The organism is Mycobacterium sp. E2733, from assembly GCF_001667585.1.
Classification (GTDB): Bacteria; Actinomycetota; Actinomycetes; order Mycobacteriales; family Mycobacteriaceae; genus Mycobacterium.
Genome location: NZ_LZJZ01000085.1, coordinates 1 through 40,737, shown reverse-complemented (window position 1 = coordinate 40,737; position 40,737 = coordinate 1). Strand labels below are relative to the sequence as shown.

General features: G+C 68.0%; 38 protein-coding genes and 4 pseudogenes. 18 read left to right on the top strand and 24 right to left on the bottom strand.

The features are described 5' to 3' along the window. Positions 1-199, top strand: a pseudogene (locus A5678_RS26575) (hypothetical protein); the annotation flags it as partial. On the opposite strand, the pseudogene fbiC reads toward A5678_RS26575, so the two are convergent. The 3 genes and pseudogenes from fbiC to mshB form a co-directional block, all read right to left on the bottom strand. Then, positions 184-453, bottom strand: a pseudogene (gene fbiC / locus A5678_RS26570) (7,8-didemethyl-8-hydroxy-5-deazariboflavin synthase); the annotation flags it as partial. The pseudogenes A5678_RS26575 and fbiC overlap by 16 nt on opposite strands. 108 nt (positions 454-561) lie before the next feature. Further along, a complete protein-coding gene (locus A5678_RS15650) occupies positions 562-1,023 on the bottom strand; it encodes a hypothetical protein (protein WP_068043899.1) in 462 nt (153 codons plus the stop codon). Positions 1,024-1,116: 93 nt separating this feature from the next. Beyond that, positions 1,117-2,019 (bottom strand): N-acetyl-1-D-myo-inositol-2-amino-2-deoxy-alpha-D-glucopyranoside deacetylase, encoded by a 903-nt coding sequence (gene mshB, locus A5678_RS15645; protein WP_068043897.1) that lies wholly within the window; start codon positions 2,017-2,019, stop codon positions 1,117-1,119. 79 nt (positions 2,020-2,098) lie between these two features. Between mshB and A5678_RS15640 the strand changes: the two genes are divergently transcribed. Further along, entirely contained in the window at positions 2,099-2,710 is a 612-nt protein-coding gene (locus A5678_RS15640; protein ID WP_068043895.1) for a TetR/AcrR family transcriptional regulator, read from the top strand. A 9-nt stretch (positions 2,711-2,719) separates the two neighbouring features. Here the strand turns inward: A5678_RS15640 and A5678_RS15635 are convergent, their stop codons facing one another. From A5678_RS15635 to A5678_RS15605, 7 genes are all read right to left on the bottom strand, one after another. Beyond that, entirely contained in the window at positions 2,720-4,606 is a 1,887-nt protein-coding gene (locus A5678_RS15635; RefSeq protein ID WP_197502153.1) for an ABC transporter family substrate-binding protein, read from the bottom strand. Between the two features lie 51 nt (positions 4,607-4,657). Then, positions 4,658-6,547: a translational GTPase TypA gene (gene typA, locus A5678_RS15630; RefSeq protein ID WP_068043902.1), complete on the bottom strand. Its 1,890-nt coding sequence runs from the start codon at positions 6,545-6,547 to the stop codon at positions 4,658-4,660. Positions 6,548-6,715: 168 nt separating this feature from the next. Further along, on the bottom strand, positions 6,716-7,447 hold the full coding sequence (narI, locus tag A5678_RS15625) for a respiratory nitrate reductase subunit gamma (RefSeq protein ID WP_068043890.1): 732 nt from the start codon (positions 7,445-7,447) through the stop codon (positions 6,716-6,718). Then, positions 7,440-8,105: a nitrate reductase molybdenum cofactor assembly chaperone gene (gene narJ / locus A5678_RS15620; protein WP_068043888.1), complete on the bottom strand. Its 666-nt coding sequence runs from the start codon at positions 8,103-8,105 to the stop codon at positions 7,440-7,442. The genes narI and narJ overlap by 8 nt, the downstream gene beginning before the upstream one ends. Next, on the bottom strand, positions 8,102-9,712 hold the full coding sequence (narH, locus tag A5678_RS15615) for a nitrate reductase subunit beta (RefSeq protein ID WP_068043886.1): 1,611 nt from the start codon (positions 9,710-9,712) through the stop codon (positions 8,102-8,104). The genes narJ and narH overlap by 4 nt, the downstream gene beginning before the upstream one ends. 1 nt (position 9,713) lies before the next feature. Continuing rightward, positions 9,714-13,421 carry a nitrate reductase subunit alpha gene (locus A5678_RS15610; protein ID WP_068043885.1) on the bottom strand — a complete coding sequence of 1,236 codons (3,708 nt, stop codon included), beginning with the start codon at positions 13,419-13,421 and terminating at the stop codon, positions 9,714-9,716. 392 nt (positions 13,422-13,813) lie between these two features. Continuing rightward, positions 13,814-14,218: a (deoxy)nucleoside triphosphate pyrophosphohydrolase gene (locus tag A5678_RS15605; protein ID WP_068043882.1), complete on the bottom strand. Its 405-nt coding sequence runs from the start codon at positions 14,216-14,218 to the stop codon at positions 13,814-13,816. Positions 14,219-14,242: 24 nt separating this feature from the next. Here A5678_RS15605 and A5678_RS15600 point away from each other — a divergent pair, with 24 nt between their 5' ends. Continuing rightward, positions 14,243-14,527: a 4a-hydroxytetrahydrobiopterin dehydratase gene (locus A5678_RS15600; RefSeq protein WP_068043880.1), complete on the top strand. Its 285-nt coding sequence runs from the start codon at positions 14,243-14,245 to the stop codon at positions 14,525-14,527. On the opposite strand, the gene A5678_RS15595 is transcribed toward A5678_RS15600, so the two are convergent. Beyond that, positions 14,524-15,873: a mannosyltransferase gene (locus A5678_RS15595; RefSeq protein WP_068043878.1), complete on the bottom strand. Its 1,350-nt coding sequence runs from the start codon at positions 15,871-15,873 to the stop codon at positions 14,524-14,526. The two genes, A5678_RS15600 and A5678_RS15595, sit on opposite strands and share 4 nt — an antisense overlap. A 161-nt stretch (positions 15,874-16,034) precedes the next feature. On the opposite strand from A5678_RS15595, the gene A5678_RS15590 reads away from it, so the two are divergent. After that, positions 16,035-16,715, top strand: a complete 681-nt coding sequence (locus A5678_RS15590; protein WP_068043876.1) for a hypothetical protein — start codon at positions 16,035-16,037, stop codon at positions 16,713-16,715. A gap of 29 nt (positions 16,716-16,744) precedes the next feature. Further along, positions 16,745-17,869, top strand: coding sequence for a hypothetical protein (locus A5678_RS15585; protein WP_197502154.1), 1,125 nt, complete (start codon positions 16,745-16,747; stop codon positions 17,867-17,869). 72 nt (positions 17,870-17,941) lie between these two features. On the opposite strand, the gene A5678_RS15580 is transcribed toward A5678_RS15585, so the two are convergent. Next, the gene (locus A5678_RS15580) at positions 17,942-18,088 is read right to left on the bottom strand and encodes a DUF1059 domain-containing protein (RefSeq protein WP_066951537.1); all 147 of its coding nucleotides are present in this window, start codon (positions 18,086-18,088) and stop codon (positions 17,942-17,944) included. A 28-nt stretch (positions 18,089-18,116) separates the two neighbouring features. Next, positions 18,117-18,690 (bottom strand): annotated as a pseudogene (locus A5678_RS15575) (HhH-GPD-type base excision DNA repair protein). Positions 18,691-18,802: 112 nt separating this feature from the next. Between A5678_RS15575 and A5678_RS15570 the strand changes: the two are divergent. After that, positions 18,803-19,336: a nuclear transport factor 2 family protein gene (locus A5678_RS15570; RefSeq protein ID WP_068043872.1), complete on the top strand. Its 534-nt coding sequence runs from the start codon at positions 18,803-18,805 to the stop codon at positions 19,334-19,336. 40 nt (positions 19,337-19,376) lie between these two features. Here A5678_RS15570 and A5678_RS15565 read toward each other — a convergent pair whose 3' ends face one another. Further along, positions 19,377-19,565, bottom strand: a complete 189-nt coding sequence (locus tag A5678_RS15565) for a DUF5302 domain-containing protein (protein ID WP_068043870.1) — start codon at positions 19,563-19,565, stop codon at positions 19,377-19,379. A gap of 36 nt (positions 19,566-19,601) precedes the next feature. Beyond that, positions 19,602-20,045, bottom strand: coding sequence for a PPOX class F420-dependent oxidoreductase (locus A5678_RS15560; protein WP_068043868.1), 444 nt, complete (start codon positions 20,043-20,045; stop codon positions 19,602-19,604). 77 nt (positions 20,046-20,122) lie between these two features. On the opposite strand from A5678_RS15560, the gene A5678_RS15555 reads away from it, so the two are divergent. After that, the gene (locus tag A5678_RS15555) at positions 20,123-20,644 is read left to right on the top strand and encodes a DUF1697 domain-containing protein (protein ID WP_068043867.1); all 522 of its coding nucleotides are present in this window, start codon (positions 20,123-20,125) and stop codon (positions 20,642-20,644) included. 10 nt (positions 20,645-20,654) lie between these two features. On the opposite strand, the gene A5678_RS15550 is transcribed toward A5678_RS15555, so the two are convergent. After that, positions 20,655-21,020 (bottom strand): GntR family transcriptional regulator, encoded by a 366-nt coding sequence (locus A5678_RS15550; RefSeq protein WP_066951550.1) that lies wholly within the window; start codon positions 21,018-21,020, stop codon positions 20,655-20,657. A gap of 37 nt (positions 21,021-21,057) precedes the next feature. On the opposite strand from A5678_RS15550, the gene A5678_RS15545 reads away from it, so the two are divergent. Next, the gene (locus tag A5678_RS15545; RefSeq protein WP_068043865.1) at positions 21,058-21,771 is read left to right on the top strand and encodes an NAD-dependent deacylase; all 714 of its coding nucleotides are present in this window, start codon (positions 21,058-21,060) and stop codon (positions 21,769-21,771) included. A 10-nt stretch (positions 21,772-21,781) separates the two neighbouring features. On the opposite strand, the gene A5678_RS15540 is transcribed toward A5678_RS15545, so the two are convergent. Together A5678_RS15540 and A5678_RS15535 are read right to left on the bottom strand one after the other, a co-directional pair. After that, entirely contained in the window at positions 21,782-22,411 is a 630-nt protein-coding gene (locus tag A5678_RS15540) for a class I SAM-dependent methyltransferase (RefSeq protein ID WP_068043863.1), read from the bottom strand. A 64-nt stretch (positions 22,412-22,475) separates the two neighbouring features. After that, positions 22,476-24,791 (bottom strand): MMPL family transporter, encoded by a 2,316-nt coding sequence (locus A5678_RS15535; protein WP_068043861.1) that lies wholly within the window; start codon positions 24,789-24,791, stop codon positions 22,476-22,478. 310 nt (positions 24,792-25,101) lie between these two features. Here A5678_RS15535 and A5678_RS28195 point away from each other — a divergent pair, with 310 nt between their 5' ends. Continuing rightward, complete coding sequence (locus tag A5678_RS28195; RefSeq protein ID WP_156655929.1) at positions 25,102-25,224, top strand: hypothetical protein; 123 nt, start codon at positions 25,102-25,104, stop codon at positions 25,222-25,224. 132 nt (positions 25,225-25,356) lie between these two features. On the opposite strand, the gene A5678_RS15530 is transcribed toward A5678_RS28195, so the two are convergent. Both A5678_RS15530 and A5678_RS15525 read right to left on the bottom strand, forming a co-directional pair. After that, complete coding sequence (locus A5678_RS15530; RefSeq protein WP_068043858.1) at positions 25,357-26,121, bottom strand: 3-hydroxyacyl-CoA dehydrogenase; 765 nt, start codon at positions 26,119-26,121, stop codon at positions 25,357-25,359. A 43-nt stretch (positions 26,122-26,164) separates the two neighbouring features. Then, a complete protein-coding gene (locus tag A5678_RS15525; RefSeq protein ID WP_068043857.1) occupies positions 26,165-27,250 on the bottom strand; it encodes a CaiB/BaiF CoA-transferase family protein in 1,086 nt (361 codons plus the stop codon). 97 nt (positions 27,251-27,347) lie between these two features. Between A5678_RS15525 and A5678_RS15520 the strand changes: the two genes are divergently transcribed. Then, positions 27,348-28,157, top strand: coding sequence for an enoyl-CoA hydratase (locus A5678_RS15520; protein ID WP_068043855.1), 810 nt, complete (start codon positions 27,348-27,350; stop codon positions 28,155-28,157). 81 nt (positions 28,158-28,238) lie between these two features. Further along, positions 28,239-29,588, top strand: a complete 1,350-nt coding sequence (locus A5678_RS15515; protein WP_068043853.1) for an NAD(P)H-binding protein — start codon at positions 28,239-28,241, stop codon at positions 29,586-29,588. Here A5678_RS15515 and A5678_RS15510 read toward each other — a convergent pair whose 3' ends face one another. Both A5678_RS15510 and A5678_RS15505 read right to left on the bottom strand, forming a co-directional pair. Then, positions 29,589-30,311 (bottom strand): CPBP family intramembrane glutamic endopeptidase, encoded by a 723-nt coding sequence (locus A5678_RS15510; RefSeq protein ID WP_068043852.1) that lies wholly within the window; start codon positions 30,309-30,311, stop codon positions 29,589-29,591. It abuts the gene before it with no gap. After that, entirely contained in the window at positions 30,308-31,453 is a 1,146-nt protein-coding gene (locus A5678_RS15505) for an NAD(P)H-binding protein (RefSeq protein WP_068043850.1), read from the bottom strand. Before A5678_RS15505 ends, A5678_RS15510 begins: the two co-directional genes overlap by 4 nt. Positions 31,454-31,664: 211 nt before the next feature. On the opposite strand from A5678_RS15505, the gene A5678_RS15500 reads away from it, so the two are divergent. Both A5678_RS15500 and A5678_RS15495 read left to right on the top strand, forming a co-directional pair. Continuing rightward, on the top strand, positions 31,665-32,165 hold the full coding sequence (locus A5678_RS15500; protein WP_068043848.1) for an isoprenylcysteine carboxyl methyltransferase family protein: 501 nt from the start codon (positions 31,665-31,667) through the stop codon (positions 32,163-32,165). After that, positions 32,162-33,178, top strand: coding sequence for an NAD(P)/FAD-dependent oxidoreductase (locus A5678_RS15495; RefSeq protein ID WP_068043846.1), 1,017 nt, complete (start codon positions 32,162-32,164; stop codon positions 33,176-33,178). Before A5678_RS15500 ends, A5678_RS15495 begins: the two co-directional genes overlap by 4 nt. A gap of 55 nt (positions 33,179-33,233) precedes the next feature. On the opposite strand, the gene A5678_RS15490 is transcribed toward A5678_RS15495, so the two are convergent. Further along, complete coding sequence (locus tag A5678_RS15490; protein WP_082945576.1) at positions 33,234-34,037, bottom strand: crotonase/enoyl-CoA hydratase family protein; 804 nt, start codon at positions 34,035-34,037, stop codon at positions 33,234-33,236. Next, entirely contained in the window at positions 34,034-35,188 is a 1,155-nt protein-coding gene (locus A5678_RS15485; protein ID WP_068043844.1) for a thiolase family protein, read from the bottom strand. Before A5678_RS15485 ends, A5678_RS15490 begins: the two co-directional genes overlap by 4 nt. A gap of 1,335 nt (positions 35,189-36,523) precedes the next feature. On the opposite strand from A5678_RS15485, the gene A5678_RS15480 reads away from it, so the two are divergent. The 5 genes and pseudogenes from A5678_RS15480 to A5678_RS15460 all read left to right on the top strand — a co-directional run. Next, positions 36,524-37,318 (top strand): ABC transporter permease, encoded by a 795-nt coding sequence (locus A5678_RS15480; RefSeq protein WP_068043842.1) that lies wholly within the window; start codon positions 36,524-36,526, stop codon positions 37,316-37,318. A 1-nt stretch (position 37,319) separates the two neighbouring features. Beyond that, positions 37,320-38,198 carry an ABC transporter permease gene (locus tag A5678_RS15475; protein WP_068043840.1) on the top strand — a complete coding sequence of 293 codons (879 nt, stop codon included), beginning with the start codon at positions 37,320-37,322 and terminating at the stop codon, positions 38,196-38,198. Positions 38,199-38,203: 5 nt separating this feature from the next. Beyond that, complete coding sequence (locus A5678_RS15470) at positions 38,204-39,511, top strand: MCE family protein (RefSeq protein WP_068043838.1); 1,308 nt, start codon at positions 38,204-38,206, stop codon at positions 39,509-39,511. Continuing rightward, positions 39,508-40,548 carry a virulence factor Mce family protein gene (locus tag A5678_RS15465; protein WP_068043836.1) on the top strand — a complete coding sequence of 347 codons (1,041 nt, stop codon included), beginning with the start codon at positions 39,508-39,510 and terminating at the stop codon, positions 40,546-40,548. The genes A5678_RS15470 and A5678_RS15465 overlap by 4 nt, the downstream gene beginning before the upstream one ends. After that, a pseudogene (locus tag A5678_RS15460) lies at positions 40,545-40,737 on the top strand (mammalian cell entry protein); the annotation flags it as partial. The gene A5678_RS15465 and the pseudogene A5678_RS15460, both read left to right, overlap by 4 nt.

Below are 40,737 nucleotides of genomic sequence, written 5' to 3'. Positions count from 1 at the left end.
CGCGCGCGGTGAGGACCTCGCGGACCTGTGCGCCAGCGCGGCGCGGGTACGCGACGCGGGCTTGGCTTCGGCCGGCAGGCGCGGCCCCGGCGGCGGGTTGCCCGTCACCTATTCGCGCAAGGTCTTCATCCCGGTCACCCACCTGTGCCGCGACACCTGCCATTACTGCACCTTCGTCACCGTGCCGGCCGAAGCCAAGCCCGCGTCGCGTACCCGCGCCGCGCTGGCGCACAGGTCCGCGAGGTCCTCACCGCGCGCGGTCATCGCGACCGCCGCCTCATCGACATTGAGCGCAACGCCGTCTCGAGCGCGGCGCAGCACCCGTCGCAACGCCGAGGCGCTGGTCTTTGGCAAAACCACAGGATCAGGAAGAGCGGTAGGCTCCTCGCCCGGAGTCAGCGGCACCTTCGTGTAACTTCCCCACGATCGAATTTCATCCGCGTGTCCCAACATGTGAAATTTTCTCCGCCCCGTGCGGGCCTCGTCTGCGCAACAGTCAACAGTAGCGGCAGCGCTATACCCCCAATCGGGGACATCCCGGCCAACGTGACCGCACGAACGTCAGGCCCGGCGCCCGCGCCGCCACAGCACCCAGCACGGCGGCACCACGCCCAGCACGATCAGCAGCAGGGCCCCATAGGCCATCAGGCCGCGACCCCCCAGGATCACGTCGTCGGCCGGGCCGCCCATGCTGATCACCGCCACCGTGAGGAACCACGTCCACAGCGGCAACGCGGCCAGCCGCGACGATGTGGTCCACCGCCCGGCGGCCCACACCAGCGCGGCGTTGACCAATCCGGAAATCAAGCCGCTGATGGGAAACGGGACCGCCCCGATATAGGAAGGCAGCAGCAGGGCCCCGGCCAGTGCGGAAAGAACCCCGTCGACGGCCAACAGCGCCAAGACAACGAAACGTATCGCGGGGTCTGTCGTGCCGCTGTCTTCGAGGGATGCGGCGCGCGGCTTCGTTTCGGTCAGGTCGGGACGCTGTCGATGTTGGAGAGTATCGAGCCGATAACCCACTGCAGGCTGTCGAGCCGGTCCTGCCAATGCTGCTGATTAGGGTCCAGGTCGGGGTCCATGCGAAATCCTTCCGTGGCTGCCTGATTGGCAAGCCTACCCCGTGCCGGCCGAGCTGAAATCAAGCCCCGCAAGCAGATCTGTTTCCCAGCCGCGCTCGTCGCGCTCCCCGGCCGCGCCGGCCGCCAGCACGTAGTGCTCCTCGGCGAGGATCGGCAGCGCCATGTTGTTCGACAGGGCGCAGGCCCGGCCGGTGGGTCCGACGACCACCTGGGTGGCGTGCGCGGCGAGCGCCGCCCTCTTTGCCGCCCAGGCTTCCGGGGCGGGCTCGACGACGGCGTCGATGTCGGAGTCCGCGTACCCGAAGCCGAACTCTTCCTCCGGGGGAATCGCCCACTCGGACCGCAGATCCTCCCCCCTCAGCGCACGCAGACCCGCCATGAAGGCGCGGGTGGCGAACACCGACCAGTAGAACTTCGGCACCGTCCACGGCTCGCCGGGGAAGTCGCCGGAGCCGGCGGCGGCCACGGCGGCCGTTGTGACGGTGTGGGTGTGGACGTGGTCGGGATGGCCGTAGCCGCCGCCCGGGTCATAGGTCACGACGACGTGCGGGCGTTGCTCGCGAATGACGGCGACCAGCGCGCCGACGGCCTCCCGCTCGTCGGCGTCGATGAACCGTTGCCGCCCTCGGCCCGGTGTCCCCTGCATGCCCGAGTCGCGCCAGCGTCCCGCGCCGCCCAGGTAGTGGGGTCCGCCGACGCCCAGGGCGCGCAGCGCCGCGGTGAGCTCGCCGATGCGGTAGCCCCCCAACTGATCCGCGTGATCGACGGCGAGCCCGGCCCAGCGGTCACCGATGACCTCACCCTCTTCCCCGAGGGTGCAGGTGACGACGCGCACGTCGGCCCCGCGGGAGGTGTAGTGGGCGATGGTGGCGCCGTTGCTGAGGCTCTCGTCGTCGGGATGCGCGTGGACGAACAGCAGCCGTGGCGTCTCGGACATGGACGCACCCTACCCGCAGCGGCGACCCGTCGGCGGTCTCGTCGCAACCGATAGGAACGCATACGGCTACTATCGAGGGATGCCGCAGCTCACCCAGATCGCCCCGACCGGTGGCCGGAGCCGCCGACGCGGCGAGGTCCTCGAGCGGGCCCTCTACGAGGCGACCCTGGCCGAGTTGGCGGAAGTCGGCTACGGCGGGCTGACGATGGAAGGGATCGCGGCGCGCGCCCACACGGGCAAGGCGGCCCTGTACCGGCGCTGGGCCACCAAGTGCGAGCTCGTGCACGCCGCGCTGGTCCACACGTTGCCGCCGTTGCCCGAAGCGCGCCCGGGCCGGTCGGCGCGGGAGAACCTGCTGACGGTGTTCAGCGCGCACCGCGACGTCTGCGCCGGGAAGACCGCCTTCCCCGGCATGGCGACCGTCAACCAGCTGCTGCACGAACCCGAGATGCGCGCCATCTTCGCCGATGCCGTGGTGGCGCCGCGCCTGCATATCATCGAATCGATCCTGCACGCCGCCGTCGCGGAGGGCGAGCTCGACGCGGAGCTGATCACCCCGCTGACCGCCCGCATCGGCCCGGCTTTGATCAATCAGCACTTCCTGCTGACGGGATCGCCGCCGAACCGCCGGGAGCTGGCGCTGATCGTCGACACCGTGATCCCGCCGCGACCGGCGCGGGCGGGCGACTGACGAAGCGGGTTATGGCCCGGTCTTGATCCATTGGCCGGCGTCGCCGACGATGCCGACCGGCACGGCGCCCGACAGGCTGACGTTCTGCACGCTCGGGCCGGCGGCGACGATCGTGGTGTCCTGCAGGATCGGCAACACGGTCGACATGTTCCACAGGCGCGGCTCGACCGCCGTGATCACGTCGTTGATGCTCTTGGTGCCGTTCAGGGCGGCATCGATGTTGGACTGGACGCTGCGATCGCAGATTCCGGTGAGGTTCGACGGCGCCTGCACCAGCGCGTTGGGGTCAGCCGGGCGGCTGGGCGGCGGGGTCGATGTCGGCGTGGTGGCCGAGGTGCCCGGCCCGGTGGTCGCCGGCCCGCCCGGCGCGGGAGTGTTCGTGGTCGACCCCGTGGACGCCGGTACCTGCGTCGACTCCAGCGCCGGGCAGCCGTACCGCGACGCCAAACGCGTCGCCAGATTCCCGCCCGCCTGGTGCCAGCCGACAATCGCGTCCACCTGGTTGTTGTTCAGCGCATCGCGATACAACGTCACTGGGTCCAGCGCCAGCACGCTGGCGGCGATGCCGACGTTGCGCAACTGGTCGGCCGCGGTGTTGGCCACCGCGACGGACGTCGGGTCGTTGACCGCCACGCCGATGACCAGCGCCAGCTGTTGACCGTCCTTGCTGATCCGGCCGCGGATGACTTCAGGCGGCGTGGTGTTCGCCGGTGTCGGCGCCGCGGAGCCCGACGAGTTGCCCTCGACCTTGTAGCCGGATCGCTCCAGCAACGCCAGCGCGGCCGGGGTCGTCATCGCGGGGGGCGCGGTCGGCTCGTAGCCGGGATCGCTGGGGGCCCGGATCTGGGCCTGGTCCAGCGTGACGGTGTTGTCGCTGCCCGCGCCCACCGCCGCCAGCAGGTCGACGTCGAGCAGCCCGAGGATCGCCTTGCGCACCTGCGCGTCGGACAGCTTCGGCTCGTTCGCGCGCAGGGTCAGCTGCATCACCCGGGGCGTCACGATCCGGGCGGTGCGCACGTCGGGGATGGCGGACAGCTGCGCGAAGGCCGCCGATCCGCCGTGCACCTGGGCCACCTGCGTGTCACCGTTGCGGACGGAATCGGCGAGCGCCGCCGGCGCCCCGGCGCGCCGGAAGAGGATGAGCGCGGGCTTGGCCGGTGCTCCCCAGTAGCGATCGTTGCGGGCCACCAGGATCTCGTCGCGCTGCGGATCGATGCTCTCCACCCGGAACTGCCCGCCGGTCACCGGCAGCGCCCGGGCCAGCCCGGCCGCGAAACCACCCGGCACGTCCTTGACGATGTGGGCCGGAAGGATGTTGCTGAACAGTTCTTTCCACGACGGATAGGGCTGGGCGAAGGTGACCACCGCCTGCTTGCCGCCCTCGAGCGACTGCACGCCGGTGATGAGGTCATACCCGGCCGGGTCGACCACGCCGGGCTGGCTGACCATCTGCCGCCACAGGTACCAGAAGTCGTCGGCGGCGATCGGGGCGTTGTCGGTCCACTGCGCCTCCGGCCGGATCTTGTAGGTCACCGTGAACGGGTTCTGACTGGTCACCTCGGCGGACTCCAGCAGGGTCGGGTCCATCTCCCAGCGCGAGCCCGTCGGCGTGCCAGGGTCGGGCACCGGCCGGAACGCGCTGGGCAGCACCAGCGCGCTGATCGCCGCGTTCACCGGCGAGAGGTCGGACAGCAGGTGCGGGTTGAAGCCGGCGCCGATCGAGTCGATGCCCATGATGATCTGGGTCGGTCTCGGCGGCGGCGGTGGCGAGTTGTGCGGCGTGTCGGTGCTCTGCGGCGCCGGCGGGGGGTTGACCGTGCACGCCGCGAGCGCCAATCCGGCCAGCGAGACCATCACACCGACCGTCACGAAAAAACGGCGGACTCGTCGCGGCATGCCGAACAGGGTATCGAGCAGCTGCCCGGCAGCCCGCTCAAGCACGCGCGATTAACCCCGGGCCTTGGCCCGCGCCCGGCTGCGGCCGCGGGTCGTGGCGTCCAGCTCCACCTTGCGGACCCGGACGATCTCCGGAGTCACCTCAACGCATTCGTCTTGCGCACAGAACTCCATGGCCTGTTCCAGGTCGAGCTCGAGCGGCTTGGCCAGGGTCTCGATGACGTCCGCGGTCGACGACCGCATGTTGGTGAGCTTCTTCTCCCGGGTGACGTTGATGTCGAGATCCTCTGCGCGCGGGTTGATTCCGACGACCATGCCCTCGTAGGTGTCCTGACCGGGTTCGACGAAGAACTGCCCCCGGTCGGCCAGCTGAATCAGCGCGAACGGCGTGATGGTGCCGCTGCGGTCAGAGACCAGCGACCCCGTGTGGCGGGCCCGGATCTCGCCCGCCCACGGCCGGTAGCCGTCGAACACCGCGTTGGCGATCCCGGTGCCGCGCGTGATGGTGAGGAAATCGGTGCGGAAGCCGATCAGGCCGCGGCTGGGCACTATGAAGTCCATCCGGACCCAGCCGGCGGCGTGGTTGGTCATCTCCTCCATGCGGCCCTTGCGGGCGGCCATCAATTGCGTGATGGCGCCGACGAATTCCTCGGGGCAGTCGATCGTCATCGCCTCGAACGGCTCGTGCAGCTTGCCGTCGATCGTGCGGGTCACCACCTGCGGCTTGCCGACGGTGAGCTCGAAGCCCTCGCGGCGCATCTGCTCGACCAGCACCGCCAGGGCGAGCTCGCCGCGGCCCTGCACCTCCCAGGCGTCGGGCCGGCCGATGTCCACGACCCGGATCGACACGTTGCCGACCAGCTCTTGGTCAAGGCGGTTGCGGACCATGCGGGCGGTGAGCTTGTGGCCCGACACCTTGCCCGCCAGGGGCGAAGTGTTGGTGCCGATCGTCACCGAGATCGCCGGCTCGTCAACGGTGATCCGCGGCAGCGCGTGGGCGTGGTCGGGATCGGCCAGCGTGTCGCCGATCATGATCTCGGGCAGGCCGGCCACCGCCACGATGTCACCGGCGATCGCCTCGTCGGTGGCGCTGCGCTCGACACCCTCGGTCGCGAGCAGCTCGGTGATCTTGGCGCTGGTGATGACGGGCAGCCCGTCGACCTCGCGCATCCAGGCCACCTGTTGGCCCTTGCGCAGCTTGCCGTTGTAGATGCGGATCAGGGCGAGCCGCCCGAGGAATGCCGACGCGTCGAGGTTGGTCACCAACGCCTGCAGCGGCGCCTCGGGATCTCCCGAGGGCGGCGGGATGTGCTCCATCAGCACGTCGAACAGCGGGTCCAAATTGTCGCCGGCGGGCACCTCGCCGTCGGCCGGCTGTGTAGTGCTGGCCACGCCGGCCCGGCCGGACGCGTACAGCGTCGGCAGGCCCAGCGCGTGCTCGGCCGCCTTGGCGGCCTCGTCGTCGAGGTCGGAGGCGACGTCCAGCAGCAGGTCGTGGCTGGCCTCGACCACCTCGGCGATGCGCGCGTCGGGCCGGTCGGTCTTGTTGACGACCAAGATCACCGGAAGGTGCGCGGCCAGCGCCTTGCGCAACACGAACCGCGTCTGCGGCAGCGGCCCTTCGGACGCGTCGACCAGCAGCAGCACCCCGTCCACCATGGACAGCCCGCGCTCCACCTCACCGCCGAAGTCGGCGTGCCCGGGGGTGTCGATGACGTTGATCACCGTCACCGTTCCGTCCGGGTTGTGGCGATGCACGGCGGTGTTCTTGGCCAGGATGGTGATGCCCTTTTCCTTCTCCAGGTCACCGCTGTCCAATATGCGTTCCTGGGTGTCGTCACCGCGGTGGTGCAGCGCCCCGGACTGCCGCAGCATCGCGTCCACCAGGGTCGTCTTGCCGTGGTCTACGTGGGCGACGATGGCGACGTTACGAAATGGCACGTCGGTGATTGTGGCAGCGGGAACTGCGGAACCGCGAACCGGGCAGGTCACCGAGTGTGCGTCCAGGGTGGCGTCCCACGGCGTGTCGCCGCCCTGGACGCACGACGAAAGCCCCGAGCGCACACTAGACGGCGGCTCGCGCCGAGCCGGCGGGCGGCCGAGCGCCCGCTACCATCCCCTGCGGCGCGGCGCGGTACCGACCAATTCGCCCTTGGACGCCTCGTCGCGGCTGCGGTAGACGATGTAGGGCCGGAACAAGTAGGCGACCGGCGCGCTGAAGATGTGCACCAGCCGGGTGAACGGCAACAGCGTGAACAACACCATGCCGATCAGGGCGTGCAGTTGGTAATCCAGCGGTGCGTTGATCATCACCTCGCCGTGCGGCTGGAAGATCCAGATCCGGCGGAACCACAGCCCGACCGTGTACCGGTAGTGGAATTCGCCGCCGTGCGGCCCGGTGCCGATCAGGTCGCAGTACAGGCCCACCACGATGGCCAGCACCAGCACCACATACATCACCTTGTCGCTGGCGGTGGTGGCCATGGACACCGCCGGCCGGGTGAACCGGCGGTAGATCAGCAACCCGATCCCGACCAGGGTCGCGAGGCCGGCGATCGACCCGGCGATGACCGCCTGCAGATGGTAAACATGGTCGCTCATCTTCAGCATGTGCGTCACCCGCGGAGGAATGAACAAGCCCATCACGTGCCCGGCGAAGACCGCCAGGATGCCGAAGTGGAACATCGGGCTGGCCACCCGCAACAACCGCGACTCGTAGATCTGCGAGGACCGCGAGGTCCAGCCGAACTTGTCGTAGCGGTAGCGCCACCAGGTGCCGACGATCAATACCGACAACGTGACGTACGGCGCGATGTCCCAGAACAATACGTTGCTAAACACCTGGCACTCCTTCGCGACGGGGCGGCACGGTCAAGTTAAAGGGTTGCAGCCCAACGGCTTCCGCGGGCGGTCCGGCTTTCGCCAGGCGCTCCGCGCGACGCACGTCCTGGTCGGTCGCGGCGGGCAGCGTCGTGCAGACCGCCGCCACGGTGGGCTCGTAGGGCGACTTCGCGTCGGCCAGCGCGCCCCGCAACACGTCGATGGGGACGCGGTGCTCGATCAGCAGCCGCCGCCCGACCTCGGGATCGACGGTGGCCGCGAATTCGAGGACGACGGGCAGGTGATCCGGGGCCTCGGTGCGCGGCCGCTGCACGCCCGCTTCCCGGTAGGCGGTGGCGAACTCGAGCATCTCCCGGCCGCGGTTGCGGGTGTCCCCTGCGGTCCAGTAAGTCAGGTACATCGTGCAGCGGCGCCGCATGTCGAACGTCGCAACGTAGTCCATCGCGGCGGCCATCGGCTCGCGGGCGCGCAGCGCGGCCACCGTCTGTCCGAGCAGCGTCGCCGCGGGCCCGCTGATGTGGCTGAGCAGCTCATCGACGGTGTCCAGCCGCGCCGGCAGCTCGTCGTCCGGATAGGTCAGCAGCAGCGAGGCCGCCTGCCACACCAGTCGGTCCTGCAGGGTGTTCGTGCGTTCCCGGCGCCCGGCCAACAGCCTCATTGCTTCTGCTCTTCGGGAAACATTCCGGCGGGTACCTGGCGCCCGTCCCAGTTCAGCAGGTTCACCCGCGCCCGCGTGTTGCCAGGTTCGTCGCCGCGCTGCTTCAGGGCATGGAAGGTCTCCACGGAAACCGGCATCGGATCCGACTCGTACATGCCCGGGCCGCCGTCGCCCGTCAACGAGCAACCCAGCTGTTCGAGGTCGCGGGCCTGCGGGCTGAACGCGGTCGGAATGACATAGCGCTCTTCGTACTTGGCGATGGCCAGCAGCCGGTACATCTCGTAAATCTGCTCTTCGGTCATCCCGACGGACTGCGGTATGTGCGGCTGGGTTTCGCGCCCGAGGTTGATGTCGCGCATGTAGGAGCGCATCGCCGCCAGCCGCCGCAGCACGCCCTCGACCACGGCCGTGTCACCGGCGGTGAACAGTTCGGCCAGGTACTGCATGGGGATGCGCAGCGCGTCCAGCGCGCCGAACAGGTTGCCCAGCTCTTCCCCATCGTGACCGTCGCGGCTGACGGCGTCGACCACCGGCGACAACGGCGGGATGTACCAGACCATCGGCATGGTGCGGTATTCCGGGTGCAAGGGTAGGGCCACCTTGTAGTCGTTGATCAGCGCGTACACGGGTGAGCGTTGGGCCGCCTCGATCCACTCATCGGAGATCCCCTCCGCACGCGCGGCGGTGATCACGTCGGGATCGTTGGGGTCCAACAGGATTCGGCATTGCGCCTCGTAGAGGTCGTTCTCGTTCTCCACCGACGCCGCCGCCAGCACCCGATCGACGTCGTAGAGCACCAGGCCCAGATACCGCAGCCGCCCCACGCAAGTCTCCGAGCAGATGGTCGGCAGCCCGACCTCCATCCGCGGGTAGCACAGCGTGCACTTCTCGGCTTTGCCGGTCTTGTGGTTGAAATAGACCTTCTTATAAGGACATCCGGAGACACAGAAGCGCCAGCCACGGCAGCGGTCCTGGTCGACGAGCACGATGCCGTCCTCGCTGCGCTTGTACATCGCGCCCGACGGGCACGACGCCACACAGGAGGGGTTGAGGCAGTGCTCGCAGATCCGCGGCAGGTAGAACATGAAGGTCTCTTCGAGCTTGAGCTTGACCTCCTCGCTGACCTTCTTCAGGATCGGATCGCCGGCCAGAATCTCCGGCGACCCGGCCAGGTTGTCGTCCCAGTTCGGCCCCCAGGAGATCTTCATGGGTTCGCCGCTGATCTGGCTCTTCGGTGCGGCCGTGGGGAACGTGTCACCCGCGGGAGCCGTGGTCAGGTTCTCGTAGTCGTAGGTCCAGGGCTCGTAGTAGTCATCGATGATGGGCAATTTGGGGTTGGCGAAGATCCGCAGGAGCTTCTGGAAGCGGCCGCCGTCGCGCAGCCGCAGCCTTCCCTTCCTGTCGCGGATCCAGCCGCCGCGCCACCGCTCCTGATCCTCGTAGGTGCGCGGATAGCCTTGCCCTGGGCGGGTTTCGACGTTGTTGAACCACACGTACTCGGTGCCGGAACGGTTGGTCCACGCCTGCTTGCAGGTGACCGAGCACGTGTGGCAGCCGATGCACTTGTCGAGGTTCATCACCATCGCCAACTGGGCCATGACTTTCATATCAGTACGTCACTTCCTGACTGCGGCGGCGCACCACCGTGACCTCGTCACGCTGGTTCCCGGTGGGGCCCATGTAGTTGAACCCGAACGCGTGCTGGCCGTAACCGCCGGCCAGGTGGCTGGGCTTGATGCGCACCCGGGTCAGCGCGTTGTGGTTGCCGCCTCGCTTGTTGTTGGTCTCGGTGCGCGGCGTGTCCACCGTGCGTTCCTGGACGTGGTACACGAACACCACACCGTCGGGCATGCGGTGCGAGACGATGGCCCGGCACACGTAGATGCCATTGGCGTTGACCGCCTCGACCCAATCATTGTCCCGCACACCGATCTTCGCCGCGTCACCCGGACTCATCCACATCGTCGGGCCGCCGCGCGACAGCGACAGCATGTAAAGGTTGTCCTGGTAAGTGGAGTGGAACGACCACTTCGAGTGCGGCGTCAAATACCGCACCGTGAGACCTATCCCGTCCGGGTTCGTGCCGAGCTCCGGCTGGCCGAACAACCGCGCCATGTCCAGCGGTGGGCGGAACACCGGCAGGTGCTCGCCGAGCTCCTCGATCCAGTCGTGCGCCAGATAGAAGTGCATCCGCCCGGTCAGCGTGTGGAACGGCTTGAGGTTCTCGATGTTGATGGTGAACGGCGCGTAGCGGCGGCCCCCCGTTTCGCTGCCCGACCACTCCGGGCTGGTGATCACCGGCACCGGACGCGCCTGGGTGTCGGCGTAGGTGATACGGCGCTCCTCGCTGCCCTCGGCCAGGTGCGCCAGCCGCTGACCCGTGCGCTTCTCCAACGCGCGGAAGCCCTCCACGGCCAGCCGGCCGTTGGTCGTCCCCGACAGCAACAGCATGACGTCGGCCATCCGCTGCGCGGTGGTGATGGCCGGGCGACCCGCCGCGACACCGGAATTCAGCACGCCGAACTTGGCGGCCAGTTCCTCCACCTCCCGGAACGGGTGCACCGTGACACCCTTGACGCTCACCCCGAACGCGTCGACGAGCGGACCCAAGGTCAGCCACTTCTCGTAGACGGCCGCGTAATCGCGTTCCACCACGGTGACTTTGGCCATCGTCCGGCCCGGTACTGGAGTCGCCCCGGTGCGTAACCAATCGTCCTCGGCGCCGTCGGGACAGGCCATGGCATCCGGGGTGTCGTTCTGCAGCGCCGTGAGCACGACGTCGCTGCGGGTGCCCAGATGCCGCTTGGCCAAGGCGCTGAAGGCGCGGGCGATGGCGCCGAAAGCGTCGAAGTCCGAACGCGTTTCCCACGGCGGGTCGGTCGCGGCGCTGAACGCATGCACGTAGGGATGCATGTCGGTGCTGGACAGGTCCGCCTTCTCGTACCAGGTAGCGGCCGGCAGCACGATGTCCGAAACCAATGTCGTCGACGTCATCCGGAAGTCGATCGACATCATCAGGTCGAGCTTGCCCTCGGGGATGTCCCCCTCGCACCTCACGTCGACGGGCGCAGTCCCGCCGGCCGGCGGTTCGGCCTGCGCATTGGAATCGGTTCCCAGCAAGTGGCGCAGGAAGTATTCGCCGCCCTTGCCCGACGACCCGATCAGGTTGGCGCGCCACACGGTAAGCACCCGCGGCCAGTTGACGGGGTTGTCGGGATCGGTGACGGCCAGCTTGAGCTTGCGCTGCCCGAGTTGCTCGGCGACGTAGTCGGCGACGTCGCGGCCGGCGGCATGCGCCTCGTCGGCGACATCCAGGCTGGACCGGTCGAACTGTGGGTAGAACGGGCTCCAGCCCATCGCCGTCGCGGACGCCAGCAGGTCCATCGTGTGCTTGTTCGCGAACCGGCCCCGGCCGACGGGGCTGGCCAACTTGTCGGCGCCGTAGCCGTCGTAGCGCCACTGGTCGGTGTGCGCGTACCAGTAAGAGCCGCCCGGAACCTGCCGCGGCGGGCGCACCCAGTCCGTGGCCATGGCCATGGTCAGCCAGCCGCTGAGCGGGCGCACCTTCTCCTGGCCGACGTAGTGGGCCCAGCCGCCGCCGTTGCGCCCCATCGACCCGGTCAGCATCAGCAGCGCCAGCACCGCGCGGTAGATGGCGTCACTATGGAACCAGTGGCAGATACCACCACCCATGATGATCATGGACCGGCCACCGGATTCCTCTGCGCTGCGGGCGAATTCCTTGGCGACGCGGATCGCCTGCGCGGCCGACACGCCGGTGATCGCCTCCTGCCACGCCGGGGTGTTCGGCTGGGTCGGGTCGTCGTAGCCGGTGGGCCATTCGCCGGGCAATCCCGGCCGGGCCACCCCGTACTGGGCGAGCATCAGGTCGAACACCGTGCACACCAGGTGCTTGCCGACGCGGCGCACCGGAACACCGCGCGCCACGGTGGCGCCTTCGCCGTTGATGGTGTCGAAGCTGGCCAGGTGCACCAGCGCGGTGTCGCCATCGCCGTTGGCGCCGTGAGCATTCCGCACGCTGAGCGCGGGCTGCAGGTGGCCTAGGTCGAGGTTCCACTTACCGACGCCGTCCTCGCCGTAGCGGAACCCCAGCGAGCCGTGCGGCACCACCACCGAGTCGGAGGCCTCGTCCCATACTGCCGGTTTGAGCGCCGCATTTTCTTCGGTCTCGAAACCTCTGCCCAGGTCCGCCGCCGTGAGGTTCTTCCCCGGCACCAGCATGTCGCCGCGCTCTTCCAGCTTGATCAGGAACGGCAGGTCGGTGTAGCGGCGCGCGAAGTCGGCGAAGAACGGAACCTCCTTCTGCACATAGCATTCCGAGAGAATGACGTGCCCCATCGCCATCGCCAGCGCCCCGTCGGTGCCTGCCGCGCACGGCATCCATTCATCGGCGAACTTGGTGTTGTCGGCGTAATCGGGGCTGACCGTCACCACCTTGGTGCCGCGATAGCGCGCCTCGGCCATCCAGTGTGCGTCGGGGGTCCGGGTGATCGGCACGTTGGAGCCCCACATCATCAAATACGCCGCGTCCCACCAGTCCCCGGATTCGGGCACGTCGGTCTGATCGCCGAACACCTGCGGTGAGGCCACCGGCAGATCGGCGTACCAGTCGTAGAACGACGTCATCGGGGCGCCGATCAGCTCGAAGAACCGCGACCCCGCGGCGTAGGACACCATGGACATCGCCGGGATGGGCGAGAACCCGGCGACCCGGTCGGGACCGTAGGTCTTGATCGTGTGCACGTGCGCGGCGGCGATCAGCTCCGTGGCCTCGGCCCAGGTGATCCGGACCAGTCCCCCCTTGCCGCGGGCGCGCTGATAGCGCTGTCGACGTTCGGGGTCCGCCTGGATGTCGGCCCACGCCAGCACGGGATCACCCAGGCGCGCCCTGGCTTCCCGGTACATCTCGACCAGCACGCCCCGCGCGTACGGATAACGCACCCGGGTGGGCGAGTAGCTGTACCAGGAGAACGACGCCCCACGCGGGCATCCGCGCGGCTCGTATTCCGGCCGGTCCGGGCCCACCGAGGGGTAATCGGTTTGCTGGGTTTCCCAGGTGATGATCCCGTCCTTGACGTAGATCTTCCAGGAGCAGGAACCGGTGCAGTTGACCCCGTGGGTGGAGCGCACCACCTTGTCGTGGCTCCACCTGTCGCGGTAGAACACGTCGGCCTCGCGACCGCCCCGCCGCGTCACCGTGCGCAGGTCGGCCGAGAACTCGCCGGGCGTGAAGAACCGCCCGCTGCGTTCCAGCAGCTCCTCGAGCGCTCCACCGACGTGTGGTGTGACAGTCAACAGCTACCCCTTCTGCTCTGTATCGCTGCGTCGTGGCCGGGCCGGCGCTCCGAACCCCGGCTGCGCTGTGTTGAGCATCGGCCCATCGATGCATCCGCCCGCGCCATGCCGGATCGGCAGCGGCACGGATGTCGGCGGTGCGGGTCGCGCACCCGCAAAGGGCGCGGGAGAAGGGCCTCTCACCTCCGCCGCGCGCGGCCTGTTAACGAGGAATCGTTTATTCAGCATGGGTTTTGTGGACTAGAGGCGCCCGGCGCGGACGAGGGATCGCCTCCGGACGCACTGCTAGGTCAAGTCGTTTACTACAAGTTCATGTTGGCGTTATATCTCCAAGTTCACCCGCGCGACCTTCTACGGCGCTGAATGTCAGCTGCGGAAAGGCTGTGGACTTGTTATGAAGCCCCGTCGGCCAGCGTTCGTACCAGGTCAGCGACCCAAGCGCGGTCGGCGGGCACCCAGTCGACATCGGTCAGCTCGGCCGCGGTCAGCCAGCGCACCGCCCGGTGGTCTCGAGCGTGCGGTTCACCGCTGAGCAGGCGCACGCGGTACGCCCGCAGCGTCATGCCGTCCAGCGCGATGTCGTCGCCCAGGCGGTCGCCCACCGCGACGTCGCCGACCGTCAGCCCCAGCTCCTCGGCCAACTCCCGGACCAGCGCGTCGGGTTCGGTCTCGCCCGGGGCGACCTTGCCGCCGGGCAGCTCCCAGCGACCGGCCAACTCGGGCGGCCGGGCACGCTGCGCCACCAGGACACTGGCGCCGCGGACGACCGCCCCGGCGACGACGATCTGGGTCGGCATGGCCAGACGGTATACGGTCGGGGCATGGCTGTGTTAACGGATGAGCAGGTGGACGCCGCACTGCCCGACCTCAACGGATGGGAGCGTGTCGACGGTGCGCTGCGCCGGTCGATCAAGTTCCCGAGCTTCCTCGCCGGCATCGACGCGGTGCGCCGGGTCGGCGAGCACGCGGAGAGCAAGGACCATCACCCGGATATCGACATCCGCTGGCGGACGGTGACTTTCGCTCTGGTCACGCATTCCGAGGGTGGCATCACGGAGAAGGACGTGGCCATGGCGCACGACATCGACGAGATCGTCGGAAGCTAGTCCTTAGCCCCGTCTTCGACCGTCACTACAGCGTGTCCCCCGCAAGCGGGTGGTATGCCCAGTTCGGCGGCGGCAGCCACGCCAGCGTGACGTTCGGGTGATCGGCCGGCGGCGGCGATCCAGATCAAGGTCGCCACGGCCGCCACGATGTAGATGAGGCCGGCCCATGCCAGATACCACGGCCGGGTAGTTTGCCAGATCGTCGGCTGAGCGAAGAGCAGCAGCCACGGCACGCCGACGATGGTCAGCGCCAGCCAGCCCCAGCCCACGGTCCCGGCGCCGCGCCGCTTGCGCAGCGGCCCGTGAATCGCCCAGATCATCAGCGGCACCAGCCACACCCAGTGGTGGGACCACGAGATCGGTGACAGCAGCAGCCCGAACAGCTCGACCACCAGCAACTTGCCCAACCGGTCGGACCGGTCCAGCGCCCGCCACGCCAGGACGGCCGCGACCGCGGTGGCGGCGATGGCGATCAGGACGGGCGTGCCGAAGCCGGCGTCGTGACCAAGGATCCTCGAGATGCCGCCGCGCCACGATTGATTGATCGACGTGGCGATGGGCCCCACGCGGTGCGCGTCGCCCAGCAGCTTCGTGAAGTAGTACCGGGTCTGATCACCGACCACCAGGGCCGACACGGCGATGGTGGCAACGAAGACCAGGAAGGAGGAGGCCGCCGCGGCCCATCGCCGCACGCCGACCAGATAGACACCCGCGATCGCGGGCGTCAGCTTGATCCCGGCCGCGACGCCGACCAGCAGCCCCGACAGCCACCACCGCGTCGTCAACACCGCCCACAGCACCGCCAGCATCAGCAACACGTTGACCTGCCCGTAGTCGAACGTGCTGCGCAGCGGCTCGATCCAGATCGTGACGGCCGTCCACGCCATGGCCGTGCGGCGGCCGTCGGCGCCGGGCGCCACACCGATCAACCGCTGGCTGATCCGGATGGCGCCGTACAGCGCGGCCATCGTCGCGATCTGCCAGGCGAAGGCGACCAGGCCGAAGGGCAGCAGGCTCAGCGGGTAGAACACCACCGCGGCGAAGGGCGGATAGGTGAACGGCAGCGGGAAGTCCGGCGTCTGGTCGGCGTAGACGTAGCTGTAGAGGGTGCCGGGATGGTCGATCGCGGCCGCGCCGCCGAGGTAGACGTGCAGGTCGACGAAGTTCGCGCCGTGCGGCGACAGGTACGTCCACGCAAGCCGCGCGGCGACGCTGGCGACGAGCAGCGCGGGTGCCGCCGCCCGAAGCAGACTCGCGAACCGCCGGCGCGGGGGTGCCGCCGGGGTGGCCGAAGTGGTGTCTATGCGCCCGACTTTAGGCGATCGAGCTGGCCCTGAGCCGCATATGGCGGACCGCGTCGCCTGCTGCGCGCCTGGTCGGGTGGCGTTCGGTCACCGCCGTCACTCGTATCAATAACGATCAAATAAATGCCACACGTGTCACTTGAGTCCCATCAGTATCAACGTAACTTCGGCGACGGACCCGTTTTCCACAACCAGGGAGAGTCATGCCAACCATCTGGACTTACATGCGTGCAGCGGCCGTCGTCGTCGGTTCGTCCGCAGCCCTACTCACGGGCGGTATCGCCCACGCCGACCCTGTGCCGGCTCCGCCGATTCCGAACATTCCGCAGCAGCTGATCAGTTCGGCGGCCAACGCACCCCAAATCCTGCAGAACCTCGCTACCGCCCTGGGCGCCACCCCGCCGGCCGCGCCGGCCGCTCCGGGCATTACCTTCCCGGGTGTTCCGTCGGCCGCCGGGGGGGCACCGGCGCCTTCCGCCGCGGTTCCGTCGATCCCCGGGCTGGCGCAGGCACCGACGCCTTCCGCCCCGGCGACCACCCAGGGCCTCCAGGGGCTGATCCCGGGGCTGACGCAGCCGGCACCCGCGGCACCCGCGGCGCCCGCCGCACCGGCCACGTCATCCATACCGGGACTGCCGGCCATCCCGGGGCTGTCGACGCCGACCGCCCCCGCCACCCCGCCGGCCCCGCAGATTCCGCAGGCGAAGGTCGACATGCCGGCGTTCCTGCCCAATCTGCCGGTCAACGTGCCCGCGCAGATGACCCTGCCGCAGGACCTGCCGGCACTGGCCGGGGCTCCCGCCGCTCCGGCGGCTCCGGCGGCTCCGGCCGCACCGGCAACCGGGGCCAACCCGGTGGCGCCGCTGCTCGCCGCCCTGCCCTGATTAGTTAACCGACAGCAAAGCCACCCCTACTGACCGGAGGACACACCGTGGCAACCACTTGGAATCTGTCCAAAGGATTGGCCGCTGTCGTGACGGCATCGGCTGCCGCGTTCGGGTTCTGCCCGAGCGCGGCAGCCGAACCGGCGACACCGCAACCGAATTCGACTCAAGAACTCCCGGGCCTGCCGGCGTTATCGCAGCTGAGCCCGATCATTCAGCAGGCGGCCACCAATCCCGGGCAGGCGACACAGCTGCTCATGGCCGCAGCGCAGGCCTTCAGCCACAACCAGGGCGCGCCCACCGAGTCCCGGAACGTGGCCCAGTCGGTGAATCAATTCCTGGCCCAGCCGGGATCGCCGGCCACCGGCCCCGGAACAGCTTTCCCGGACGGCTCGCCGGTGCCGCATGTACCCGCGGCGGGCGTCGAACCGGGCGCCCAGTCACACCTGCCGACCGGCATCGACCCGGCACACGCCGCCGGTCCGGGTCCGGTCGCAGCTCCGCCGGCAGCGGGCGTCGAACCTGGCGGCGAGTCGCACCTGTCCCTCGGCTCGGACCCGGCGCGCGCTGTCGGGCCGGTCACAGGTCCGCCGGCTGCGACACCGCCGGTGGCCGCGCCGGCGCCCGGCACCGTCGCACCCGTCGCGGCGCCCGTACCCGCACCCCCGGCGCCGGCCGAGGCTCCACCGGCCGCCGCTCCCGCGCCCGACGCGGCACCGGCGGCGGCCTCGGGATTCGGCCCCGACGCTCCGCCCACGCAGGACTTCATGTATCCCTCGATCGGCACCAACTGCCTGGCGGACGGCACCAGCGCGATCGCCACCGCCCTGTCGGTGGCCGGCCCGGCCAAGATCCCGACTCCCGGTCCTGGCCCCGGACAGACGGCCTACGTGTTCACCGCCGTCGGCACCCCCGGACCGGCCGAGGTGCAGAAGCTGCCGTTGAACGTCACGTGGGTGAACCTGAGCACGGGCAAGTCGGGGACGGTCGCGCTCAAGCCGCGCACCGACATCAACGGCGACGGGCCGACGACGCTGACCGCGATCGCCGACACCGGGTCGGGCAGCATCATGTCGACCATTTTCGGGCAGGTCACCACCAAGGAAAAGCAGTGCCAATTCATGCCCACCATCGGCTCCACGGTGGTGCCGTAGGGCCCTCACTGTTCCCCGCCCTGAGCGCGCGTGTCCCACCGGGGCACGCGCGCTCGGCGTTCAGTCAGTCCGTTAGTACGCCATGAACAAGATCGCGTCGCGGTCGTATTCGAGGCCCGGATGATCGCTGGCGAGATGAGCCTGGGTCAGCTCGACCAACTCGTCCTCATCCTTGCCGACGATGGCTTCCCCGCACGGACACGTTATGTGTGTCTTCACGTTGCCGCCCTTCCCTTCTGGTGACCTACTACTTGGCAGCCTTGGCCGCCGCTTTCAACTGCTTCTTGTAGGAACGCACTTTGCCCATCGATTGGGCGTCGACGATATCGGCGACGGAGATGTGCGTGCCGGCCTTGCCGAACTGCCCGGCCGCCGCGCGCCAGCCCTTTACATTCACGCCGTACTGCTTGCCCAGCAAAGCCAGAAAGATCTGGCGCCTTGACCTCGCCGAAACCGGGCAGCCCCTTGACGCGCCGCAGCAACTCCTCGCCGTCGGGGTCGCCGGCGGTCCATAGGCCGGCGGCATCGCCGTCGTAACGGTCCACGATGATCTGGGCCAGGGTCTGGATACGCTTGGCCATCGATCCCGGAAAGCGATGTATCGCAGGCCTTTCCGAACACAGCGCGGCGAACTTGTCGGGGTCGTACTCGGCGATTTCATGAGCACCGAAGTTGCCCATCCGGTCCGCGATCTTCTTCGGCCCCGAGAAGGCCGTCTCGAAAGGCACCTGCTGATCCAGAACCATCCCGATTAGCAGGGCCAACGGGTTCTCGTCCAGCAGCGCGTCGGCCTCAGGATCTTGAGCGAGCCAAAGTTTCACCGTCAACGACCAACCTTTCCGCCGAACACCCTAAGGCCGATGGCCTCTGTGTTGAGAGACTACCTATCAGAGAGGCGCTTGCGGCCGCCGAATAACCAGGGAGTCAGGTGACGTGGTGGTGGATGAGGCCCGATTGGCACTGATGCTGGACCGCGACGAACTGCATCAACTAGTCACCGCGTATTGCCGGGCCGTCGACCGCGCCGACTATGACGCGCTTCGCCGCCTGTATCACCCCGACGCGACCGACGCGCACGGCTCGTTCTCGACGGGCGGCGTCGAACATTTCATCGTCCAACTACAGGCCGCGGAACCGTATGTGCGTGTCTCCCAACACAACATCACCACAACGAACTTCGTGGTCGAGGGGGACACGGCCCGGGGTGAGATCTACTGCCTGGTGTTCCACACCTTCGCCGGTCCCGAACACGATCTGGACGTCATCATCGGCGGCCGGTACCTGGACACGTACACCAAGCACGACGGCCGCTGGAAGTTCCGTCAGCGCACCATCGTGGCGGACTGGGCCTACCAGAACGACCCGTCGCGAGTGGACTTCGGACACCCGAGCACCCGCGGCAGCCTGCGGGGCGAACCCGGCCAGGCCGACCCGTCGGTCGGCCTGTTCACCCGCACCGAAGGCTGATCGCCAAAGTGATTGGCGCGCAACGGGCGACGGCCGGCAGTCAGCCGCTCTTGCGGCGGAATTCGCGGCGGTTCTCCACCGGGCCGTGCGCACGAGACTGCTTACTGCCGCCACTCTTGTGGTCGGACCCGCCCGACGACTTGGCCATCTTGCGGTCGAGGGCCTCGCGGAACTTGCGCTTGTTGTCGTCGTCCGATTCCGGCGCCTCGGAAGACTTCGATTCAGCCATAGCGGCAGCCTAGCCGGGATTGCCGCAAACGGGCGGCTACCGCACCCCGGGCGGCATGCCGTAGACGTGCGAGATCGGCAGGGTCAGCAACACCCGCCGATCGGTGACCATCGCCTCGCGGAACTCGTCCCAATCCGGGTGTTCGCCGGCAATGTTGCGGTACAAGGCAATCAGCGCCTCGACGGTGGCGTCGCCGGGGGCGGCCGCCGGCGGAGTCAGAATCGCCGTGCCCTCGGCCACCGCATACGACCACCCGTCGTCAGCGTCGACCAGGATCGATGCCCGCGGATCGCGGCGCAGATTGCGGGTCTTGGCGCGCGGCTCGGTGATCGACACCCGCACGGCCAGGTCGCGCGGGTCGAAGTGGTAACTCACGTTCGACAGCTGCGGGCGTCCGTCGCGTTTGATGGTGGCCAGCACTCCGAGAGAGTTTCCACTGATCACGGCCAGCAGCTTGTCGTCGAAGACTTGGCGTCCCATGGGAGAAAGCCTACGTCGCGCGTCCAGCAACCGGTCCCGGAGCGCGTCGGCACGGGCCGCCCTGGTGAAATCGGATGATGAGCAAGTACGCGGCGTTCCTGCGCGGCGTCAACGTCGGCGGCGTCAACCTCAAAATGGCCGAGGTGGCGCGCGCATTGACCGACGCCGGATTCACCAACGTGCGCACCATCCTGGCCAGCGGCAACGTCCTGCTGGAGTCATCCGCCGGTGCGGCCGGGGTGCGCAAGAAGGCCGAAGCCGCGCTGCGCGAGAAATTCGGCTACGACGCGTGGGTCCTGGTCTATGACCTCGAGACGGTGCGGGCCGTCGTCGACGCCTATCCGTTCGAGCCCGAGGTCGACGGCTACCAGTCCTACGTCACGTTCGTCGCCGACGAAGCGGCGCTCGACGAACTCTCCGCACTCGGCGAGGCCGCCGGAACGGGCGAGCGGATCAGCCCCGGCGCGGGCGTCATCTATTGGCAGGTGCCCAAGGGCGGCACCCTGGACAGCACGATCGGCAAGACGATGGGCAAGCCGCGCTACAAGTCGTCGACGACCACGCGCAACCTGCGCACGCTGGCGAAGGTCTTGCGTTAAGACGGCGCGCTCAGTCGTCCGGCACGTTGGTCAGGTAGCGCATCGCGTCGGACTTCGTCAGCCCCAGCGCCCGGGCCACCTCGACGTACTCCTTGGCGGCGGCCGCCATCGCGGCGTCGGTCGGGTCGAAGCGGGAGATGAAAGTGCCGAAGCGCCCGCGGGTTTCAACGATTGCCGCCGACTCCAGTTCGCGGTAGGCGCGGGCCACGGTGTTGGCCGCGACGCCCAGCTGGCCGGCCAGGTCGCGCACCGTCGGGAGCCGGGTCCCGGGCGGCAGCGCACCGGCCCGGACGCCGTCGATGACTTGGGTCCTGAGCTGGTCGAACAGCGGCCTGCCCGCTTTCATGTCGACCTTCAGCAAATCCCGCAACTCCACCTCTTCAGTATGTCGCAAGCACGGCTATCTTTGTGGGATGCGAGTGGCGGTGCTGAGCGGCGCGGGAATCTCCGCGGAGAGCGGGGTGCCGACCTTCCGCGACGACAAGAACGGGTTGTGGGCCCGCTTCGATCCTTACGAGCTGTCCAGCACACAAGGGTGGCGCGACAACCCCGAGCGGGTGTGGGGATGGTACTTGTGGCGCCACTATCTGGTGGCCGACGTCCAGCCCAACGCCGGGCACCGCGCCATCGCCGCCTGGCAGGACGGCGCCGAAGTCAGCGTCATCACCCAGAACGTCGACGACTTGCACGAGCGCGCCGGGAGTATGCCGGTTCACCACCTGCACGGCAGCCTGTTCGAATTCCGTTGCGACCGTTGCGGTATGCCGTACACCGGCGCGCTGCCCGCGATGCCCGAACCGATGCTGGAGGTGGAGCCGCCGGTCTGCCACTGCGGTGGCCTGATCCGGCCCGACATCGTGTGGTTCGGTGAGCCGTTGCCCGACGCACCGTGGCAGTCTGCCGTCGCGGCGACTGAGGCCGCCGACGTGATGGTCGTCGTCGGAACCTCGGCGATCGTCTATCCGGCCGCCGGGCTGGCCGAGCTGGCGCTCTCGCGCGGCACCGCCGTCATCGAGGTCAATCCCGAGGTCACGCCGCTGTCCAGAAACGCCACGATCAGCATCCGCGAGACGGCCGGCCAGGCGCTGCCCGGGTTGCTGAAGCGGCTGCCCGCGCTGCTGAAGTAGCCGCGCGGGATTACGGCCTGCGGGCGCGGCCCAGCAGGATTTCCGACACCGGCATCGGCGCCCACGCCGGCAACGTGAATTCGCGCCGGGAAACGTCGACTTCGAATCCGGCGTCGACTATTGCGCGCTCGGTGTCGCGGTGGGTGTGGCAGTTGCCGAACAACCGGGGCCACAGCGTCGCGTCGGCGATCCGTTGGAAGCGGCCCCGCGCCCCGGCGCTCGCCACATGCTCGAGGTAGCGCAGCTCGCCACCCGGCCGCAGCAACGAATACAGGCGTCGGAGCACGCCGCCCGGATCCTGCACGGAGCACAACACCAGCGAGCACACCACGGCGTCGAACGGCTCCCCGCCGCCGAACCCTTCGGCCGTCTCGCCCGTCACGACGACGCGGGCGGGCACCACATCCGCCGCGGCGCGGGCCTGGGCCGCCAGCCGCGGCTCGGGCTCGACCGCCACCACCTCGTGAACCGACTCCGGGTAGTGGGGAAAGTTCGTCCCAATGCCCGCACCGACCTCCAGCACCCGCCCCGACAGCCCCGCGAGGTTCTCCCGGCGAAGGGACCGTATCACCTCAGTTTCGTGGGTGGCGACGACGGGCCAGATGCGCGCGAAGAAGGGGTTGTCCACCGCCGTTGTCATACACGTCAACCTTCCGACTCGGATGAGCCTCACAATAGGGTCTTGCGACAAATCGATCGGCGCGTTAGCAGATGTTGGGCACGGGTTCCGCCAGCGGACCACCGTCGAGGGGGACCGGCTCGACGTACACGTGGGCCCCGCCCTCGCTGATGCCGAACCGATCGTGCAGCCAGGCCAGCGGCCTGGGCGCCCACCAATTCCACCGGCCCATCACATGCATGAACGCCGGCACCACGACCATTCGCACCAGGGTGGCGTCGGCGAACACCGCGAGCGTCAGGCCGAGACCGAACATCCGCATGAACGAAACGTGGGCGGCGATCAGCGCGGCGAAGGACATCGACATCACCAACGCGGCCGCGGTGATCACCCGGCCGGTACGGGCGACGCCGAGCGCGACGCTCTCGTCGTTGGCGGCGTGCGCCTCCTTCGGGGTCGGCCGTCCCGGTCGGGCGGCCCCGGACGCGAGCCAGTACTCGCGGATCCGCGAGAGCAGGAACACCTCGTAGTCCATCGACAACCCGAAGGCGATGCAGAACAGCAGCACCGGCATGTTGGCGACCAGCGTCCCGCTCGGCGTGGTTCCGAGCGCGCCGAGATGCCCGTCCTGGAAGATCCACACCAGCGCACCGAAGGCCGCGGTCAGCGAGAGGATGTTGCAGGCCAGCGCCTTCGCCGGGAGCACCACGCTGCCGGTGAGCAGGAACAACAGCGCGAAGGTGATGGCGGCCATCAGCCCGAGCACCAGCGGAAGCCGGTCGGTGACCGCGTCCACGCTGTCGCGGTTGACCTGGGCGACGCCGCCCATCGCGACGGCGCGGCCGCCCGGCCCGGGTAGCTCATGCAACCGCTTGAGTTGGGCGTCGTTGGCCGGGGAGAACAGCGGCGCCGTGCTGCTGACGGTCAGGAAGGCGCTGCCGTCGGCCAGCCCGGTGGCCCCGGCCGGCGGTCCAGTCCGATTCCCGCCTACGAACGTCCCGCCCGGAGCCGACACGTCCGACACGTCGGGAACCCGCGACAAGTCGGCGGCGTACCGGTCCAGGTCCGCCGGACTCAGGCCCCGCGCGTCGGGGACGACGACCGGCACGGACGTCGCGGAGTCGTCCGCGAAATCGTTGCGCAGTCGGTCACCGACCTGATGCGACGACGTCGAACGCGGCAGCACCCGGTCGTCCGGGAAGCCCCATTTCACGCCGAGGAATGGAAGCCCGAGCAGGAGCAGCACCGCAACGACGGTCAGGCCGATCGGCGCCCAGCGGCGCATCACCAGCTTGCTCGACCGGTACCAGAACAGCTGCTCGACGGGTTTGTGCTCCGGCTCGGGGCGCCGGAAGACGCGGCGCAACAGCCGGCGCACGTCCAGTGCGTCCAGCCGGGGACCCAGCAGCACGATGGCGGCCGGCGTGATCACGATCGAGGCGGTCGCGACGAAGGCCACCGTGGCCACGCCGGCGTACGCGAAGGACTTGAGGAAGTACATCGGGAACGCCACCGTCGCCGACATGGACAACGCCACGGTCACCGCGGAGAACAGCACCGTGCGCCCGGAGGTGGCCATGGTCCGGATCAGCGCCTGTTCCCGGTCGCTGCCGTCGGCCAACTCGTCGCGGTACCGGCTGACGATCAGCAGGGTGTAGTCGATGGCCAGCGCCAGGCCCAGCGCGGTGCTCAGGTTGAGCGCGAAAATCGACACTTCGGTGGTGAACGTGATCAGCCGCAACACCGTCATCGAACCGACCACGGCCAGCGCCCCCAGCGCCATCGGCAGCGCCGCCGCCAGGAGCCCGCCGAAGACCCAGATGAGAATCACGAAGCTCAGCGGGAGCGCGATCATCTCCATCACCAGCAGATCGGCCTGGTTCTGGGTGTTGATCTGGGCGTACTGCATCGCCGCGCCGCCGGCGCTGACGGTCACGCCGTCGCGGTCGTGGACGAATTGGTCCGCGATGGTTTGGGCGTTGGTCTGCGCGTAGTTCTCGCCGCCCTTGAGGTTGACCACGAGCAGGCCCGACTTGCCGTCGCGGCTGACCAAGTCCGCGGCCGCCTCCGGGGGGACCGTCCACGGCGAGGACACGTTGTAGACCAACGGTGACTTCCGCAGCTGGTTGACCAGGTCGGTCCCCACATTGCGGGCCTGTTCGCTATTGGTGCCCCCGGGCGCTGTCACCAGGATCAGCATCTGCTGACCGCTCTGTCCGAACTTGTCGGTCAACACCTGGATCGCGTGGGCGGACTCCGAGTGCGGATCTTGGAAGCCCCCGGGCGACAGGCTCTTGGCGACGGGGATCCCGAAGATCGCGGCGGCGATGAAAACCAGAACGCCTATCGCGATGATGCGGCGCGGCGCCGCGATGGCCAATCGGGCGATCCCCTGCAGCATGTCGAGCCCTTCCGCCGCCGGTGCTGATCGCGCTGGCCGCTGGCGTACCGGCGACAACTTAGCAAACGCTAATTTTCACGCGTCAAACAGATTCCTTCTTCAAGCACGGACGGCGGCGGGCGCACGGTTCAACGCGGCGCTTTAAACCGCGCCGACAGTAAGAGTCCGGCCAGAAAAATGTGTGCCAATTAAGCAGGTCAGGGGCTAAACGCCGGCCTCGACCGCTTACAACCTACCCGCCGGTAAATTGCCACCATTTTCCGAATCGTGACTCAAAGATTCCTTAATGGTGGCCCATACGCTCACTGTCATGTGGATCGACGACACAAGTGCCGACGTCATCAAGGTTGACTTCGATGCCCTCTACCACGGCGACGTTCTGGTGGAAGGCGAAACCTCGGAGCAGTTCGACGAACTGCAAGCTGCGAGCTGAGGTACGACCATGAGCATGCTCGCACGCCTGTTAATGGCCGAACCCGCCGTCAGCCGATGGTTCCGTCGATAAGTTCTTGCTTCATTACGAAAGCCCCCCGCTCATCGCGGGGGGCTTTCGTGTTTCGAAGCCTCAGCGAGGCGCCATGCGGATCGCGCCGTCGAGGCGGATGACCTCGCCGTTGAGCATGGGGTTCTCGATGATGTGCACCGCGAGTGCGCCGTACTCGTCGGGATCACCGAGCCGGGCGGGGTGCGGAACCTGCTTGCCCAGCGACTTCTGCGCCTCCTCAGGCAGCGAACCCAGCAGCGGGGTCTTGAACAACCCCGGCGCGATGGTCACTACGCGGATGAGCTCGCGCGACAGGTCGCGTGCGATCGGCAGCGTCATCCCGACCACGCCGCCCTTGGACGCCGAGTAGGCGGCCTGGCCGATCTGGCCCTCGAAGGCGGCGACCGAGGCGGTGTTGATGATGACGCCACGCTCTGGGCTTGTTTCGGGGCCCACCGGCTCGGTCTTGGCGATGCGCTCGGCCGCCAGCCGCAAAACGTTGAACGTGCCTATCAAGTTGACCCCGACTACCTTCTTGAACGCATCAAGCGGGAACGGACCGTCCTTGGACAGCGTCTTGATGGCGTTGCCGATCCCCGCGCAGTTGACGTTGATGCGCAGCGGGCCCAGCGACTCGGCGGTGTCCAGCGCCTTGCTGACGCCGGCCTCGTCGGTGACGTCGGCCTGCACGAAGCGGGCGCGCTCGCCGAGCTCTTGGACAGCCTCTTCGCCCCGCAGGTCGATCACCACAACCTGCGCCCCGGCGTCCAGCAGCCGCTTGGTGGTGGCCAAGCCCAGGCCGGAGGCGCCCCCGGTGACGACGGCTACGGCGTCCTTGATTTCCATGCGAGTCCTTCCTCGGGATTCCAGCCAACCAGTTGGTTGGCGACTATACCCAGTCGTTCAGCACGGCTTGGACGTCGGGCAGTGGCGCGGCCGGAGGGCGGGGCACGTCGGGCGTGGTGCGGGAAAACCGCGGGGCCGGCAACGGCTGCAGCCCACCGTCGGTTTCGTGGAACGTGTTCCGCTCGGTGATGTGTGGTTCGGTGTGCACCTCCCCGAACGCCAGCACCGGTGTCACGCAGGCGTCGGAATCGGCGAACACCTTCGCCCAGTGGTCGCGGTCGTGAGCGGCGAAGGCCGCCGTCAGCGCCCCCCGCAGCTCGGGCCAGCGGCCGACGTCGTTCTGCGCCGGCAGATTGGCGGCGTCCAGGCCGAGCCCGGCCAGCATGGCCGCATAGAACTGCGGCTCGATGGCGCCCACGGCGACGTAGCGCCCGTCGGCGCACTCGTACGTGTCGTAATAGGGCGCGCCGCCGTCGAGCATGTTGGTCCCGCGCACGTCCGACCACATGCCCAGTCCCCGCATCGCCCACATCATCTGGATCAGCACGCTGGAACCGTCGACCATTGCGGCGTCGATCACCTGGCCCTTGCCGGAGTTCTGCCGCTCCCACAGCGCGGACAGGATGCCGACCAACAAGAACATCGAGCCGCCGCCGAAGTCGCCGACCAGGTTCAGCGGCGGCACCGGGCGCTCGTTCGCCCGGCCGATGGCGTGCAGGATCCCGTTGAGGGAGATGTAGTTGATGTCGTGGCCCGCCTGCTGACTGCGCGGACCGGATTGTCCCCAACCGGTCATCCGGGCGTAGATCAGGCGCTCGTTCACCTCGGCGCACTGCTCGGGCCCGAGGCCGAGCCGCTCGGTGACACCGGGGCGGAAGCCCTCGATCAACACGTCGGCTTTGGCGACGAGCTTGAGCACGGCGGCACGTCCCTCGTCGGACTTGAGGTCGACGGTCACCACGCGCCGGTTGCGCAGCATGGCGTCCTTCGCGACACCGCCGGGACCGGTCGATGGCCGATCGATGCGCACCACGTCGGCGCCCAGATCCCCCAAGATCATCGCCGCGTGCGGGCCCGGCCCGATGCCGGCCAACTCGACGACCCGAAGTCCCTTCAGCGGTCCAGCCACGATCTACCGACCTTTCGTCTGCTCTGACGCCTGTTGTAGATGGCATCTTCGCAGCCGCCCCGGGCGGGCGCGCAGCCCGGTCACTTAGGGTGAGCCCATGCTCCAATCCGCGATCGACACCCTGACTCCCGTCGCCGGCCTTTCCGTCACGCTGTCCGATGGCGTGCTGTCGGTGACCATCGACCGGCCCGACAGCCTCAATTCGCTGACCGTACCGGTGATTACCGGCATCGCCGACGCGATGGAACGCGCGGCCACCGACCCGGAAGTGAAAGTTGTGCGCCTCGGCGGCGCGGGCCGCGGCTTCTGTTCCGGGGCCGGCATCAGCGCCGACGACGTGTCCGAAACCGGCGTCTCGCCGGACGAAATCGTCTTGGAGATCAACCGGCTGATCCGGGCGATCGCCGCTGTGCCGCGCCCGGTGGTCGCCGTGGTGCAGGGGCCCGCTGCCGGCGTCGGGGTATCGCTGGCGCTGGCTTGCGACGTCGTATTGGCTTCGGAGAGCGCCTTTTTCCTGCTCGCCTTCACCAAGATCGGGTTGATGCCCGACGGCGGTGCGTCCGCACTGATCGCCGCGGCCGTTGGCCGCATCCGGGCGATGCACATGGCGCTGCTGCCCGAACGGCTGCCCGCCGCCGAGGCGCTGTCCTGGGGACTTGTCAGCGCGGTCTACCCGGCCGGCGAATTCGAGGCCGAGGTGGACAAGGTGATCGCGAGGTTGTTGGCGGGACCGGTCGCGGCGTTCGGCAAGACCAAGCTCGCCGTCAACGCCGCCACGCTCCCCCAGTTGGATCCGGCCTTGCAGCGTGAGTACGAGGGACAGGCGGTGCTGCTGCGATCGCACGACTTCATCGAGGGCACAACCGCTTTCCAGCAGCGCCGCACGCCGGACTTCACCGACCGCTGAATTCCTTGGGCCGGGGGCTTTTAGTCCCGGATCGTTCCGGCAATCCTGTCGCGTCAGCCTTTCCTGAGGAACGGAGAACCGATGGTTGAACGGGTGCGCTGCCTGGTGACCGGAGCGACCGGCTACATCGGCGGCCGGCTGGTGCCGCGACTGATCGACGAGGGCCACCAGGTGCGCGCCTTGGCGCGCGACCCGGCCAAGTTGGCGGACGTGCCGTGGCGGCAACAGGCGGAAGTCGCACGCGGCGACCTGGGCGACGTCGACTCGCTGGTCGCGGCGTTCGACGGGATCGACGTCGTCTACTACCTGGTCCATTCGATGGGCACGTCGGAGAATTTCGCCGACGAGGAGACGCGCGCGGTCCGCAACGTCGTGACAGCAGCACGCCGCACCGGGGTGCGACGGGTGGTGTATCTGAGCGGCCTGCATCCCGAAGGCCGAAAGCTCTCACCGCACCTGGAGTCCCGCAAGGCCGTGGGTGAGGCCCTCATCGCGTCCGGCGTCGAGGCCGTCGTGCTGCAGGCCGGGGTGGTCGTCGGTTCCGGCTCGGCGTCGTTCGAGATGATCCGCCACCTCACCGACCGGTTGCCGGTGATGACCACCCCGAAGTGGGTGCACAACAAGATTCAGCCGATCGCGGTGAGCGATGTGCTCCACTACCTGGTCGCCGCGGCGACCGCGCCCGTGCCGTCATCGCGGACGTGGGACGTCGGCGGGCCCGACGTCCTGGAGTACGGCGACATGATGCGCGTCTACGCCGACGTGGCGGGGCTGGGCAAGCGATATCTGATCGCGCTGCCGTTCCTGACACCGACGATCGCCAGCCTCTGGGTGGGGACGGTGACGCCGATCCCCCCGGGATTGGCGCGGCCGCTGATCGAATCGCTGGAATGCGACGCGGTCATGCGCAACCACGACATCGACGGCATCATCGCACCGCCGCCGGGTGGCCTGACGGGCTACCGCCGGGCCGTGGAACTCGCGCTCAACCGGGCGCAGCGCGGGCAACCCGACGCCACCTGGTCGTCGTTGCGGACCGAGCCGGCCAATCTGCTGCCCAGCGACCCCGAGTGGGCCGGCGAGATCGTCTACACCGATGTGCAGACCGCGATGACCGATGCCGGGCCCGAGGGTGTCTGGAAGGCCCTGGAAAAAGCTGTGCAGAGGGCCGCGCGCGGCGGGCGCTGGACGGTGCAAGAGGCAGAACCCGGCTCCGGGATGCGGCTGCGGGCGGAAAAACGCAAGGTCGGGCAAGAGTGGCTGGAAATCACCGTCGCGCCCCGAGAGGGAGGCGGATGCCGGTACACGCAGCGGTCGACCTTCCTCCCCAGCGGCATCCCTGGACGGGTGTATTGGTTGCTCGCGCGGTCGCGGCACGCCGCCGCCATGCGCGCCCTGGCGCACGACGTCGCGAGTTCGACAACCGATTAGTCAGACCCCGAACATCGGGGGCAGCACGAGGACCATGATCAGCCCCCACACCAAATGGGTGAGCACCGGCGCCAGGACGCCGCCGGTCGCGCGGCGCTCGAACGCGCAGACCGTCCCCAGGATGATGGCGGCGAAACCGAGCATGGGATTGCCACTGGCCAGCGTCGCGATCGTGTAGAGGACGGTCGAGATCAAGACGGGGTGATACCGGCCCAGGGCGGTGTAGAGCGCGCCGCGAAAGAACACCTCCTCGGCGACGGCGTTGACGAGCGTGATCGCCACGATCACCGGATACCACCCGTGGTGGGCGTATTCCAGCACCCTGGTGATCAGCTCCGCCACGGGCGTGATCTCCCGGGCTATCAGCCCGCCGATCACGAAAATCGCCCCGAGCAGCAGGCCGATCGCCGTCCCGGTGATGACCGGCCTCTGGTTGCGGCCGCGCCAGCAGATGCCACCCAGATGCAGGGGGCCCGACGCGAACCCGCCGGCGGCCCACACCCCCGCCAGGGCCAAGGTCAGCCAGTAGAAGCTCGAATCGCCCGGGTTCCGCCGCAACGAAAACCCGAGCACCACGGCACCGATGACCACCGCCATGGCCACGATGACCCGCCGGCGCCGCACGACGCGGGGCGACTCATGGCGCGGCACAGCGACTTTGGTGAGCGCCCGGCGCCACTCCGACAGCGTGCCGGTGCTGGACGGGGCGGTTGACTGGGTCATGCGAGACGCACCTTCGGGGTCAGCGAGGTCAGGATGTCGAGGCCAGTTCGCAGCGCGCCCGCAACGGGCCCGGGGACGCTGTTGACCAGCCTGAGGGCCGGCCGCGCGACCGGTGGGGTGAGCCGCCGAGCGACGCGACGGATGCGCCGCGCGTCGCCGCCGGCCCACACGGGATCGGTGTCGGCCAGATGATGGGGATCGGCCAGCGCGTTGACGGGCCGCGGGCGATTCGACTGATCGGCCAAGGCTAAGGCAATGGCGGCGTCGACGCCGAGCAACCCACCGGGCGGATCGGGCACGCGATCGCGTAGGTCGCTGTCGGACGCCACCATCGGATGGTCCAGCGATTCGACCAGATCCCCCGCCAGACCCGGCGGCACCGGCAACGCGACGCCGGTGACCAGCGACGCCAGCCCGGTGTCGACCCTGCCGACCGGCAACCCCGCGTGCCACCTGCCGGAGATGCGTGCATACGTTCTGAGCAGCTCCCGGTAGGACGTGGTGTCCGGGCCGGCGATGTCGTACGCCCCCGGCGGGAGCAGGTCGGGACCGGCCGCGGCGACGAGGTAATGCAGGACATCGCGGATAGAGATCGGGTCGATCGGGTTGTCCATCCAGCTCGGGATGGGGATGAGCGGAAAGCGGTCTCCGACGTAGCGCATCATCTCGAACGACGTCGAGCCGGCGCCGATGATCATCGCCGCGCCCAGCCACACCAACTCCGGGCCGTCCGGGACCGTCAGAGCCTCGGCCACCTCGGCCCGGCTGGTCAGGTGCTCGGACAGGACCTCGTCGGCGGGTACGAATCCGCCCAGGTAGACGATGCGCGGCACGCCGGCGTCCCTGGCCGCAGCGGCCAGGTTGGCGGCGGCGGCCTTGTCGGCGTCGCGGAAGCCGGGCTGGCCGATGGCGTGCACCAGGTAATACACCACGTCAACGGGGCCGGAGCCGGCGAAGGCCGCGCGGGTCGAGGCGGGATCCGCCGCGTCGAGGGCCACCGGCGTGACGTCGTCGAACCATCCGAAACGCCTGAGGCGCTCCGGGTTTCGGGTGGCCGCCGTGACGTGGTGCCGCTCCGCCAGCAGCGCCGTGACCAGCCGCGATCCGACATAGCCGGTGGCACCGGTGACGAGGATGCGCATACCTTTTAACCTAGCCCGGCGACGATGCACGCAAACCTGGCGGGCACGGGACCTCTGGTCGCGTACGTAACGCCACGGCGCTTTTCGGGCCGAATTTCCGCCGTGTGGTTTCCCCCGCAAGCGGGAGGTGCCCCAGCTCGCGGCGGGTGAACCCCCGCGGCGGCGGCACCGTGACCCGGTACGAGGAGCCCCCGCAAGAGATAGTGGAGACATGTATTACCTGCTGGTCCTGGCGGTCGCCATCGAACGCGTCGTGGAGCTGGTGGTGTCCAAGCGCAACGCGCGGTGGTCGTTTGCCCAGGGCGCCAAGGAATTTGGTCGACCGCATTATCCGGTGATGGTGCTCATCCACACCGGGCTGCTGGTCGGCTGCGTTTTCGAGCCGTGGGCGCTGCACCGGCCGTTCATCGGATGGCTGGGCTGGCCGATGCTGGCGGTGGTGGCGCTCAGCCAGGGCCTGCGCTGGTGGTGCATCGCCACGCTGGGGCGGCGGTGGAACACCCGGGTCATCGTGCTGCCGCATGCCCCGCTGGTGCGCCAGGGTCCCTACCGATGGCTGCACCACCCGAACTATGTTGCAGTGGTGGCTGAGGGGTTGGCGCTGCCGTTGGTGCACACGGCGTGGCTGACCGCGGCCATTTTCACGCTCGCCAATGCGGCGCTGCTGAGGGTGCGGTTGCAGGTCGAGAACTCCGCTCTGGGTTACACGTGAACGATTACGACACCGACCTGTTGATCGTCGGCGGCGGCCCGGGCGGCCTGGCCACGGCGTTACACGCGCGCCGCCAAGGACTTTCGGTGATCGTCGCCGACCCGCGAGAGGGCCCCGTCGACAAGGCGTGCGGCGAGGGTCTGATGCCCGGTGGGCTGGCCGAGCTGACGTCCCTCGGCGTCGACCCGGTCGGCATGCCCTTTCACGGCATCGCCTACGTGAGCGAACACCGGCGGGCGCAGGCGCGATTTCGCAACGGGCCGGGCCGGGGCGTGCGCCGCACCACCTTGCACGCGGCACTGGCCGCGCGGGCCAAAGAGCAAGACACCGAATGGCTTCGGACGCGGGTGACCACGGTGCGGCAGGACGCGCACGGGGTGACGGCCGCCGGTGTACGCGCGAAATGGTTGGTGGCGGCCGACGGACTGCATTCTCAGGTCAGGCGGGCCGTCGGGATCACGGTGACGGCGGGGACGCCGCGGCGCTACGGCGTCCGTTGGCATTACCGGGTGCCGGCATGGTCGGAATTCGTCGAGGTGCACTGGTCGCGCCGGGGCGAGGCGTACGTGACCCCGGTGGAACCGGACCTGGTCGGCGTGGCGATCCTGTCGCGCGGCCGGCCCGACCTGTCCTGGTTCCCCCGGCTGGCCGGGCAGTTAGCGGGCGCGGGCCGTGGCGAGGCGCGCGGGTGCGGGCCGTTGCGGCAGGTGGTCTCCCGCCGGGTCGCGGGGCGGGTGTTGCTGGTGGGCGACGCGGCGGGGTACGAGGACGCGCTGACCGGCGAGGGCATCAGCCTGGCGGTCAAGCAAGCGGCCGCGGCCGTCGCCGCCATCGCCGACGAGACGCCATGGTCGTATGAGCTTGCGTGGCAACGGATTACCCGCAACTACCGGTTGCTGACCCGCGGCCTGGTGCTGGCCAGCACCCCACCGCTCGCGCGCCGTGCCATCGTGCCCGCGTGCACGCTGCTGCCCGCCGCGTTCCAGCGCGGGGTGAATGTCCTCGCGACCTAGCTTGATTGCCCGCTTCCTCAGCACGCCGGTCCGGCGCGCATCGTCAGCGGGCTGGCTAGCGCGCCTTCCAGACCGGCTCCCGCTTCTCGGCGAAAGCGAGCGGCCCCTCCTTGGCGTCTTCGGATCGCAGCAGGGCTCCCATCTCCGTCATGGTGCGCTGCCACCCTGATTCCTCGTCGGTGATGACCCCGTCGTCCACCCCGTAGGCGATGCGCTTGCTGGCCTGCACGGATAGCGGCGCGTTGACGGTCACCCGGGCGGCTAGCGCCAGCGCGGCGTCCAGTACCGTGCCGCCCTCGACCACCTGGTTGATCAGGCCCCATTCGAGGGCCTCGGAGGCGGTGATCGGCTCGCCGGTCAACAGCAGCTCCATTCCCACCTTGCGCGGCAGTTGCTGCACAATCCGGAACACGCCGCCCGCGGCCGCAATCAGCCCGCGTTTGACCTCCGGCAGGCCGAACTTGGCCCGCTCGTCTGCCACCACCAGGTCGCTGGCCAGGGCCAGCTCGGTGCCCCCACCCAGGGCGGTGCCGTTGACCGCCGCAATGGTGGGCTTGTCGATGAAATGGTGCACGTAACCCGCGAAACCCCACTCGCCGTGATCGGGGTGATACAGGTTCTCCCGGCGCGAGATCGCCTTGAGATCGGCGCCGGCGCAAAACGACTTGTCGCCGGCGCCGGTGATCACCACGGCCCGCACCTCGGGGGCGTGTTGCGCCGCCTCGAGCGCGTCACCGACGCCGATGCTGACGGCACCGTTGACCGCATTGCGGGCCTCGGGCCGGTTGATGGTGATCACCATGACGTTGCCGCGTCTTTCGACCAGCACCGCGGGCTGGTCTTCGGCAGCGTCCGTCACAACAACTCCACGATGGTGGCGTTGGCCTGACCGCCACCTTCGCACATCGTCTGCAGGCCGTACCGGATTCCCTTGTCCCGCATGTGATACAGCAGCGTGGTCATCAGCCGCGCGCCGGAGCCGCCGAGCGGGTGGCCCAGCGCGATGGCGCCGCCGTTGGGGTTGAGCTTCTTCTCGTCGGCCCCAATGTCTTTCAGCCACGCCAGCGGAACGGGCGCGAACGCCTCGTTGACCTCGTAGGCCCCGATGTCGCCGATGGACAGGCCCGACTTCTTGAGCGCCTTCTGCGTCGCCGGGATGGGCGCCGTCAGCATGATCACCGGGTCGGCGCCGGCCAGTACCGCGGTGTGCACCCTGGCGATCGGCGTTAGGCCCAGTTCCTTGGCCTTCTCGGCCGACATGAACAGGAGTGCGGCCGAACCGTCGGTGATCTGCGAGGAGTTGCCGGCATGGATCACGCCGTCTTCCTTGAATGCCGGCTTCAGCGACGCCATCTTCTCAATTGTGGTGCCGCGTCGGATGCCCTCGTCCTTGAGCACTGTTGTTTTTTCGTGGTCATCGGCCACTTTGATGCCCACGATCTGGTCGTCGAACGCGCCCGAATCCTGTGCCGCCGCGGCCTTTTCGTGTGATCCCAGCGAGAACTCGTCGAGCGCGGTGCGGTCGAGGCCCCACTGCTCGGCGATCATTTCCGCACCGATGCCCTGGTTCGGCGTCCGGTGGTATCGGTCCTTGAAAGCCTGGGGGTACGGGTTGCCGCCGTTGGCCAGCGACGATCCCATCGGTGTCCGCGACATCGACTCGACACCGCCGGCGACGACGACGTCGTAGTGCCCGGCGACCACGCCCGCCGCGGCGAAGTGGATGGACTGCTGGCTCGATCCGCACTGGCGGTCGACGGTCACGCCCGGGACGGTTTCCGGCCAGCCGGCGGCCAGCAGGGCGGTGCGGCCGATGTCGAGGGCCTGCTCACCGGCCTGCATCACGCAACCCCAGATCACGTCGTCGACGATTCCCGGGTCGATACCGGCCTTGTCGACCAGCCCGTTGAGGACCTGCGCGGACAGGTCGGCCGGGTGCACCCCGGACAGTCCGCCGTTGCGCTTCCCGAGCGGTGAGCGGACAGCCTCGACGATGACGGCTTCAGCCATGGTGATGTCTCCTTTGACGTGTGGGTCTTGCGTCGATTCTCAACCAAGGGGTTGGGAGGTTCGAGGGCGGGGTGGTTCCGGCGTGGCCAAGCCCGGTTGGCTCGTACCGGCCTCCATGCCAACTCGCCCGTGAGGCCATTTGCTGCCACCGCGGTCGTGAGGCGACTAGACAGCAGTTGCGAAGGTGGAACCGTTGGTGAATCGTTCAGGTCGCCGAATTTCGGTCCCATTGCCAGGCAACTCACGAGCCCTTGAATGCGGGGCGAAATGCCCTGTAGGACCGCGGCATTCGGGGAGGCACCAGACTTGGTCTGGAGCATTTGAGCGTTCGGGTCGGAGGAGAGAACCCCGCCAAGGGAGTGCACGGATGTTAGACAGCCCAACGGTCCACGACAACGGCGTCCCGACTCGAATATGTTTTGTCGCAACACCGCCGAGTCCCGGACACCCGAACGAGTGGGGCCGCCTTCGTCGATGTCTTCTGAGCGGGCTGCGGCTCGACCGCTTGGCGCTGAATCAAGTGCGGAACCCTCCGCGGACGTCGTCTCGGTCGTGCACGATCCCTTGCCGCGGTACCGGGGTGCGACAGATTGAACAGCGCGGCGACAGAATGCTTTGCGCGAGCTGGTAGTTGGCCCGTAGTCGATTCTCACTTGTAGCGCTGAACCAGCTTGTATTGCGCACTGTCGTAGTGCGACTAGTCGCACCTGCACTCACTGTACGTACCGTCGATTTGTTCGCTGACGAATGCCAGTGGACGTGCATCCGATGGTGCGCCAAAGGGCTGCGTAAAGGCCCAAGTCGGCGAAGCGTCGCGATCATGGAGCAGCCCAAAAGATTCCGGCGCAATGACCCGCCGTTTATACCTCGGGTATTCAATAATTGACTGACCGTACGCGCGTGTCGACGCTTCTATCTAAGCGTCGAATGCGATAGTTGCTGCGTGGCACAACCGAAAGGATTCGGAGCGGGCCGGAGAGCGTCGGTCAAGGGGCGCAAGTGATCGACCGGTGTCTGGAGCCCGGTGATGCGTTACCCGGCGAGTCGCACCAAGGACCGTTGCGCCGGGGGTTGAGGCGATGCCGTCGGGGATCGCCGTCGTTCGCCGAAGACTCGAAATACCCTCTGGAGAATCGCTTTTCGGTGGGCTCTCACTCCGCCGACGTGCTTGCGAATCGGGATCGAGGCCGCCAACGCCAATCTCACACTCACGACAATGCAAGATCCGCTTAAGCAGACGATGCGATTCGGCAGTCCGGTCGGTTACCACACGCCGACCCGGATCCGTGCCCTCAATCGATCGACGGTGCAAGCTCCACGTCGGAAGCCGCACCGATGACTGCCTTGAACCTGGTCGCCGGCAAATTTGGAAACCACCTCCGGGCAGGGGCGGAAGTGACCGGCGGATTCTTCCGAATGTGTGCACTGACCGGCAAAGCCCTGACTCGGCCGTTCCAGTGGCGAGAGTTCATCATGGCCGGCTGGTTCCTCATGCGGGTGTCGCTCCTGCCCGCTATCGCGCTGTCCATCCCGGAAACCGTGCTGCTCATCTTCACGTTCAACGTCCTACTGCGCGAGTTCGGCGCCGCGGACACCTCTGGTGCTGGTGCCGGGATAGCCGCGGTCACCCAGCTCGGCCCGATCGTGACGGTGATGGTTGTCGGCGGCGCCGGGGGCACTGCTATCTGCGCCGACCTCGGCGCGCGCACCATCCGCGAGGAGATCGATGCGCTCGAGGTGCTCGGCATCGACCCGATCCATCGGCTGGTGGTGCCCCGCGTCGTCGCCTCCACAATCGTCGCGGTGTTGCTCAACGGCCTGGTGGTCGGCGTGGGGCTGGCGGGCGGCTACCTGTTCAGCGTGTACCTGCAGAACGTCTCGAGCGGTGGCTACGTGTCCACGCTGACCGCACTTACCGGCCTGCCCGAGGTGGTGATCGCGATTATCAAGGCCGCGACGTTCGGGCTGGTCGCCGGCCTGGTCGGCTGTTATCGAGGGCTGATCGTGCGCGGCGGGTCCAAAGGTCTGGGCACTGCCGTCAACGAGACGGTGGTGCTGTGCTTCATCGCGCTTTTCGCGATCAACGCGGCGCTGACCACGATCGGTGTCCGGTTCGGACCGGGCCGCTGACATGGCAGCGGCTACCGCGGTTGTCGCGTTACGGACCCGCTTCCCGCGGGCAGCCGCTGCCCTCCGTAGTTACTGTGACGCCGCGCCCCGGCTAATGGTCGAGGTCGGGCAGATGGTCTGGTTCGCGCTGAGTGCAGTCGGGCAGATCCCCTTCGCGCTACACCGCTACCGCAGAGAGCTGCTGCGCATGATTGCCCAGATGGGGATGGGCACCGGCGCGATGGCCGTGGTAGGTGGCACCGCCGCCATCATCGGCTTCATCACTCTCGCCGCCGGCTCACTGGTCGCTATCCAAGGCTTTGCGACGCTGGGCAACGTCGGTGCCGACGCATTCACCGGCTTTTTGGCCGCAATGGTCAATGTGCGGTTCGTCGCGCCGGTCGCCGCCGGTCAGGCGCTGGCCGCCACGGTCGGCGCCGGCGCGACCGCCGAACTGGGTGCCATGCGCATCAGCGAGGAGATCGACGCGCTCGAAGTGATGAGCATCCGATCGGTCGCCTATCTGGCCTCCACCCGCGTGGTGGCGGGCCTCGTCGTCATCATCCCGCTCTACGGACTGGCAGTGACCCTGGCCTTCCTCTCCGCACAGGTCACCACCGTGTTTTTCTACGGGCAGTCCCCCGGCACCTACAACCACTACTTCCACACATTCCTGCGCCTCGACGACGTGGGCTGGTCGTTCGCACAGGTGCTGCCGGCTGCGGTGATCGTGATGACCACCCACTGCTACTACGGCTACACCGCCACCGGCGGGCCCGTCGGCGTCGGTGAAGCGGTCGGCCGGTCGATGCGGCTGTCGTTGGTGACGATCGTTGTGGTCGTCGTGCTCACCGCGATGGCGGTCTACGGCAAAAACCCGAATTTCAACCTCACCGTGTAGCCGCCATGACGAGCCTGGTGCGAGAGAACCCGCCACGTATCCCCCCGTACAAGACAACGGCTCTGGTGTTCTCGGCTGTCGCTGCAATGGTGCTTGCGTTCGTGTGGTTGCAGTTTCGGGGCCAGTTCACGCCGAAGACGCCCTTGACCATGGTGGCTCCCCGGGCCGGTTTGGTGATGGATCCGGGGTCGAAGGTCACCTACAACGGCGTGGAAGTCGGCCGGGTGGCCAGCATTTCGGAGGTCGAGCGGGACGGCATACCGGCGGCCAAGTTCGTTTTGGACGTGAATCCGAAGTACATCGAGCTGATTCCGGCCAACGTGGACGTCAATATCAACGCGACCACGGTCTTCGGAAACAAGTACGTTTCGTTGACCTCGCCGAAAAACCCTGTGCCGCAAACCGTCAGCCCACAGCAAGTGATCTATGCCGGGTCCGTTACAACGGAGCTCAACACGTTGTTCGAGACGCTCACCGCGATCACGGATAAGGTGGATCCGGTCAAGGTCAACCTGACGCTTACCGCGGCCGCGGAAGCGTTGACTGGCATGGGCGACAAGCTCGGGCAGTCTATCGTCAACGGCAACGCCATCCTCGACGACATCAATCCGCAAATGCCGCAGACCCGGCATGACACCCGGCAGCTGGCGGCCCTGGGCGGCACCTTCGCCAACGCCGCACCGGATCTGCTCGACTCCCTCAACAACGCGCTCATCACAACGCGCACGCTGCACCGCCAGGAAGCCGACCTCGACGCCGCGCTGTTGGCCGCCACCGGCTTGGGCAACGCCGGTGCGGACATATTTCGCCGGGGCGGGCCGTACCTGCAGCGAGGGATGGCCGACCTGGTCCCCACCGCCCAGCTGCTCGACACCTACAGCCCCGAAATCTTCTGCACCATCCGCAACTACTACGACGAGGAACCCCGGGCCTACGCGGCGACGGGCGGCGGCAACGGCTACGCGATGAAAACCATGACCGAGCTGACCTCAGGCTTGGGAGGCCTACTGACTCTCCCAGGGTTGACCGGCACCGCGGCCACCATGGGGCTCCTCGGGCTCGCCGGAGTGGTCGGCGGCGCGCCGAATCCCTATGTGTATCCGGATAATCTGCCGCGGGTGAACGCCCGCGGCGGCCCCGGGGGTGCGCCGGGATGCTGGCAGCCCATCACACACGATCTGTGGCCCGCACCCGAACTAGTGGTGGACACCGGTGCCAGCCTCGCGCCCTACAACCATTTGGACACCGGCTCACCGTATGCAATCGAGTATGTGTGGGGCCGCCAAGTCGGGGACAACACGATCAACCCATGAAAGTCACCGGCACCGCGATCAAGCTCGGCATCGTCTCGTTGGCGCTGCTGCTGATCACCGTGGCGATCGTGGTGGTGTTCGGTCAGATGCGCTTCAACAGCACCAATAGTTATACCGCGGAGTTCAGCAACGCCAGCGGCCTGCGCGACGGACAGTTCGTCCGTGCCGCGGGAGTGGAGATCGGCAAGGTCAAAAAAGTGCGGCTGCTCGACGACACCATGCGGGTACAGGTGGACTTCGACGTCGACCGCTCGATACCGCTCTACCAGTCGACGATCGCGCAGATCCGCTATCTCGACCTGATCGGTAATCGCTACCTGGAGCTCAAGCACGGCGAGGGTGAGGGCACTGACAGAGTCCTGCCGCCGGGCGGCTTCATTCCGCTATCCCGAACTTCACCGGCGCTGGATCTCGACGCCCTGATCGGTGGTTTCAAGCCGCTGTTTCGGGCGCTCAATCCGGAGAAGGCCAACACGATCGCGTCGGCCATCATCACGGTGTTTCAGGGGCAGGGCGGCACCATCGACGACATCCTCGACCAGACCGCGCAGCTGACCGCGCACATCGCTGACCGCGACGAGGCCATCGGCGAGGTGGTCAACAACCTGAACCTCGTATTGGACACCACGGTTCGGCATCGCAAGGAATTCGACCAGGCCGTCGACAATTTCGAGCGATTGATCACCGGGTTGGAACACCACGCCGACCCACTGGCCGCCGCCACCGCGAACATCAGCAATGCCGCCGGAACAGTGGCCGACCTGCTGGCGGACAACCGCGCTCTGCTGCACAAAGCGATCAACTACGTGCAGGCGCTTCAGCAGCCGCTCGTCGACCAACGCGATCAGCTCGGCGATCTGATCCACAAGATGCCGAGCGCGCTCAACCTGATCGGACGCAGCATCGGCCTGTACGGGGACTGGGGCAACTACTACGTCTGCGACCTCACCATCAAGTGGAACGGCCTGCAGCCTGGCGGTCCGGTACGCACGGTTCGGATCTGGCAGCAGCCCACCGGTAGGTGCACGCCGCAATGAGAACGCTGACGGAATTCAACCGCGGTCGGGTCGGACTGATGGGCATCACCGTACTGGTGCTCGTGGTCGCCGTCGGCCAAAGCTTCACCAGCGTCCCGATGATGTTCGCCGCCCCGAGCTACTACGGGCAGTTCACCGACACCGGTCAACTGAAAAAGAACGACAAGGTGCGCATCTCCGGCGTGAATG

What these genes read in the sequence shown, in the direction of transcription:
- mshB (WP_068043897.1), bottom strand. Translation starts at nt 2,019, where the DNA reads ATGTCCGAGACGCCACGGCTGCTGTTCGTCCACGCGCATCCCGACGAC.
- A5678_RS15640 (WP_068043895.1), top strand. Translation starts at nt 2,099, where the DNA reads ATGCCGCAGCTCACCCAGATCGCCCCGACCGGTGGCCGGAGCCGCCGA.
- A5678_RS15635 (WP_197502153.1), bottom strand. Translation starts at nt 4,606, where the DNA reads ATGCCGCGACGAGTCCGCCGTTTTTTCGTGACGGTCGGTGTGATGGTC.
- narJ (WP_068043888.1), bottom strand. Translation starts at nt 8,105, where the DNA reads ATGAGGCTGTTGGCCGGGCGCCGGGAACGCACGAACACCCTGCAGGAC.
- narH (WP_068043886.1), bottom strand. Translation starts at nt 9,712, where the DNA reads ATGAAAGTCATGGCCCAGTTGGCGATGGTGATGAACCTCGACAAGTGC.
- A5678_RS15605 (WP_068043882.1), bottom strand. Translation starts at nt 14,218, where the DNA reads ATGCCGACCCAGATCGTCGTCGCCGGGGCGGTCGTCCGCGGCGCCAGT.
- A5678_RS15600 (WP_068043880.1), top strand. Translation starts at nt 14,243, where the DNA reads ATGGCTGTGTTAACGGATGAGCAGGTGGACGCCGCACTGCCCGACCTC.
- A5678_RS15590 (WP_068043876.1), top strand. Translation starts at nt 16,035, where the DNA reads ATGCCAACCATCTGGACTTACATGCGTGCAGCGGCCGTCGTCGTCGGT.
- A5678_RS15565 (WP_068043870.1), bottom strand. Translation starts at nt 19,565, where the DNA reads ATGGCTGAATCGAAGTCTTCCGAGGCGCCGGAATCGGACGACGACAAC.
- A5678_RS15560 (WP_068043868.1), bottom strand. Translation starts at nt 20,045, where the DNA reads ATGGGACGCCAAGTCTTCGACGACAAGCTGCTGGCCGTGATCAGTGGA.
- A5678_RS15555 (WP_068043867.1), top strand. Translation starts at nt 20,123, where the DNA reads ATGAGCAAGTACGCGGCGTTCCTGCGCGGCGTCAACGTCGGCGGCGTC.
- A5678_RS15545 (WP_068043865.1), top strand. Translation starts at nt 21,058, where the DNA reads ATGCGAGTGGCGGTGCTGAGCGGCGCGGGAATCTCCGCGGAGAGCGGG.
- A5678_RS15540 (WP_068043863.1), bottom strand. Translation starts at nt 22,411, where the DNA reads ATGACAACGGCGGTGGACAACCCCTTCTTCGCGCGCATCTGGCCCGTC.
- A5678_RS15535 (WP_068043861.1), bottom strand. Translation starts at nt 24,791, where the DNA reads ATGCTGCAGGGGATCGCCCGATTGGCCATCGCGGCGCCGCGCCGCATC.
- A5678_RS28195 (WP_156655929.1), top strand. Translation starts at nt 25,102, where the DNA reads ATGTGGATCGACGACACAAGTGCCGACGTCATCAAGGTTGACTTCGAT.
- A5678_RS15530 (WP_068043858.1), bottom strand. Translation starts at nt 26,121, where the DNA reads ATGGAAATCAAGGACGCCGTAGCCGTCGTCACCGGGGGCGCCTCCGGC.
- A5678_RS15520 (WP_068043855.1), top strand. Translation starts at nt 27,348, where the DNA reads ATGCTCCAATCCGCGATCGACACCCTGACTCCCGTCGCCGGCCTTTCC.
- A5678_RS15515 (WP_068043853.1), top strand. Translation starts at nt 28,239, where the DNA reads ATGGTTGAACGGGTGCGCTGCCTGGTGACCGGAGCGACCGGCTACATC.
- A5678_RS15510 (WP_068043852.1), bottom strand. Translation starts at nt 30,311, where the DNA reads ATGACCCAGTCAACCGCCCCGTCCAGCACCGGCACGCTGTCGGAGTGG.
- A5678_RS15505 (WP_068043850.1), bottom strand. Translation starts at nt 31,453, where the DNA reads ATGCGCATCCTCGTCACCGGTGCCACCGGCTATGTCGGATCGCGGCTG.
- A5678_RS15500 (WP_068043848.1), top strand. Translation starts at nt 31,665, where the DNA reads ATGTATTACCTGCTGGTCCTGGCGGTCGCCATCGAACGCGTCGTGGAG.
- A5678_RS15485 (WP_068043844.1), bottom strand. Translation starts at nt 35,188, where the DNA reads ATGGCTGAAGCCGTCATCGTCGAGGCTGTCCGCTCACCGCTCGGGAAG.
- A5678_RS15480 (WP_068043842.1), top strand. Translation starts at nt 36,524, where the DNA reads ATGACTGCCTTGAACCTGGTCGCCGGCAAATTTGGAAACCACCTCCGG.
- A5678_RS15475 (WP_068043840.1), top strand. Translation starts at nt 37,320, where the DNA reads ATGGCAGCGGCTACCGCGGTTGTCGCGTTACGGACCCGCTTCCCGCGG.
- A5678_RS15470 (WP_068043838.1), top strand. Translation starts at nt 38,204, where the DNA reads ATGACGAGCCTGGTGCGAGAGAACCCGCCACGTATCCCCCCGTACAAG.
- A5678_RS15465 (WP_068043836.1), top strand. Translation starts at nt 39,508, where the DNA reads ATGAAAGTCACCGGCACCGCGATCAAGCTCGGCATCGTCTCGTTGGCG.